Source organism: Microcoleus sp. BR0-C5, from assembly GCF_036705045.1.
Lineage (GTDB): Bacteria > Cyanobacteriota > Cyanobacteriia > Cyanobacteriales > Microcoleaceae > Microcoleus.
Map to the genome: position 1 here is coordinate 1 of NZ_JAUBTR010000057.1, position 46,056 is coordinate 46,056.

41 protein-coding genes and 1 pseudogene are annotated in these 46,056 nt (G+C 46.8%); 24 read left to right on the forward strand and 18 right to left on the reverse strand.

The genetic code is table 11. The features are described from left to right. Window positions 1-145 precede the first annotated feature (145 nt). The 5 genes from QUB08_RS22855 to QUB08_RS22875 all read left to right on the forward strand — a co-directional run bounded on the left by QUB08_RS22855 (window position 146) and on the right by QUB08_RS22875 (window position 15,333). A complete protein-coding gene (locus QUB08_RS22855) occupies window positions 146-8,785 on the forward strand; it encodes a PAS domain S-box protein (RefSeq protein ID WP_333227386.1) in 8,640 nt (2,879 codons plus the stop codon). 3 nt (window positions 8,786-8,788) lie between these two features. Next, on the forward strand, window positions 8,789-10,510 hold the full coding sequence (locus QUB08_RS22860; protein ID WP_333227388.1) for an EAL domain-containing protein: 1,722 nt from the start codon (window positions 8,789-8,791) through the stop codon (window positions 10,508-10,510). 166 nt (window positions 10,511-10,676) lie between these two features. Further along, entirely contained in the window at window positions 10,677-11,810 is a 1,134-nt protein-coding gene (locus QUB08_RS22865; protein ID WP_333227390.1) for a hybrid sensor histidine kinase/response regulator, read from the forward strand. A gap of 728 nt (window positions 11,811-12,538) precedes the next feature. Further along, on the forward strand, window positions 12,539-14,182 hold the full coding sequence (locus QUB08_RS22870; RefSeq protein ID WP_333227392.1) for a GTP-binding protein: 1,644 nt from the start codon (window positions 12,539-12,541) through the stop codon (window positions 14,180-14,182). A 221-nt stretch (window positions 14,183-14,403) separates the two neighbouring features. Further along, a complete protein-coding gene (locus QUB08_RS22875) occupies window positions 14,404-15,333 on the forward strand; it encodes a phosphoribulokinase (RefSeq protein ID WP_333227394.1) in 930 nt (309 codons plus the stop codon). Between the two features lie 82 nt (window positions 15,334-15,415). Here QUB08_RS22875 and QUB08_RS22880 read toward each other — a convergent pair whose 3' ends face one another. Continuing rightward, window positions 15,416-15,604 (reverse strand): hypothetical protein, encoded by a 189-nt coding sequence (locus QUB08_RS22880; RefSeq protein ID WP_333227396.1) that lies wholly within the window; start codon window positions 15,602-15,604, stop codon window positions 15,416-15,418. A 110-nt stretch (window positions 15,605-15,714) separates the two neighbouring features. On the opposite strand from QUB08_RS22880, the gene QUB08_RS22885 reads away from it, so the two are divergent. Then, entirely contained in the window at window positions 15,715-16,695 is a 981-nt protein-coding gene (locus QUB08_RS22885) for an ABC transporter ATP-binding protein (RefSeq protein ID WP_333227460.1), read from the forward strand. Window positions 16,696-17,026: 331 nt separating this feature from the next. Here the strand turns inward: QUB08_RS22885 and QUB08_RS22890 are convergent, their stop codons facing one another. After that, a complete protein-coding gene (locus QUB08_RS22890) occupies window positions 17,027-18,676 on the reverse strand; it encodes an ATP-binding protein (RefSeq protein WP_333227398.1) in 1,650 nt (549 codons plus the stop codon). A gap of 426 nt (window positions 18,677-19,102) precedes the next feature. Next, window positions 19,103-19,285 carry a hypothetical protein gene (locus QUB08_RS22895; RefSeq protein WP_333227400.1) on the reverse strand — a complete coding sequence of 61 codons (183 nt, stop codon included), beginning with the start codon at window positions 19,283-19,285 and terminating at the stop codon, window positions 19,103-19,105. Window positions 19,286-19,397: 112 nt separating this feature from the next. On the opposite strand from QUB08_RS22895, the gene QUB08_RS22900 reads away from it, so the two are divergent. Continuing rightward, window positions 19,398-22,988, forward strand: a complete 3,591-nt coding sequence (locus tag QUB08_RS22900; protein ID WP_333227402.1) for a VWA domain-containing protein — start codon at window positions 19,398-19,400, stop codon at window positions 22,986-22,988. Between the two features lie 106 nt (window positions 22,989-23,094). Here QUB08_RS22900 and QUB08_RS22905 read toward each other — a convergent pair whose 3' ends face one another. Next, on the reverse strand, window positions 23,095-23,271 hold the full coding sequence (locus QUB08_RS22905; protein WP_333227404.1) for a hypothetical protein: 177 nt from the start codon (window positions 23,269-23,271) through the stop codon (window positions 23,095-23,097). Window positions 23,272-23,321: 50 nt separating this feature from the next. Between QUB08_RS22905 and QUB08_RS22910 the strand changes: the two genes are divergently transcribed. Further along, on the forward strand, window positions 23,322-23,681 hold the full coding sequence (locus tag QUB08_RS22910) for a hypothetical protein (RefSeq protein WP_333227406.1): 360 nt from the start codon (window positions 23,322-23,324) through the stop codon (window positions 23,679-23,681). Between the two features lie 50 nt (window positions 23,682-23,731). Further along, a complete protein-coding gene (locus QUB08_RS22915; protein ID WP_333227408.1) occupies window positions 23,732-24,025 on the forward strand; it encodes a hypothetical protein in 294 nt (97 codons plus the stop codon). Window positions 24,026-24,274: 249 nt separating this feature from the next. Here QUB08_RS22915 and QUB08_RS22920 read toward each other — a convergent pair whose 3' ends face one another. The 4 genes from QUB08_RS22920 to QUB08_RS22935 form a co-directional block, all read right to left on the reverse strand. Next, window positions 24,275-24,679 (reverse strand): transcriptional regulator, encoded by a 405-nt coding sequence (locus QUB08_RS22920; protein ID WP_333227409.1) that lies wholly within the window; start codon window positions 24,677-24,679, stop codon window positions 24,275-24,277. Then, complete coding sequence (locus QUB08_RS22925) at window positions 24,663-24,962, reverse strand: type II toxin-antitoxin system HigB family toxin (protein WP_333227412.1); 300 nt, start codon at window positions 24,960-24,962, stop codon at window positions 24,663-24,665. Before QUB08_RS22925 ends, QUB08_RS22920 begins: the two co-directional genes overlap by 17 nt. A gap of 300 nt (window positions 24,963-25,262) precedes the next feature. Continuing rightward, complete coding sequence (locus tag QUB08_RS22930; protein WP_333227413.1) at window positions 25,263-25,661, reverse strand: type II toxin-antitoxin system VapC family toxin; 399 nt, start codon at window positions 25,659-25,661, stop codon at window positions 25,263-25,265. 26 nt (window positions 25,662-25,687) lie between these two features. Next, window positions 25,688-25,852 (reverse strand): hypothetical protein, encoded by a 165-nt coding sequence (locus tag QUB08_RS22935; RefSeq protein ID WP_333227415.1) that lies wholly within the window; start codon window positions 25,850-25,852, stop codon window positions 25,688-25,690. A gap of 19 nt (window positions 25,853-25,871) precedes the next feature. Here QUB08_RS22935 and QUB08_RS22940 point away from each other — a divergent pair, with 19 nt between their 5' ends. The 3 genes from QUB08_RS22940 to QUB08_RS22950 all read left to right on the forward strand — a co-directional run bounded on the left by QUB08_RS22940 (window position 25,872) and on the right by QUB08_RS22950 (window position 26,748). Then, window positions 25,872-26,132: a hypothetical protein gene (locus QUB08_RS22940; RefSeq protein ID WP_333227417.1), complete on the forward strand. Its 261-nt coding sequence runs from the start codon at window positions 25,872-25,874 to the stop codon at window positions 26,130-26,132. A 122-nt stretch (window positions 26,133-26,254) separates the two neighbouring features. Further along, complete coding sequence (locus QUB08_RS22945; RefSeq protein ID WP_333227419.1) at window positions 26,255-26,458, forward strand: hypothetical protein; 204 nt, start codon at window positions 26,255-26,257, stop codon at window positions 26,456-26,458. Then, on the forward strand, window positions 26,455-26,748 hold the full coding sequence (locus QUB08_RS22950; protein WP_333227421.1) for a type II toxin-antitoxin system RelE/ParE family toxin: 294 nt from the start codon (window positions 26,455-26,457) through the stop codon (window positions 26,746-26,748). The genes QUB08_RS22945 and QUB08_RS22950 overlap by 4 nt, the downstream gene beginning before the upstream one ends. Before the next feature lie 131 nt (window positions 26,749-26,879). On the opposite strand, the gene QUB08_RS22955 is transcribed toward QUB08_RS22950, so the two are convergent. Continuing rightward, a complete protein-coding gene (locus QUB08_RS22955; RefSeq protein ID WP_333227423.1) occupies window positions 26,880-27,896 on the reverse strand; it encodes an adenosine kinase in 1,017 nt (338 codons plus the stop codon). Window positions 27,897-28,034: 138 nt separating this feature from the next. Between QUB08_RS22955 and QUB08_RS22960 the strand changes: the two genes are divergently transcribed. The 4 genes from QUB08_RS22960 to QUB08_RS22975 all read left to right on the forward strand — a co-directional run bounded on the left by QUB08_RS22960 (window position 28,035) and on the right by QUB08_RS22975 (window position 31,511). Beyond that, the gene (locus tag QUB08_RS22960; RefSeq protein ID WP_333227426.1) at window positions 28,035-29,594 is read left to right on the forward strand and encodes an AAA family ATPase; all 1,560 of its coding nucleotides are present in this window, start codon (window positions 28,035-28,037) and stop codon (window positions 29,592-29,594) included. An 86-nt stretch (window positions 29,595-29,680) separates the two neighbouring features. Next, window positions 29,681-30,007, forward strand: coding sequence for a hypothetical protein (locus tag QUB08_RS22965; RefSeq protein WP_333131183.1), 327 nt, complete (start codon window positions 29,681-29,683; stop codon window positions 30,005-30,007). A gap of 181 nt (window positions 30,008-30,188) precedes the next feature. Beyond that, window positions 30,189-30,983, forward strand: a complete 795-nt coding sequence (locus QUB08_RS22970) for a YdcF family protein (RefSeq protein WP_333227428.1) — start codon at window positions 30,189-30,191, stop codon at window positions 30,981-30,983. A 294-nt stretch (window positions 30,984-31,277) separates the two neighbouring features. Further along, entirely contained in the window at window positions 31,278-31,511 is a 234-nt protein-coding gene (locus QUB08_RS22975; protein WP_242722513.1) for a hypothetical protein, read from the forward strand. A 138-nt stretch (window positions 31,512-31,649) separates the two neighbouring features. Here the strand turns inward: QUB08_RS22975 and QUB08_RS22980 are convergent, their stop codons facing one another. Further along, window positions 31,650-31,883, reverse strand: a complete 234-nt coding sequence (locus QUB08_RS22980; protein WP_333047607.1) for a ferredoxin-thioredoxin reductase variable chain — start codon at window positions 31,881-31,883, stop codon at window positions 31,650-31,652. Between the two features lie 273 nt (window positions 31,884-32,156). Next, window positions 32,157-34,928 (reverse strand): DUF3536 domain-containing protein, encoded by a 2,772-nt coding sequence (locus QUB08_RS22985; protein ID WP_333227430.1) that lies wholly within the window; start codon window positions 34,926-34,928, stop codon window positions 32,157-32,159. A 552-nt stretch (window positions 34,929-35,480) separates the two neighbouring features. Between QUB08_RS22985 and QUB08_RS22990 the strand changes: the two genes are divergently transcribed. The 6 genes from QUB08_RS22990 to QUB08_RS23015 all read left to right on the forward strand — a co-directional run bounded on the left by QUB08_RS22990 (window position 35,481) and on the right by QUB08_RS23015 (window position 37,705). Then, entirely contained in the window at window positions 35,481-35,699 is a 219-nt protein-coding gene (locus QUB08_RS22990) for a hypothetical protein (RefSeq protein WP_333227432.1), read from the forward strand. Next, window positions 35,689-35,832, forward strand: coding sequence for a nucleotidyltransferase domain-containing protein (locus QUB08_RS22995; RefSeq protein ID WP_333227434.1), 144 nt, complete (start codon window positions 35,689-35,691; stop codon window positions 35,830-35,832). The genes QUB08_RS22990 and QUB08_RS22995 overlap by 11 nt, the downstream gene beginning before the upstream one ends. Before the next feature lie 234 nt (window positions 35,833-36,066). Beyond that, window positions 36,067-36,327, forward strand: a complete 261-nt coding sequence (locus QUB08_RS23000) for a DUF4160 domain-containing protein (protein WP_333227436.1) — start codon at window positions 36,067-36,069, stop codon at window positions 36,325-36,327. A 3-nt stretch (window positions 36,328-36,330) separates the two neighbouring features. Continuing rightward, window positions 36,331-36,612 (forward strand): DUF2442 domain-containing protein, encoded by a 282-nt coding sequence (locus QUB08_RS23005; protein WP_333227438.1) that lies wholly within the window; start codon window positions 36,331-36,333, stop codon window positions 36,610-36,612. A 56-nt stretch (window positions 36,613-36,668) separates the two neighbouring features. Then, window positions 36,669-37,166, forward strand: a complete 498-nt coding sequence (locus QUB08_RS23010; RefSeq protein ID WP_333227440.1) for a DUF4365 domain-containing protein — start codon at window positions 36,669-36,671, stop codon at window positions 37,164-37,166. Continuing rightward, window positions 37,163-37,705: a hypothetical protein gene (locus QUB08_RS23015; RefSeq protein WP_333227442.1), complete on the forward strand. Its 543-nt coding sequence runs from the start codon at window positions 37,163-37,165 to the stop codon at window positions 37,703-37,705. The genes QUB08_RS23010 and QUB08_RS23015 overlap by 4 nt, the downstream gene beginning before the upstream one ends. A gap of 9 nt (window positions 37,706-37,714) precedes the next feature. Here QUB08_RS23015 and QUB08_RS23020 read toward each other — a convergent pair whose 3' ends face one another. From QUB08_RS23020 to QUB08_RS23050, 7 genes and pseudogenes are all read right to left on the reverse strand, one after another. Next, window positions 37,715-38,179, reverse strand: coding sequence for a GNAT family N-acetyltransferase (locus QUB08_RS23020; protein ID WP_333227444.1), 465 nt, complete (start codon window positions 38,177-38,179; stop codon window positions 37,715-37,717). A 22-nt stretch (window positions 38,180-38,201) separates the two neighbouring features. Next, the gene (locus QUB08_RS23025; protein ID WP_333227446.1) at window positions 38,202-39,035 is read right to left on the reverse strand and encodes a class I SAM-dependent methyltransferase; all 834 of its coding nucleotides are present in this window, start codon (window positions 39,033-39,035) and stop codon (window positions 38,202-38,204) included. Continuing rightward, a complete protein-coding gene (locus QUB08_RS23030; RefSeq protein ID WP_333227448.1) occupies window positions 39,032-39,850 on the reverse strand; it encodes an alpha/beta fold hydrolase in 819 nt (272 codons plus the stop codon). Before QUB08_RS23030 ends, QUB08_RS23025 begins: the two co-directional genes overlap by 4 nt. 32 nt (window positions 39,851-39,882) lie before the next feature. Beyond that, window positions 39,883-41,082 carry an FAD-dependent monooxygenase gene (locus QUB08_RS23035; RefSeq protein WP_333227450.1) on the reverse strand — a complete coding sequence of 400 codons (1,200 nt, stop codon included), beginning with the start codon at window positions 41,080-41,082 and terminating at the stop codon, window positions 39,883-39,885. Between the two features lie 80 nt (window positions 41,083-41,162). Beyond that, a complete protein-coding gene (locus QUB08_RS23040; RefSeq protein ID WP_333227452.1) occupies window positions 41,163-41,759 on the reverse strand; it encodes a Uma2 family endonuclease in 597 nt (198 codons plus the stop codon). A 206-nt stretch (window positions 41,760-41,965) separates the two neighbouring features. Continuing rightward, window positions 41,966-42,214, reverse strand: a complete 249-nt coding sequence (locus QUB08_RS23045; protein ID WP_333227454.1) for a hypothetical protein — start codon at window positions 42,212-42,214, stop codon at window positions 41,966-41,968. A 447-nt stretch (window positions 42,215-42,661) separates the two neighbouring features. Beyond that, window positions 42,662-42,829, reverse strand: a pseudogene (locus QUB08_RS23050) (TGS domain-containing protein); the annotation flags it as partial. A gap of 64 nt (window positions 42,830-42,893) precedes the next feature. Here QUB08_RS23050 and QUB08_RS23055 point away from each other — a divergent pair. Continuing rightward, entirely contained in the window at window positions 42,894-45,455 is a 2,562-nt protein-coding gene (locus QUB08_RS23055) for a TIGR03032 family protein (protein ID WP_333227456.1), read from the forward strand. Window positions 45,456-45,750: 295 nt separating this feature from the next. After that, window positions 45,751-46,056, forward strand: a 306-nt coding sequence (locus QUB08_RS23060; RefSeq protein ID WP_333227458.1) for a VCBS repeat-containing protein, incomplete at its 3' end; no start/stop codon positions are given.

The following is a 46,056-nucleotide window of genomic DNA, read 5'->3' on the forward strand; positions in this document are numbered from 1 at the left end:
TTGAGAGACCTGTTACGATGCTTGAACTTCTATCATCGAGAGGCTTTAAGTTCATCACGGTTTAGCCGACCAGTGCCCGCTATCAGCTCATGTGTTTAAGGCGAAATGGTTAAAAAAATAATCAGCAATAAAACCCTATAAACCCATGTTCAGTCGTACTACGGCTCTCACCCCAATAGAACTCAGGACTGCGATCGTGCGGGAGCCCTTGGTGGTTTCGCCCGATACGACGGTGATGGATACGATCGCCCAAATGAGCGGCGTGCGATCGCTCTGCAACACCGCTAGAACGGCGGATGGTCAACTCGAAGACCTCCACATAGAGGCGCGATCGAGCTGCGTGTTGGTAGTGGAAAACGAGCAATTGGTCGGCATACTGACCGAGCGAGACGTGGTGCGGCTCAGTGCCCAGCAGCGTTCCTTGGAGAATTTGGCGATCCGGGAGGTGATCGCACACCGCGTCGTCACCCTCCGTGAGTCCGCCTTCACCGATTTATTTTTTGCGATTAATCTGCTCCAGCAGCACCACATTCGCCATTTGCCCATTTTGGACGAGTTCGATCGCCTAGTGGGCATAGTCACTCACGAAACTCTGCGCCAAATATCTCGACCGCTCGACTTGTTGCGGTTGCGTATGGTGGCGGAGGTGATGACCCGCGAAGTGATTTGTACCGCGCCGGATTGTTCCCTACTGGCGATCGCCCAACTTATGGCAGAGCATCGCGTCAGTTCCGTGATGATTGTACACCCAGGCGGAATCTCTACTGAACCGCTACAAATGCCAGTGGGGATTGTCACCGAGCGGGATATTGTGCAATTTCAGGCCTTGGGCTTGAACATGGAAACCTGTCTAGCTGAGGCGGTGATGAGTACACCGATTTTTAAGGTCAAGCCAGAGGAGTCGCTCTGGACTGTGCAGCAGATCATGGAGCAGCGATCGATCCGTCGGTTGGCGGTGACAGGGGAGCTAGGAGAACTATTAGGCATCGTCACCCAGACCAGTTTGCTGCAAGCCCTCAACCCGCTGGAGCTATACAAACTGGTCCAGAAGTGGGAAGAGAAGGTGGTGCGGCTAGAGGCGGAAAAGGTAGCGCTGCTAGCAAATCGCAACCTTGATCTCGAGCAGCAGGTGGAAGCTCGGACAGCCGCTCTCAACACCAAGGTACAACGAGAGAAATTAGTCGCAGACTTGGCTACCCAAATTCGCTCGTCCCTAAGCCTGCAAACGATTTTGGATACGACTGTCCAGCAGGTGCGGCAAGTGCTGGGCTGCGCTCGCGTCAATATTTGGCGGTTTGAACCCAATAGGGAAATCATTGTCGTGGCAGAATCCACCGACTCGTCCATATCTCTGTTGGGCCAACGGGTCAATGAGACCTGCTTTAAGCAAGACAATCCTGAGATTTATAGTCAGGGATATGTTCGCGTCGTACCAGATATCTCCACAGCCAAAATATCAGACTGTCATCGGCAGATGCTGATCCGCCTCCAGACAAAAGCCAAACTTTTGGTGCCGCTACTGTGTGGCGATGAGTTATGGGGCTTGCTCAATGCCAGCGAAAGCCAGCACGCCCGCCACTGGCAACCGGAAGAAGTCGAACTGGTACAAGCCTTATCAGTGCATCTGGCGATCGCCATTGGACAAGCCACGATCCACCAAAAATTGCAGAATGAACTGGTAAACCGACAGCGGATCGAAGCCACCCTGATCGAGAGCGAACAACGCTACGCCGCCCTTGCGGCAGCCGCTCCGGTGGGGATTTTTCGCACCGATGCGGAGGGGCTATGCACCTATGTCAACGATCGCTACTTTCAGATCAGCGGACTCACACCAGGAGCCACTATCGGACAGGGATGGCAACAAGGAGTGCACCCCGACGATCGCGATTGGGTCATTGCCCAATGGAAGCAATTCATTCAAGGTAACGACTCTTTTGAACTCGAATATCGCTTTCAACGTCCCGACGGTGAAGTAACGTGGGTTTATGGGCAGTGCGTCGCCGAACTCGATGCCAATGGACATCGGATCGGCTATATAGGCACCATTACCGACATTAGCGATCGCAAACGAACTGAAGCCCGCCTGCAAGAAAGCGAAGAACGCTACGTCAGCCTAGTGGAAGCCGTACCAGTGGGGATTTTCCGCACCGATCCAGGGGGCAACTGCATCTATGTTAACGATCGCTGGTGTCAGATCAGCGGACTCACCCCAAAAGCCGCCATCGGAGAAGGATGGCGACAAGCGCTGCACCCCGAAGATAGCGACTCGATCGCGGTCGAATGGCAACAATCTGCCCAACAAAATCGCCCTTTCCGGCTCGAATATCGCTTTCAACGTCCCGACGGTGCTGTGGCGTCGGTATATGGGCAGTCCGTTGCCGAACTGGATGCAGAGGGGCAAGTAGTCGGCTATGTAGGCGCTATTACAGACATTAGCGATCGCAAACTTGCCGAAACCGCCCTGATCCAGAGCGAAGCCCACAGCCGAGCCATATTAGCAGCAGTTCCAGACATCATGTTTCGCATCGGTGCCGATGGTATTTATCGGGGGAGCGTGACACCCAATCGTCAGCACGACTTTCTCGGTACAGGTGTCGATACCCCTGGTGTGGCGATGGTGGATATTATGTCAGGAGAAATTGCGACCCGACATCTACACCACATAGAGCAAGCCTTACGCACAGGAGAACTGCAAGTTTATGAACAGCAGGTGCACATTGGCCCACGCCTGAAATATGAAGAGGTCAGAGTTGTCAAGAGCGGCGAAGATGAAGCCTTGTTTATGATTCGAGACGTTACGGCTCGCAAACAGGCTGAGCAACAACTGTACCAACTAAACCAACAGCTAGAAGCAAAAGTCGAAGAACGCACCCAAGAGCTTTGGCAAGTCAACAGCCTGCAACGCGCCATCCTCGATGGTGCTGATTACTCAATCATCTCCACTGACCCAACTGGCATCATCCAGACCTTTAATGCTGGAGCCGAAAGGATGCTCGGTTACAGTGCAGCAGAAGTGGTCGGCAAAGGTACGCCCGAACTCATCCACGATGCAAATGAGGTAATTGACCGGGCAGCATCACTATCTGCCGAACTAGGGCAAAATATTCCCCCCGGCTTTGAAGTTTTTGTTGCCAAAGCACGCCAAGGTATTCTCAGCGAAGAAGAGTGGAGCTATATCCGCAAAGATGGCTCTCGATTTCCAGTGTCGCTATCCATCAGCGCCCTCAAGGATGTCAATCAACAAATTATCGGCTTTTTAGGCATCGCCAAAGATATTAGCGATCGCAAACGTGCAGAAGCAGAACTACAGAAAGTATCGGATCGCCTCGCTTTGGCGCTCAAATCAGGGGCGATCGGCTGTTGGGACTTCGATCTTGTACAGAACACCCTCTTTTGGGATGAGCGGATGTACGAACTGTACGGTGTCACAAAACAATCTGATTCCCCTCTGCCTTACGACATTTGGGCAAACCGGCTACATCCCGAAGACCGCACCGCCACCGAAACATTGCTCCAACAAGCCGTCTTAGGACAGGCAGAATTTGATACCGAGTTTCGAGTGTTGCATCCCGATGGTAGCCTCCACTTTATTAAAGCCTATGGTGTCGTCGTGCCAGATGCCCAAGGCAATCCCCAGAGCATGATTGGGGTCAACTTTGATATTAGCAGAGGCAAGCAGGCTGAACTCCAACGACAGCAGTTAATTCAAGAATTATCAGCCTTTAAACAGGCCTTGGATCAGTCTGCCATTGTGGTCATCACCGATCGCGAAGGGGTGATATCCTACGTCAACGATCCCTTCTGTGCGATCTCTGGCTACTCCCGCGATGAACTCATGGGCAAAACCCATCGGCTAGTCAACTCTGGCTATCATCCCCCTGCGTTTTTCCAAGACCTGTGGCAGACCATTACTAGCGGTAATGTTTGGCGCGGTGAAATTTGCAACCAGGCAAAAAACGGTAGCCTGTACTGGGTTGCTAGCACCATTGTCCCCTTTTTGGACGAAGGCGGGCGACCTTTTCAGTATCTAGCCATTCGCTTCGACATTACCGATCGCAAGTTGGCCGAAGCAACGCTTCGGCACGAAAATACTTTCCGTCAACAAATTGTAGAAAACATGACAGAAGGGCTGTGCGTTTTCTATGAAGTTGAGGAGTTTCCATTTGTCCGCTTCACAGTCTGGAATCAGCAAATGCAAACGATTACGGGTTACACCTTAGAAGAAATTAACCGTCTGGGGTTGTATCACAGCTTGTACCTGAATAATCAAGAATCTCAAAAACAGACGATTGCCGACCTGAAAAAGATACGACAAGGGGGCAACTTAATCGCCGTGGATAGGGAAATTAGGCGCCCAGATGGACAGTGCCGCACTATCTCCTTTTCCACTTCTATCCTATTGATGGATGATGAACATCTCTATGTGCTTGGCCTGCTCCAAGACATTACCGATCGCCAACAGACAGAGCTAGAAAATCGCCTTTTGAAAGAACGCCTTGAATTTCTTCTGGCATCGAGCCCCGCCATGATCTATAGCTGTAAGCCCTATGGCGACTATGACGCAACCTTCATGAGCAAAAATATCGAAGCCATTTTGGGCTACAAACCAGAAGAATTTTTATCGGCACCTGGGTTCTGGGCTAACCATATTCACCCAGAAGATGCCCCTAGAATTTTTACACATCTATCGGCTCTCTTTGAGTACGACACGCATCAGCATGAATATAGATTTTTGCATGGCGATGGTCACTACGTTTGGCTACGGGATGCCATGCGTCTGCTGCGAGATGAAGAAGGCACGCCAATCGAGATTGTTGGCTATTTTGCAGATATTAGCGATGTCAAACAAACCGAAGAAACCCTAAAACGACAACTGGCAGCAATTGAGGCGGCGATCGACGGCATTGCCATTATGCAAGGAGACACCTACCTTTATTTGAATCAAGCCCATCTAGAACTGTTTGGCTACGAACATCCTCAAGAACTGGTAGGCAAAACCTGGAAATCTTTGTATTCCCCAGAGGAGTTAGAACGGTTTGATCGGGAAATCTTTCCAGTGCTCGGAGGCGATCGCGCTTGGGAGGGAGAGGCGATCGCCACCCGCAAAGATGGCTCTACCTTTGCCGAAGGGCTATCCCTCACCCTCACAGAGGATGGATTATTGATTTGTGTATGCCGCGATATCAGCGATCGCAAACAGATCGAAGCCCAATTAGCAGAGAGTGAAGCTAAATTCCGGCGGCTGGTAGAAGGGGCTAATGATTTGATCTGGTCATGTGAACCCGATGGGATGCTCACTTATGTGTCACCGCAATTCAAGACCATGTTTGGCTGGGACGAGAGTGAATGGATGGGTAAGTCGTTTATATCTCTGGTGCATCCAGACGATCGTCCTTTGGTGGTTACTGATTATCGGGAGAATATCAAAGTTGGTAAAAAGTCAAGTGATTATGAGTTCCGACAGCGCCACCGAGATGGCAATTATGTCTGGGTGAGAAGCAGCGCCACACCCGTTATAAATGCTGAAGGGGAATTGATTAGCATCCAGGGAATTTTATCGGATATCAGCGATCGCAAACAAGCTGAACTCGCCAGGGAAAGCAGTGAAATCCGCTTCCGCCGGGTCTTTGAGTCCAGTGTGAGCGGCATGATGTTTGCCGATTTTCAGGGGAACATTATCGATGCCAACGATCGCTTCTTACAGATGGTTGGCTACACTAGGGAGGAACTAAATGCTGGGATGATTCATTGGGATGCCATGACCCCCCCCGAATATGCCCACGCTGATGTTTTAGCGATGGAGCGCCTGATGCAGGATGGCGCGATCGATTCGTTGGAAAAGGAATACTACCGTAAGGATGGCAGCCGGATTTCTGTGCTGATCGGAGCCGCACTTCTTCCAGGCTCAGAGGATCAAACTATTTGTGTATTAGTAGATATCAGCGATCGCAAACAGGCCCAGAAGGCTTTGCAAGAATCTCAGCAGTTTCTGCAAACGGTACTCGATACCATCCCGCTTTCGGTGTTTTGGAAGAATCGAGAGTCGGTTTTTTTAGGATGCAATCAGCAGTTTGCCAAAACTCTAGGCTTGCCATCTACGACCGAAAGTATAGGTAAAAGAGATTTAGATATTTGCCAGAAAGAAGTGGAGGCGAACGAGTATTGTGCGATGGATCGGCGGTTAATCGAAACGGGTGAAGCTATATTAGGGATCGAAGAAACGCTAACCCTACCCAATGGTAAACCAATATTTCTCGAAACCCACAAGGCTCCCCTGCGAGACTGCTCAGGTAATATTATTGGTCTGGTAGGCACGTTTCAGGATATCACCCATCGCAAAGAAGCCGAACTGAGATTGCAACAACAAGCAAAACAGGAACGTTTGCTGGGAGCGATTACTAAACGGATGCGATCGTCTCTGCATCTGGAGGAGATTCTCAATAGCACTGTTGAGGAAATCCATCAGCTCTTGCAATCAGACAGAACGCTGATTTATCGGGTTTTTCCTGAAGGGACGGGGGCTGCCATTGCTGAATCAGTTTCGCCAAATAGGCTTAAGCTTCTGGATATCCTCTTCCCAGAAGAGGTTTTCCCCGAAGAGAACTACGATCGCTATATCCAAGGAAGAGTTTATGCCCTCAACGATAGGGAAGATGAAAACGAATCCATCGTACCCTGCTTGGTTGAATTCCTCGCAGACATCCAGGTCAGAGCCAAACTCGTAGTTCCAATTATTCAAAATCAAACCCTCTGGGGGTTGCTGATTGTTCATCAATGCGATATTCCGCGCCAATGGCAAGAGTGGGAAATCAATTTACTTAAACAAATTGCTAACCAATTAGCGATCGCCATTCAGCAATCTTACCTCTACGAACAGGTGCAATCAGAGCTGGCTATCCGCAAGGAAACAGAAAAGGCGATCGCTTTACAACTGCAACGCCAGCGAACTTTGGGAGCGATCGCCCAGCAAATTCGCGAATCGTTGGATATTCAGGAAATTTTGGCGACTGTGACACAGCAAGTCAAAGAAATCTTGCAAGGCGATCGAATCATCGTCATCCGGCTATTTGGCAATGGCAGAAGTCAAATAGTTGAAGAATCTGTGTTGACCGAGTTTCCCGCGCTCAAAAACCTTCACTGGGACAAGCAACTGTGGTCTCAAGAAATCCTCAACCACTATTCCCAGGGCAAGCCCCGTATCGTCCCCGATATAATGACCGATATGGGGACTAATTGCTTGGTGGAATACGCAAGCGTTGGTCAAGTCAAGTCCAAAATGGTTGCACCTATCCTGCAAGAAGTCCGAAGCAGCCAAAGCCATAGAGGGGTTGCCCCTGGGCAAACCAACAAGCTCTGGGGGGTTTTAGTCGTCCATGCTTGCCGAGAAAAGCGAGTCTGGCAAGAGTCTGAAGCGCAACTCCTGCAACAAATTGCTAACCAGTTGGCGATCGCGGTTCAACAAGCTAGCCTATTTGAGCAGTTGCAGCAAGAACTCACCGAACGGCAACAAGCCCAGCAGCAACTCACCGAGCGCAACGAACAACTGGCAGTCTCTAACCAAGAACTGGCCCGTGCTACCCGCCTCAAAGACGAATTCCTCGCCAACATGAGCCACGAACTCCGCACCCCCCTTAACGCCATTCTGGGCATGAGCGAGGGGCTACAAGAGCAAGTATTTGGCATCATCAACGAACAACAAATCAAAGCTTTACAAACTATCGAGCGCAGTAGCTCTCACTTACTAGAGTTAATTAACGACATTTTGGATGTCGCCAAAATTGAATCCGGTCAAATGGAACTCGATTGCACCCCCGTTTCAATCAATCATCTGTGTCAATCCAGTCTGCCATTTATTAAACAACAAGCCCTGCAAAAACGCATCCAGCTAGAGATTAAAGTCCCACTCAATCTGCCCGACTTATTGATTGATGAACGGCGGATGCGCCAAGTCTTGATCAACCTGCTCAATAACGCGGTAAAATTCACTCCTAACGGAGGACGCATCACCCTAGAAGTGAGCGGTCAACAGCGCCGGGCAGACCCAGATTCTGCCGATTCCCCACCCCATTTTTTGGTCACAGAAACCCTGCGAATTGCCGTCATCGATACAGGTATTGGTATTGCCCCAGAACATATCAACAAACTGTTTCAGCCCTTTATCCAAATCGATGGCGCGCTGAATCGTCAATATCAGGGGACAGGCTTGGGGCTTGCCCTGGTGAAACGCATTGTCGAACTCCACGGCGGGCAGGTGTTGCTCACTAGCACTGTGGGTGTAGGAAGTTGCTTCACGATCGAATTCGAGGGCAGGCACGGGGGTACTGCCCCTACTGGTGCGCCATCCTCTGTTGACCCGGAATCCCAGACAGAGCCCCGCATCGAACCCAGTCAGACCCAACAGCAGGAAGGCTCTCCCTTAATCTTGGTGGCGGAAGACAACGAAGCCAATATCAGTACGGTGTCGAGCTACCTGAGAGCTAAAGGCTATCGCATTCTCTTGGCTAAGAATGGAGAAGAGGCGATCGCCCTGGCCAAGTCGGAAAACCCCAATCTAATTTTGATGGACATTCAAATGCCTGGTATGGATGGCCTAGAAGCTATGCAGCAGATTCGCCTCCATCCTAGGTTAGTCGATGTGCCGATCGTTGCCCTAACTGCCTTAGCCATGACGGGCGATCGCGATCGTTGTCTTGCCGCCGGAGCCAATGATTACCTCACCAAACCCGTCAAGCTGAAGCAGTTAGCAGCCACCATTCAACACCTTTTAACTTCCCAGGGAAGATAATTCATGAATGTACCATCTGTTTTGATCGTTGACGACGAACCCGATAATTTTGATGTGATTGAAACTCTATTGAACGATCGACACTATCAATTGCATTATGCTGCCAGCGGGCAAGAAGCGATCGATTCCTTAAACATCTTTGAGCCAGATGTGATTTTGCTGGATGTGATGATGCCAGGGATGGATGGCATTGAAGTTTGTCAACGCATTAAAGCTATGCCCAAATGGGAAGCTCTGCCGATCGTTATGGTGACAGCCCTGACAACCAAAACGGAGCTTGCAAGATGTTTGACGGCTGGGGCGGATGACTTTATCAGCAAGCCCGTGAATCGCTTGGAGTTAACAGCAAGGGTGCGCTCAATGTTACGCATCCATCGACAATATCAGCAATTAGTAAGCTTCAATGCCCGATTAGAAGCAACGGTGCAACAGCGAACCGCCGAGTTGCAAACCATGATTTTTCAGGATGCGCTCACAAGGCTACCCAGTCGGACTTTCTTACTTCAGAAGTTGGCTGAGGTTTTAGAAGCTGGGGAATCCTCGTTTGCGGTGGTTTATCTAGACTGCGATCGGTTTAAACTGGTGAATGGTTCCTTTGGCTACGCTATTGGCAATCAATTGCTGATCGCTATCACAGAACGGTTACAGCATCATCTGCGCCCCGGCGACGTGTTAGCGCGTATGGGTGAGGATGAGTTTTGCTTTTTGCTGCACCAAATTGATGATGCGATCGCCCTTGAACCATTTATCCAAGCTATTCTACGGGGCTTTGACACATCGTTTGTGGTTGCCGATTGTGAACTCTTTATGACTGCTTGTATCGGCATTGCTCTAGGCAGTAGTGTTTATCAACAACCGGAAGAACCCTTGCAAGATGCTGATACGGCCATGTACAAAGCTAAACTTCGAGGTAAAGGCTGCTATCAAATCTTCGATCGCCAGATGTCTTTGGCAATGCTGAACCGCCTGACGCTGGAAAATGATTTGCAGCGAGCGCTGGAACATCAAGATTTTGTCACCTACTACCAGCCGATTGTGAATCTTCAAACCCAAAAAATCGTTGGATTTGAAGCACTGGTACGCTGGCAACATCCCGATCGAGACATGGTTTTACCAGGAGAATTTATCCCCTGCATGGAGGAAACAGGGCTGATTGTGCCAGTCGGGATGCTGGTGTTGAAGCAGGCGTGTCAGCAACTGCGTGCATGGCATCAACGGGGCTGGACGCAGTTAACCATGAGCGTGAACCTTTCTGTGCGGCAATTTACTTGCCCCACCCTCTTGGCTGATATCGATCGGGTTTTGGCAGAAACCGCCGTCAACCCCGCTCACCTGAAACTGGAAATTACCGAAAGCGCGATCGTGGACAATGCTCAGAAGGCAATCGCGCTGACTGAACAATTGCGATCGCGGCAAATTCAGATCAGCATTGATGACTTTGGCACGGGGTATTCTTCCCTGGGTTATTTGCACTGTTTTCCAGTGGATAACCTCAAAATTGATCGCTCTTTTGTCAATCAGATCCAAGCAGGAAATCGCAACTATCAAGTCGTTAACACCATTATTACTCTGAGTAATCAACTCGAAATTTCCGTCATTGCCGAAGGCATTGAAACGACTCAGCAACTTCAGTGCCTCCAACAACTGGGCTGTGAATTTGGACAGGGTTATTTATTTTTTCCACCCCTCGCGGGGGCTGAAATTGAAAGGATTTATCTCAAATAATTTGGGTTTAGCCTTTTGCAAAATGCTCGTTGAGGCACATAGGTGCGAAATTTATGTCAGAAGCAACCAACCGCAAAGAAGCATTTTTGAAATCACTTTGGCAGCACAGCTAAAAACTATCACCTAAACCCATAAAACTTTATACATTATTCCACGGGTTAGAACTATGTCTCAATTCTCTATCTTAATTGTTGATGATGAGCCTGATAACTTTGATGTACTTGAAACGTTGTTATCAGAGCAGGAGTATGAATTGTATTACGCTGCTAATGGTCAAGAGGCGATCGCATCTCTAGATGTATTTAAACCCGATATAATTTTACTCGATGTGATGATGCCAGGAATAGACGGTATCGAAGTTTGTCGGCAAATCAAAGCGATGTCAAAATGGAAAGCTGTTCCAATCATTATGGTAACGGCATTAAGCTCAAAATCAGATCTTGCCCAGTGTCTAACCGCTGGCGCCGACGACTTTATTAGTAAACCTCTGAATGGAATTGAACTGCGTGCCCGCGTACATTCAATGCTCAGAATGAAGCAACAGTATGATAATATCCAGAACTTATACCACATCCAAGAAAATACCATTAATGTCTTGGAAAGCACCCTCAATGAGCTGCGTGGCAACTTAGCTTCTACTCTATCCCACGAACTGAATACGCCCCTCAATGGCATCTTAGGCACGATCGGGTTGCTCAAGGACGATATCGAAAACATGGATATCGCCCAAATCCGTGAGATCCTAGGCTGGGCCCATGACTCTGCCCGTCGCCTAGAAAAATTAACGAAAAAATTCCTGATTTATTTAGGATTAGAACTATCGGCAAGTCAACAGCATAAGATCGAATCTGCCCAAGCTCAATTTTCAGCTTGCGCCATTGAAGCCCAGTTGAAATACCATGCTCAGAAGGTCAACCGTAGCAACGATCTGTTGTTAACGCTTGAGGAAGCGGAGATCGCTCTATCAGACGGATATCTATCAACGATTCTCCATGAATTAATTGATAATGCACTGAAATTCTCCTCACCAGAGACAACTATTAAAGTTAGTAGTCAAGTCCTAGGGGAGATGCTGCATTTATCTGTACATGACTCGGGGCAGGGCATGACAGAAGAGCAAATTGCTAAAATAGGTGCCTTCATGCAGTTTGAGCGCAAGACGTATGAGCAGCAGGGCAGCGGTATCGGCTTAAAAATTGTCATGAAAATTGTCGAACTGGCAGGAGGAGAGTTCTCAATTACCAGTATCTATAAAAAGGAAACAACGGTACATCTCACTCTGCCGATTGTCGGCAATTAGCAATCGATTCCGGTGCAACCGGAATCATTGTTGACTGTTGACTGTTGACTGTTGACTGTTGACTGTTGACTGTTGACTGTTGACTGTTGACTGTTGACTGTTGACTGTGAGTCAAAAAAATGAAAATGGCGCGAATTATTTGTTGGCAGCTTGATTCGACTTTACGCCCGACTTTCTAAGCGCGGATTTGATATCATTCCGGCGCAGGCGGAATTGATATGAGAAGGAATAAATTTGCTTTGGCTGGGAATGGCAACACATCAAAAAAGATGAACGAGCAGGAGAAATATTTGACTCCGAATTAGAGATTGCTTCTGCGGTAATTCATGAGGTACAAGGTAAAGAAAAAACCGTACACAACCTTACACAACCTATTAAATTTAACTCGAATAACTCTACTTAATCTTTTGTTACATACTGGCGAATTTTGCCACAGACTTAGTAAGTTCTCGTGCAAGCTACAATTGCAGACTCTGGCGCGATCGCACTTTATATGCACTCGCTACCACTAAAACCCCGCAAATCGCGCCCGCAGTGCCACAGAATCGGGGTTTGCGGGCTCACGCAGTACGATCCTCTTCGACGAGGGCTTTCCTTCGGATCGCTTCGCTAACGCTAACGGGCGCTTCGCCATTTTAGATTTTAGAAGATTTTAGATTTGCAATGACTGAGGACTATCGGGGTAATGTAAAAATCAAAGCATAGCCCTTTTATTTGCCACTTTCCTCATGCCTTTGCCGCGCCTGTTAACCTTAATTGCTGCTTTCTGCCTCACCCTGGGGCTGATTATTGGGCTGGTGAGTTCCTTAACAGGGCTTTACAGTCAAGTTGCGTGGTCTGCTTCTCCGCTGCTGGCTAATTTGCTGATTTTCCTGATAATTGTACTTTTGGGAACCCTAATTTTTGCGCTGGTTTACTATTTTAGGCTGCTGCAACGCCCTCAGAAAGTTAAGGGAAAACGGCCGATTACTCCGAAGATTCCTGTTGTGAAAAGTGAAGCAGCTTCGGAAAATCTCAAAGCAATCAGGCAACAAGTCGATCGCATTCAAGATGAAGTAGCGCGGCAAGCTTTGCTGTTGAGAGCCCGCGAAATTGAAGCTAGCATGGCGAGGGGCAGCGTTCGAGTAGTTGTTTTCGGCACCGGTTCTGCGGGCAAAACTTCCGCTGTGAATGCGCTGGTGGGGCGGATGGCGGGACAGGTGGGTGCGCCGATGGGAACTACCGAAGTTGGGGAAACTTACACTCTTTCATTGAAAGGAATCGATCGAGAATTAGCAATTACTGATACCCCAGGCATCTTGGAAGCGGGAGTTGCGGGGACTTACAGAGAGGAATTGGCGAGGCAGTTGGCGGCGAGGGCTGATTTGATCTTATTTGTTTTGGACGGCGATTTACGCAAATCCGAGTACGAACCGCTGCGGACTTTGGCGGAAATTGGCAAAAGGTCGATCGTGGTTTTTAATAAAGTTGACCTTTATCCCGACACCGACAGAGATGAAATTCTCGATCGGCTGCGGCAGCGAGTCAAAGGTTTTGTATCAGGAATGGATGTAGTAGCAATTAGCGCCAATCCGCAAAAAGTTGTACTAGAAGACGGCACAATTTTTCAGCCATACCCGGATATTATGCCATTAATTCGGCGCGTCGCTGCGATTTTGCGAGCCGAAGGTGAAGACTTAATTGCGGACAATATTTTGCTGCAATCTCAGCACTTGGGAGACCAAGCGCGCAAGTTAATTGACGCTCAAAGAAGGCGGCAAGCTGATAAGGCAGTAGAGCGATTTCAGTGGATCGGAGCCGGAGTAATTGCCGTAACGCCTTTGCCTGTTGTGGATTTGTTAGCGACAGCAGCAGTTAACGCTCAAATGGTAGTAGAAATTGCCAAGATTTACGGCTGCGAATTAAATATCGATCGCGCGAAAGAATTGGCATTGTCTCTAGCAAAAACCCTAGCAAGTTTGGGAATAGTTGAAGGCGTAATTCAAGTAGTATCAAGGGCGTTGCAGTTAAGCGTAGCCGGGTTTGTACTTGGCAAAGCAATTCAAGCAGTCAGTGCGGCTTATTTAACCAGAATTGCAGGTAAAAGTTTTATTGAATATTTCCGCCATGATCAAGATTGGGGCGACGGCGGCATCACCGAAGTTGTACAAAGGCAGTTTCAGTTAAATAGGAAAGACGAGTTTGTCAAAGCATTTGTCAAAGATGCGATCGCCCGCGTTGTCGAACCTCTGAACATCTATCAGCAAGAATCGGAACCCGAATTAGAAATGTCAGCGGAATTGGAACCAGAAATAGAACCAGAACCTTTGTATCAGCCGCCGCAACAAGATGATTGGGAAACTTACAGCAACAAACGAAAGGATGACTGGTAATGGGGCAAACAGGGAATTGAGAATTGGGTAATTACGATCGTTCAATGAGATGTTCCCTTCCTTCTGCTTTGTTGATTTTTATTAAGAAATTTTACAATAATTTTACATAGGGGGGAGACTCCGGGGGGGGGAAAGTCCAACCGAGCGATCGGATCGAACACAATTTTGATAAGATTTAAGATTGACAACAAAATTTGCTATTGTGCGTCCGGGTAAAAACAATGAGCGATCGACCAATTATTCTCGGTATTGTCGGAGACAGCGCAGCGGGCAAGACCACCCTGACGCGGGGAATTGCCCAAGTATTGGGGCCAGAAAATGTCACTGTGATTTGCACTGACGACTATCATCGCTACGACAGAAAGCAGCGGGCAGAAATCGGAATCACAGCATTGCATCCCGACTGCAATTATCTCGATATCATGCAGCAGCACCTCAGCCTGCTGCGTACCGGACAAGCAATTCTCAAACCCATCTACAACCACACCACAGGTACATTCGACCCACCGGAATACATCAAGCCCAGCAAATTTGTAATAGTTGAAGGTTTGCTGGGTTACGCAACCCGAACAATCCGCGATTCTTACGACGTAAAAGTGTATCTTGCTCCTCCCGAAGAGTTGCGAACTCAGTGGAAAGTTAAGCGCGATATCATGAAGCGCGGTTATACAGAAGAACAGGTGCTTGCAGAAATAAAAAAACGGGAACCGGACTCTGAAGACTTCATTCGTCCTCAGCGCAAATCGGCCGACGTTGTAGTTAGTTTTTACCCGCCCGAAGCGGAAAATGAATCGAATTTGAGCGTCCGTTTAGTGCTCAGACCGACAATTCCTCACCCTGATTTTACTGAAATTTTAGGTCGAGGCAGCGAGAGTTTTAAACCTGCAATTCGCTTGGGACTCGATCGGGATATGGGCAAACCAGTTGACGTTTTGGAAGTAGACTCCCATGCTACCAGCGAGCAAGTAAACGAACTGGAAATGATGTTGTGCAGCGAGTTGCCCCACCTGCGGGGATTTTGTTCCGCCCAAGGCAACCCGGAAATTGGCAAACTGATCGGCACAACAGGTGAAGTTTTGCAAAGTTACCCGCTAGCTTTGACGCAGTTGCTAGTTGCATATCACATGATGAAAGCAATTCATGTGTATTAGTTAGTTGTTAGTTTTTAGTTGGCCGTTGTTGGTTGTTAGTTGTTATTGCAATGATTAATAACCAATAACCAATAACCAATAACTAATGTACTCGCAAAGTCGGGTTGGCAGTGCCTAATTGCTGAAGTGGCATGGACACTGGCAACTGACTTTGAGGTGCGGGCAGCATTTCGCCTCGGAAGTCGAGGAGGGTGACAAGCAGCAGATAGGCAACTGCTAACATTATAGAAATCACTCCGGTGATAATAGCAACAAGTTTTGAACGATCCATATTCAGCAAATTTTAACTACAGCTAATATTAGTTTAACATTAAAAATAGCAATTATTACTTAACTTATGCAATAGAATATAATCAGGTGCTAGTTATTTCTCTGACAAAAATGGAACCTCTTGTAGATGCGCCAAATCCCATCGAGATGCCCAGAGCTACCCCAGTGGTGGAAACATTTAATCTGGGGAAGTTCTACCGTACCGGCTTCTGGATGAATGAAAAAATTGAATCGCTTAAAAATTGCACTCTGACTGTCTCTGAGGGGGAAACTTTCGGGTTGTTAGGGCAAAATGGAGCGGGAAAAACTACGCTGCTTAAGACTTTGCTGGGGATAGTGCGCCCCACTTCTGGGCGGGCGCTGCTGTTGGGGAGGCCTTTGGGCGATCGCACTGTGAAGCAGCGAGTCGGTTATTTGCCAGAAAATCCCTACTTTTACGATTATCTCACGGGCTGGGAATTCTTGCAATTTGCGGCCGGCTTATTTGAAATTCCCCCCTCAATTCAGCGACAGCGAATTCCGAATTTACTAGACTTAGTTGGGCTATCTCAATCGGCGGCAATTAAAAAACAGTTGCGCCAGTATTCTAAGGGAATGCTGCAACGGATCGGCATGGCTCAAGCTTTGATTAACAATCCAGATGTGGTATTTTTAGATGAGCCGATGTCTGGTTTAGATCCGATGGGGCGCTATCAGATGCGGGAGATAATTTTATCCCTGAAAAATCAAGGAAAAACGATTTTTTTTAATTCGCATATATTGTCTGATGTGGAGAAGATTTGCGATCGAGTGGCAATTTTGGCGAAGGGTGAGTTAATCTGCATTGGTGCGATCGACGAAATCCTCGGCAAAACTGAAACTTACCGGGTTGAAGGTAGGGGCGGCCACTTGAATATCCTGAAAAAATGGATACCGGATATGGAAGTTGATAATGATTTGTGGTACGGTCATTTGCAGGGCGATCCGAAGGAGTTTATTTCTAGTCTTAGCGGTACGGGAGGGCAGCTAATTGCCATGAATTTGGCTAAGCCTACTTTGGAAGAGTTTTTTATGCAGCAACTGCAAGAAAGAGGGATTTATTCTAGTGGTTGAAGTATATTAAAAGAGGTAGATTGGGATTGATGGTGGTGCGGGGGCGGGTTTAGAAGATTGTGGGTTTGGGGCAATTATTGTCGGTCAACCCGCCCCTACAGAGTTATTGAAAATGGTGCAATATATCAGTTTAATCTCACATTCTGCGCCATTTTTATACATCCTGTAGGGGCGGGTTCACCAACAGATTTAACGGTGCAGACAGGTTAAATAAACCCGCCCTCCAGGTTTTTATAGTTATTTTGAAAGAGGTAGATTGGGATTGATGGTGGTGTGGGGGCGGGTTTATGAGATTGTGGGTTTTTGGCAATTATTGTCGGTGAACCCGCCCCTACAGAGTTATGTTTTTTACTTCAGTTAACAGTGGCAACTCTATATTTCCACACACCAACTCTGCACAATTCCACTGTCGCAAATACTCACAAACTTCAGAAATAATCGCATTTGCCGCATCTAAATCTCCTGCTTGAGAAGCATGATAGTGCGCTCTGATTAGCGGCTTAATATCCTCGATATCTTGCCATTCTGATTTTGGTTTGAGGGGAATGCTGATATAATAGTGATAGGCTTGGCTGTGGGCGGTACGTAGATTTTCGGGATGTTGACTTAGCAGGTACTCGCCCTTTTCTCGGACTAGGGGATGCAACTGATAGGATTTGAGGTGGCGATCGTAATATAGCAATTGTCGGCGCTTGAGTGCCTGAATAATATTTTCATTAAGTTCATACTTGCTAACTTCTGGCATTTGAGCGCTAATTCCTGCAAAAGATAGCGGATATTCTGAGGTTTGGTAGACAGAAATTCGGCTGAGACAAGTTTGCTCGCCGTCGCCCAGACGCGCTATCATTTCATCGATCGCTCTTTCAATATCTCGAATCAGCAACCAGTCTCTCTGGTGCAGAAAAATCCCGACATTTCCCTGAAACTCGGTATCGTCTCGAATCAAGGCAGCCACGAGTTGTAAGGCTTTGGGATGTCCTGAATAGCGATCGCATATTTCGGCTAATTCCTCTGCATTCGCAGTCAGATTAAAAGATTGCAATAGGGCAACTGCGGCATCTCGATCCAATCCATTTAGCTGGATTTCGCGGGTGACTGTTGACGGCAATTCGGCTAAGCTTTCGCGACTGGTAAATATAATTTTGCTTTGATGTTCTGTTTCTAATAACTGTTTGAATAACCAAGCATATTCTGCACAATCTTCGGCGAAATAACCAGCGGCTTTGGCTTCTCCTGTTTTCAAAAGTGTGTCGGCGCGATCGAAAACGAGCAAGCAAGGTTTTTCTCTGAGGATTTTGAGCAGATTTTCGATTTTTTTGAAAGAGTCATCTTGAGCAGTGACGGCTGCGGTAATGTCGCCGTTGGAGAGGGTGAATAGCAGCGAGTCAATGGTGCGATCGCAGGGGGGTGCTTTGCCTGTTGCCGATTGCAAGGATTGCCAAGCGGTGCAGGCGAAGGGGGTTTTTTCTGTGTGGATTTGGCGAATTAGTTGGCTGATGAGGGTGGTTTTGCCGATGCCTGGTAATCCGACTATTGAGATGGCGATGGGAACCCCCCAGGGCGGGCACGGGGGCACCGCCCCTACAAGATGGGGTTCAACAATTAGGGTTTTTAAGGTGTCGATTTCTTTGGTGCGGTGTACCCAATTTCTGACGGGGGGTAAGTTTTCTGGGAGGGGGAAAGTGCGATCGTTTTGGCAGTCGAGAGGAATATCTGCGATCGCGGCGGCTAAAAGTGGTTCTGTTTTATTGATTTTATAGCCTTCCGCAATGTATTCCCAGTTTTCTATTTCTACCGCTTTGCAAATATTGATAAAGTTCTCTCGTCTAATTCCTATTTTCGCCCAAAACCGCTTTAAGGTAGCTGTTGAAACTAAAGCGGCGACACACCAGGTATCCTCAGTTTTGTTCCATCCGAGATTGCGTCTTACCATGTCAATGATTTTTAGCCCTTCTTCGGATGCTCTGAGCAAACCTGCCATTGCTACTCCTCTACGGAAACTCGGCCTTAGTAAATAATGTTACATGATTTGGTGAGCCAAATGAGCCAAATGAGCCAAATGAGCCTTTGATGTTGAGCCAAATGGTGAGCCGTTAAGCCTATACAGATTCAGGATTGTGGAGTATTGTGAAATGATGTGTTTGGCTGTCAGCTACGTTTGACGGTGCATCGGGCGGGCGATCGGGGATACAGCTTATCTGCTGTTGGGAGCAATGTAAAGTTTTGTTACAAAAATAGGGCGATCGGCATAAAAAGCAGAGGAAGGCCCTGATAGATATTTAGGAAAGCTTGCTAGGCGGGCTTTGCTGGTTTTGACGCAACTATATTTGTGAGGAGATGGGATTATGAAGTTACTGACAGATGATGTGTTGTTGGGTAGTGCAGTGGATGCAAGTGCGATCGCGCCTCAAGAGGAAGAGATTAAGGGCGATCGAATCTTGTCCTCTGCTTCGGATACCCGCATTGCTAGCCAGTTAGGAACCAGTTCGTCTTTCATTTCGACTTTCGACGGACTAAGCGGACAAGTTGGAACGATCGATCCGTCAGCAAAATTCACCCAAATTGCTAGTACCTTCAGTTTCTCCGACATCGCTGTTTCTAAAGACGGGACGATTTTCGGAATTACGCCTACTCAGTTATTCAAAATCGATCCAGTATCGGGTTTAACTTCATTTGTTGGCGGCCTCCCTGCGGGTGTCAACATGAATGCTCTAGAATTTGCGAATGATATCCTCTATGGGGCTGGGGATTCTAACTTATATGCGATTAATACCACTAATGCGGGATTATATTTAATCGCTAACTTGGAATCTACTGGATTCAATAGCAGTGGGGACTTGGCATTTGATGCTCCGAATAATCGATTTTTAGCCACATCGAAGGGGGCGACAAGCGATAGTTTGTATGCAGTATCTCTCACTGGTCAAGCAGCAAAAATTGGCGATATTGGCTTTAGTAATATTTTAGCCTTGATGTTTGAGGGCGAGAAACTTTTTGGTTTCACGGCGGATGGGGCGCGAATTGCGATCGATCCTGGAACAGGAGCGGGGGTTTTTGATACCCTTGTCAAGGGGATTAGCGATCGAATTGGGGGAGCATCTGGTATTCAAATTAAGAAAGGAGAGGTACTATCGAGCACTCCCGGAACAATTCTGTCAGCGGATACGATCGATGTGTTTTTACCGCCTGGTGGCGAAATTACTTTAGATATTACGGTGACGGTGCCTGGGGATGCTTCTAGTTCAACGACTCGCAGCGCATTAAGTGTTGAAAGTGTGGATACTGTGGCTGCTCAGATGCCAAGTTCTTCAACAGTTAGTGCTAGTGCGACGAATGACCAGCTTCCACTTGATGTTTTTCTGCTGCAAGACGCTTCTAACTCGTTCAGAGATGATGTGTTTACTTTCCAGCGTCTAGTACCAAATTTAGTTGATACTCTGTTAAATCAGCAGCCAAATACTCAATTTGGTCTTGGCAGTTTTGTTGACAAGCCAATAGAAGGAATCGGAAATATTGAGGCTGGTCATTATGTTTATCGAACTAATCTGCCATTAACCAAAAATGAAAATGAACTGCAATCGGCAGTGAATAATCTAACTATTCTCCCTGGTAATGCTCAAGAACCGGAAGCATCACTGGAAGCCCTGTTACAAACGGCACGTCGTGCTGGCACTTCTGAAATTGGTTTCCGAGATAGTGCGCGACGTGTTGTTGTTGTAGCTACAGATGCACCGTTTTACCAAGCGGGTGATGGTGGGATTCAGGCTGGAATTACCAGACCAAACAATGGCGATGCTGTCCTTGATGGCAATCCGCCGGGAACCGGAGAAGATTATCCGAGTATTCAGCAAGTTCGCGAGGCGTTGATTGATGCAGGTATAGTGCCTATTTTTGCTGTTACATCTATATCCGAAATAGATAATGTAAACAATATTTCAGTGTATAACGACCTAGTTAATAAATTAGGTTTCGGTAAAGTTGTCAGATTAGACTCAGATAGTGCTAATTTGGTGAGTGCAATTACAGAGGGCTTAGATCGAGTCAGTCAGGAAATTACTCTCGTACCTGCTGATGATGATTTCAACTATGTGAAAGATATTTCACCCAAGAAATTTGAAAATGTCAAGCCGGGTGATCAGCTAAATTTTAAAGTCACCTTAAAATCGGATAGTACAGGTGGTGACGATAATCTGAAACTGCAAATACCTGGATTTGGTAATCTGGGTGATACGAAGGTTAATGTGCGAACAGAGCGAGTTCCCACCGTAGTCAATAACCCTCCCTCAGTCATACAAGGTTCTGTCACTGGTCAATTCAAATTATCGCCTGATGATTTTTTATTGCAACAGAATCTGGTAGCAACCGCTGGGGGTCTTCTTGGTGGTGCAATAGGAGTAACCTTTGTTAACCCATTATTTGGACTTGCTACAGCAGTAGGAGCCGCTTATGCTGTTCCAAAACTTGGTGAAGGTGCCGGATCTTTTCCTTATGGAGTCTTGGGTCGTACAAAGTTTGAAATCACAGATCCCGACAATCCTTCTCAACTAAAAATGGTTGATCTAGTTGATGATCGACCAGATAAAATTCGAGATCCTTCTTCTCCACCACCGAAACCTGGTGATTCGACAACTTCAAAGCGCCAAATTGAGCTAAAACTGTTTAGCCCTACAGATAAGCAACCATCTCTTTTTGAATCAGAAACTGAAACAGGAAAAACCTGGGTTGTTATTCACGGGTGGAATGATGGGCCGACAGGAAACTTACCCAAACTAGCAGCAGCTTTAGCAAATGTCCGACCTAATGATAGAGTTTATTTCTTAAACTGGGAGCAAGCTTCTGTTAATGGTCGCCTAACTAATGAGGATAAAAACCCTGTTGATCCATCTTTAAGAGTCGGTAACTATTTGGCTGCGAAGTGGATTAGACCTGTTGCAGAATTTGTGGTTACAAAACTACTAAAAGAATTAAAAATAGATTCTGTGGCAGCTAGCAAAAGTCTAAACTTAATAGGTCATAGTCTGGGTTCATTAGTCAGCGGTGAAATCGGTCGCCTCTACAAAGAAGGCTTCAAAGATGACCAAGGCAACGAAATAAAACCTAATGGAGTAGGTGTTAGCACAATTACTGCTTTAGATCCACCATCAGAAAGCAACATCGATCTCCTAAGCCTTGCAGGTGTTGACTATGATTTAGATGGTCGAAATACTCAAGCAGATTCGCCCAATAAATTTAGTGAAGTCTCTAATTACTCTCTAGCACTTGTGGGAGCACGAAGCCTTGCCGGAAATCAGCAACTTGCTGCCACTGCTGATGAGTCATTTCAAATTAATTTTGGAAGTACACTAGATTTTAGTAGTGAGCATGGTCAGGTTGTCCAGACTTTCACAAAGTTGCTTAATCAGGATATAAAGGATCAGCAACTAGGATTAATCCAGCAAGAAATCATCAAGGATCGCATTCTTACTGAGCGAGAGCGGTTTAAGGCAAGATCGGACTCTTATTCTCCAGGCCATGAAGGAGTGATGGCAGTTAAAGCAACCGATCAGCCAATCTTTCTGGCTACTAAGGATATTAACTCAGCAAATGATGAGATAATCTATGGCAGCATTGACAATAACATAGGCGATCGCAAATTAGACGGCAGTAATATCCTGTTTGGTTTAGGAACTGGGAACCCAATTTTCACAGGCACAGGAAATGACAAAATCTTCGGCGATGCTGGTAATGATGAAATTAATGGCGACAGCGGTGATGACACTCTTGATGGTGGAGCAGGTAACGATACGCTGATAGGCGGCAATGGTTTGTTCGATTCTGGAAAAGATGTACTTGAAGGCGGTGAGGGTAATGATGTAATAACAGGCGGTGGTGACAAAGATATCCTCACTGGTGGAACCGGTTCAGATAGATTAGATGGTGGGAACGATGATGATGTTCTTTTTGGTGGATTGGACAAAGAGCAAGACATCCTAATCGGCGGTTTAGGTAATAATTTGTTTCTGTTGGCTACTGATACAGGTTTACCTATTACAGATACCGCTAATCTAGACAAAGTTGACATAATAGAGGATTTTCGTGCAGGTTTCTTGCCGGACGGCATAGGCGGCGATCTTCGTGGTATCAGCGGAATTGGGTTACTCAACGGTTTAAATCGAGATCAAATTGAAGTGGAAAAATTGGGTGATTTCTTTAACCGAAAGACAGCCATTATTGCTAATGGTCAGTATTTGGCTGTGCTCAAGGGTGAGTGGTTCACGCAGGGTGATTTGAGATTGACTGAAATACCAACTTGAACATTAGGATCTCTCTTTAATTGTATCTCATCTGAGTGCTAACAATACAATTGTATTGTGTGCGATCGCCCTTAATCCATCTGCGTTCATCCCCGTTCATCTGCCTTTATCTGCGGTTCAAAAAAAGCGATCGCCCTTTATGACAAAAAGTGCGATCGCCCTTCCCCCCATCCGCGTCCATCTGGGTGTATCTGCGGTTCAAAAGAGCGATCGACCTTTCGTCAATCCGGGCGATCGCACTTTTTATATTACCTAGTTCAATATCAAAATTGGTAATAATCAAGATGTCCCATGATAGGAGCAAGTCAAAGAAGTGCAAGCTAATTCAGATAAATGACAGACGAAACTAGACGACAAATAGCTATACGACTAGCTAGAGAACTAGCATTAATGACAGTCATTTCACCGAAAAGACCGGGGCCAGGCTTTCATACCTTTAGTGAATTTAAAAGAACGATGGGGGTGGCAGGATCGGGCTTAGCGTGGCATCATATAGTTGGGCAAACAACATCAAACTTACAACGATTTGGGGCAGAAGCAATACACAATACAGGCAATCTCATCCGACTCGAACACGGTACTGGGTCAATTCATCAAGAAATTACCAATTTATACAACTCCATCCAACCCGAACTAACTGGAACAAATACTTTAACAGTTAGAGCATGGATCGGCACTAAATCTTTTGAATAACAACAAGACTTTGGCATCAGAATTATCAGAGCTTTCGGAGGAACAGTCGAATGCTGACTCTAGACATCCAATCCATACTCAATTCTATTCCCCATCAAATGCCCTGGCAAGACATCGTACAATTTGAAAAACTAGACGATCGTGTTGCCATTGCCAACAATCTTTGTGCCAATATTATTGGTGTCAACGAAAATACTATTGAATGGTGCCCCGACGAACCGCCAAATCATTTAGAAACGCTCGTTTGGTGGTGGGTTGTTCGTCCCGATTTAGGAGCGGCGATTGCCAAAGAAGCTCCTCAAGAACTCAAACAGATTATTAGTCAGTATATTTTGCAAAATTGACAAAAATTAACGATAAAACAACCTAGATTTACGTTTTATTGTCCTACTGCTACCTGAGTGCGATCGCCCTTCCCCCCATCCGCATCCATCAGCGTGTATCTGCGGTTCAAAAGTGCGATCGCCCGTTCCCCCATCCGCGTCCATCCTCGTGCATCTGTGGTTCAAAAGAGCGATCGGCGAAGCTATCCCCTAGGGAATCGGCTTTCATCCATTCCCTTTTATCTGCCTGCATCTGCCATTAAAAAGCTATTAATGAGCAAACAAACTCGGCTCTACATAAAAAAAACTACCAAGAATCACAGCCTGCTCTTTGCCGATCTCTCGCTCACCATTAACCAAAGCATACACTCCTTCTTCAGATCCAACAATTCCCACCAAATCCGCAGGTTTTAGCGAGCGCTGTTCCATCAAAAATAGCAACAATGAATTAGGGGTAGCTGTGACTCCCGGTGCATAATATTCTTGCTCAAATTTTTCAATCAATGCAATCAACAATTCATATAACTCATCTTCTTCAGGAGTGCGATCGCGACGGTGCATTAACTCTTCCACAATAGCCAAAGCCTTTTCATTCTCAACTTCTGTTCTAATGATTTTCGGCTGATACTGAGACAATAACTCTGTGTATTTATCTGGATTAAAAATAAGGGTCATTTTTCCAGTTCTCCTTATCATACTCAGCATGAGTAAGAATGTATTTGATATAAATCAATTGGCTTTCATAATCGATACTAACTATTAATCTATAATTGTTGCCTTTGATGTTGAAAACGGTAAAACCTCCAACTGCTTCTGCTTTAGGAAAAACAGATTGCACCTCAACTAAATTTGACCATTTGGCTTTTGTAGCAATTTTAAACCAGTTATCCAAGACTTCCCGACAATCAGCATGACTTTCGCTATATTCACGCACTCGCCGATAGCTGATTATGTGCATCTGCTATATTTGGCAATTTTAACTAAATTCTATCTTAGCTAAACTAATTTATTTTGTCAAGAGTGGATGTGCCGAGCGCTATAGAAGCTTTTCAAGAACTCAAACTATCAGTCAGTATATTTTGCAAAAATGACAAAAATCAACGATTAAACAACCTAGATTTAGGTTTTATTGTTCAACTGCTACCTGAGTACGCGCTGTAGCTATCCCGTAGGGAATCGCCCTTTCCCTCATCCGCGTCCATCAGCGTATATCTGCGGTTCAAAAGAGCGATCGACCTTCCCATGCTCACGCTCTTGATTAAGGGGTGGGGATAACTTGAATCAGCCCCGTATAAAAAGCTGTGTCGTAGGTAATAGCAGGCAAATTTTCGAGTTCAGCTTGTGCCATAATCATCCGGTCAAAAGGGTCGCGGTGGGCAATGGGCAGACTGCCAGCGCGGAGGGCATGGGCTGAAGTTATAGCTAATTCCCTAAATTGGGATCGGTGGAGGATTTGCGAATATTCCTCCACAATCTGTTTGGCTTCGGGAAGTTTACCGATTCGATATTGGGTGGCTATTTCCCAGGCCCAAACAGTGCTAACAAAGATATTAAAATCGGGGTTGCGAATGATATCGCGGCATTTGGCATTGAGTTTGAGGTTGTCAAAAAGCCACCACAGCAGAATATGGGTGTCGATAAGGTAGCTTATTCCCATTGTTCGAGTTCCTCGAATGGTAGCGGCTAAAAAAAAGCATCACCGAGTTGTCCTGTCAGTAAACCAGGGGTGCGTGGCTGTGGGCATTCTCGTCTTAATCCGAGGCAAAAGTAGTGAATCAAATCATAGATTTCTGCGAGTTTATCTTCCGGGATGTCTTGTAATTCTTGAACGATTTTCTGAATTAGCATAAATCAAGGTGTCCGATAGTTGCTGATTAATCGATCGCACTACAAGAGTTGTAGCTTAGTTTATTATGGCTCATCCTACAGAGGCACAAGTCGGCGACGGGCGGAAAGGGCGATCGTCCTTTCTGCAATCAGCATCCATTGTGGCACGGGCGTCCCGCCTGTGAGTTCTCGGTTCAAAAGTACGCGCGAGCGCAGCTATCCCGTAGGCGATCGCCCTTTATCAAAAAAGTGCGATCGACCTTTGCATAGAATTATCAAAGCTTTCGGAGGTACAGTTTAATCAGGATCATCCAAATCATTTAAAAACGCTGGCGCCAGTATTGGGTTGTCCGTCCCGACTTAGAAGCGCGCTGTTAAAATAGAAGCATCATTCCCTCCCCACCCATCAATACATCAAAATCTATGAAAATAGAAGACTATCCACTTGCCAAAGAATTAATATTCGATACCGAAGGCAACATCAGTCAAGTCATTCTCAACTATACCGACTATGAGTATCTCCTGGAGGCGATCGAAGATAGAGGACTTCTCCAGGCTATGCGCCAAGTAAAAGATGAAAAGCCGTTAAGTTTACAAGAAGCACTTGCCGAACTTGATAAAGAATGAAAGTAGAATATTTGCCCAGTTTTTTAAAGGATTTAAAAGCTATTAAAAGTGCGCCTGTCTTTGAGCAAGTCAAAGCGATCGTTTTTCAGGAAATTCCCAATGTTACTGATTTACAGACAATTATTAACTTAAAAAAATTAAAAGGCGATGACAATGCCTATCGGCTTCGGGTTGGCGACTATCGAATAGGTTTTTATTTTGATGGCGAGACTATTACTTTTGTGAGGGTTCTCCACCGGAAAGATATTTATCGCTACTTCCGCCATAAATCTGTTTTCCAGATACCTTGAATTGGCTTATGTGCGATCGCCCTTTCCGCCATCAGCATCCATTGTGGCACGGGCGTCCCGCCTGTGAGTTCTCTGCAGTTCAAAAGAGCGATCGCCCTTAACACAAAAAGTGCGATCGCTCCTTTCAAATCCTAACCAGAAATCACCTGACTCAAAAGATGAGCCTGAGAACCCTCAAGCCGAGGCCCATGAATCTGCACCACCCTAGAAGCCAAATAATTGCCCCAACGAGCCGCTTGTGCAGAACTCAAACCATTAGTAATTCCAAACAAAACACCACCCGCGAAAGCATCCCCAGCACCCACAGTATCGATCGCCTTTACGGGAAATCCAGCCACATCAACAATCTGTTTGTTCTCCACCACCATGCAGCCTTTATCCCCATTAGTGATAAAAGCCAAATCCGAAATCTCGCTCATTTTCCGAGCGCACTCTTCCAGAGATTCCTCCTTAAAAAAGCTCCGAACTTCATCAGCATTGCAAAAAATTACATCGCAATATTCCGAAACCACCTTGTGAAAATCATCAGCAAATCGATCAACTAAAAAGCCATCCGAAAAAGTAAAAGCCACCTTCACACCCAGACGCTTAGACTGTTCCATCGTCTCAATGCTAGCCTTTCTCGGCTCCGGAGCATCCCAAAGATAGCCCTCAACATAACTGTACTTGCAGTGAGCCAGTCGATCGACATCAATATCAGTCGCCGCCAGAGTAGTAGAAACACCCAAATTAGTACACATCGTGCGTTCCGCATCCGGCGTAGTCAGCACTACACAAGTACCCGTAGGCCCGTTCGACTCAGCAGCAGGATGCACGTTAAAATCAATCCCCGCCGCCAGCAAATCTTGCCGATAAAATTCGCCGTTAGTATCCTTAGCAACCTTCCCCGAATAATAGGCTTTACCGCCACTCTGAGCCAAACCAATCATCGTATTTGCCGCCGAACCCCCCGATCGCATTTGTAGCGAATTGTGCTCTAAATCGTGCAAAATCCCCCCCTGCGTCTCCGAATTCATCAGCGTCATCCCGCCGCGATTCAGCCCGTGGCCGAGTACAAATTCATCTTCTACTAATGCTAGGATGTCTACCAGGGCATTTCCCACGCCAAACACATCCACGGAGCGAGAATCTTGATTGTTTTCTGTCATCAGTAATTTTTGGTTTACACTAATTATCAACTTTATAATAAATCGACTTCAAGTCCACATCTATTTTTTTTAAGTTATCTTTATCTAAATCCCCAATCCCAAATCGATTTAATCCAAAATCCAAAATCCAAAATCGCTATGACTTGTCTCCCACCTCTGATTCAGCAAATGTTGCAGCCCGGGTTTTACCCGCACGGCGTGACAGAACCAGTGCAGCTAATTCAGACTCACGCTTCCTTTGTCCTGCTGACAGGAGATTATACTTACAAAATCAAGAAACCAGTAAATTTTGGCTTTTTGGACTATTCAAGCTTGGAGAAACGGCAGCATTTCTGCACTCAAGAATTGCTGATGAACCAGCGCACAGCACCGGAAATTTATCTAGAAGTATTGCCAATTGTTGTGACTGGCGATTCGTTTAAATTTGGCAGCAGTTCACCTGCTATAACTCCGGCTGAAGTTACTGTAGAATACGCGCTGAAAATGAGGGAATTTCCTCAAGATTCGCTGTTTATCAGTTTGTTGGAATGCGGACATTTGACCGAGCAACTTATGGCAGATTTAGGGCGCGAAGTTGCCAAGTTTCACAGCACGGCAATTAGTAATAGCTACATTCGCACATTTGGCGAAGTCAGTCAGATTCGTGCCGCAATAGACAACAATTACCTGATTTCGCAAAAATATATCGGCGGGCCGCAGACTCAGACACAATATCAGGAAACTAAAGATTATACGGATGGGTTTTTTGCGGAAAATCAAGATTTATTTAACCTGCGGATAGTCACTGATAAAATTCGCGAGTGTCACGGAGATTTGCACTTGCGGAATATAGCATTGTGGCAAGATAAAATATTACTGTTCGACTGCATTGAATTTAACGAGCCTTTCCGCTTTGTTGATGTCATGTACGATGTCGCTTTTACAGTAATGGATTTGGAATCGCGGGGGCGCAGAGATTTAGGCAATATTTTTCTCAATACTTACATCGAACAAACAGGCGATTGGGAAGGAGTGCAACTGCTACCGCTGTATTTGAGCCGTCAAGCTTATGTTAGAGCAAAAGTAACTTCGTTAATGTTGGACGATACTTCGATTCCAACTGCTGAAAAAGCACAGATTTTACAGACAGCAGCTCATTACTATAAATTAGCTTGGGAATACACAAAAACGCACCGAGGGAAGTTAATTTTAATGTCTGGTCTGTCTGGTTCCGGGAAGAGTACAGCGGCTAGATATTTGGCTCGCCGCACTGGGGCAATTCATATTCGATCCGATGCTGTTCGCAAACATTTAGGGGGAATTTCTTTAAATGAACGCGGGGGGCAAGATTTATACTCAGATGAAATGACTGCCCACACTTATGGTAGATTGTTAGAGCTGGGGATAATTCTGGCTGACCGAGGTTGGGATGTGATTTTAGATGCAAAGTTCGATCGCCAAAACTGGAGAACGGATGCGATTAATCAGGCTCAATCCCACGGCTTGCCCCTACAAATCATTTACTGCACCGCACCAATTGAAGTATTGCGAGAACGGCTGCAACAGCGCCGGGGCGATATTACGGACGCGACGGCAGAACTATTGAGTTCGCAGCAAGCAGCTTTTGAACCTTTTACAGAATTAGAGCAAATTTCTGTAAACATTGTACATACCGCGCAAGACTTAGAGGTACAATTAAACTTGATTTGTAGGGAGTAGTTGCAGATCGATCGCCCTTCCCAATTTGATTGTCTGCTAATATTGTAAATATCTTTCTGTGTTATTACAAACACAACTTGCAGCTTATGCCAAAATTTACCGGAGACTCCAAGGGGTTTAGCCCCGCGCTGATATGGTTTGTGTTGTTTACCGTTGGGTTTCGCTTAGTAGGATGTACGCTGCCCCTGAGTCTCGGCTTGGGTGTCATCGGTGGCGTGGCGGCAGGTTTAATTGTCGCTTGGTGGCACAACGAATTACTACTCAACCCGAATATAAATCCCAAGGACAAAACCTCGGATGCTATCCTCAACAAAGAAGTAGTGCAAAGGGACGGTCATAAATATAGCAAAACCTCTAGGGGTGATGCTGCTACATTCTTTGGCTGGTTATCTGGACCCGAGGATCGTCGCTAGCACCGAAAATAGTTTTGAGTATTGAGTTGTAAGCTTTAAGTTAAAGAGTTTATAATTCACAACTCTCTACTAAAAATTAACCACTCCCGGCACTTAAATTACTAATTACAGATTAACGACTAACGATCGTTCATTTCCAATTACCCATTACCGCTAACGAGCCATTTGAATTACTTGCTTAATGTTTGTATTTCTCTCGAAACTCCTGCCGCTGTTTATTTATCCTTTGGGGTTGAGTTGCCTGTTAATGATGGCGGCTTTAATCACACTTTGGAAGCGTCCGAAATGGGCGGCTGCGCCAATTGCTGGGGCTCTAATTATTTTACTCCTCGGAAGTAGCGGTTGGGTTTCAAAATCGTTAGTTCGATCGCTCGAATGGCAAAACTTACCAACCGCCGAACTCCCCCAAGCTGAAGCGATTATCGTCTTGGGCGGCGGTGTCAAAGCAGCTTTACCTCCCCGTCCTTGGGTAGAATTAGCGGAAGCGGGCGATCGAATAATCTACGGTTCCCGACTTTACAAGCAAGGCAAAGCTTCCCTGCTAATTCTCAGCGGCGGTAGAGTAGATTGGAAAGGTGGCGGGCCTCCAGAATCGGCCGACATGGCAGAAATTGCCCAAACAATCGGCGTACCGTCATCAGCAATTCTGCAAGACCCCGATTCACACAACACCTATCAAAATGCCGTCAACGTGCGGAAAATTTTAGATGCTAAAGCTATAAAAGGGCCGGTTTTGCTAGTGACATCGGCGATGCACATGACTCGATCACTCTTAATTTTCAAGCGTCAGGGAATAAAAGCTATTGCGGCACCAACAGACTTTCAGATCACACAGCAGGATATTGCAGCATCCCAAAGCAATTGGCAAGCAGTCGCCTTGGATTTATTGCCGGATACCTATCAGTTAAACCAGTCCACTAAAGCTTTGAAAGAATACATCGGCTTAATCGTTTATCGGCTGCGGGGATGGCTTTAACAGAATTTTAGATTTTAAATTTTGGATTTTAGATTGAAGAATTTAAACTAATATCAAATCAGGTTGCATCCCAATTGTAGGGGCGGGGCGGGTTTAGATAATTTGCCTATACTTATCAAATATGTAGGCTAACCTGCCCATAAAAAAATTCATCAGATAAAATTCTGCATCAAACGGATACGATTTAAAATCTAAAATCTAAAATCTAAAATCTAAAATCTAAAATCCTATGATTCTGTGTGTTAGCTTAAAGTCATTACAGCAAATATTAGCCACAGTCGCCCCCAAACAATCATGCTGCCCCACGAGTTGCAAAACATTGCCCCAGAACCGACTCCCGCGGCCGAAATTTTTCAGAGACACCAAATAGTCCGCGAGTTTTACGATGAAATTAAGTACCGTCAAGAACTAGAACTTCACTGCCAGTGGTATTACGCTACAGCCAAGCAGCATCAGCAGGAATTGCAGAAAATGCAGGGAGATTGGAATATTTTAGGTTGGTTCAGCCGCGGACGGTCGAAAAATTAAGGATGAAACAAACAAGATGGTTTGTAGTAAGGAATTTAGTTCTGCCGATCGACTAAAAGCCACAGAAAAAACTGAACTCCTCACTACAAACTCTACAATAGTTATATGACCTCCGGCTTCAACTTTTTTTTGAGACAGCTATACTTCCGAGGATATCAATTCGACCTCATCCTCTTTCAGGTGAGCTCGAAATTTTTTGTCAAACTGAACTAGAACCGGCCAATTAGCACTGACAGGTCGGCCATGCCATTCGTGAACGATCGCCACGACTTCTCCTTCCATACCCTTAATATCAAATGGTTGACTGCGATTTTGAGGGTGGTGGTAGACAACAACAGAGTTTTTAATGCAAACGCGATCGCCAACTTTCATAGACTTATATTTAGTGTTCTCTCTTCAAAACTCTGCAAAGCCTACGGGTGCTTAACACTTGTACGCTTTGCCGACAGTCTTCTTATCTTCCCACAAGTAGAGCGAAAACTTAAACAAAGTTGGCGGTTCCCTGTCGCTGCTTCGAGCTCCAGCCGCGATCCACGTCAGCCGAAATGTTGATGATTCTCGGTTGAACCCGCAGGCCCGATCGGCCTTTAAAGCTCGATCGGGTGGATTCTCAAGGGCGGGAATTGATGCAGGCTAATCAGGAAACTATTTACTTAACTGATTTAACCAACACTCAACATCAACGGCCAAGGTTTGACCCAACTCCAGCAACTGCCGGATCGAAGACAAGTCCCAGCCGGCGCCGGAACCTGCAATCCCCAAGGCAACGGCAGCGACCACACTCTCGCCCGCCGAGGCATCTTGCAGTTGCAGCCAGCCCAAACACAGAGGCACAATTTGACTGTACAGAGAATCGAAATACAGTTCCTGCGATTTGTCCAAACACAAACCCAGACTCAGCCGATCGCCCACAGCAATCAAACGCTCGATCGTGCGGATATCAGCTTCTAACTGGACAGGCGAGAGATCCTCCGCCCCCGATCCTGCTTGCAGCAGCGCGTCTAGCGATCGCCAAATCATCTTTTCCAAAATTTGTTTGACTTCGGGAACGTTCAACCGACAGCGGAGATGGCCGCTTTCAGTGGCGATCGCCTCAATTTCGGCCAGCAGGGGTTCCACATCCTCCGTTTCCACTTCCAGGGCCTTGGCCGCCGTCAAACAGCGATGTCCCAAAGCCACCTCAGCAGCCACCTGCAACTCTACCGGCACCTGCAACTCGTCTCGGTGGAACGCCATCATCACCCCGTAATTTTCGCGGTAAACCTGAGTGTAAAGCTGATCCAACCGAGTCAAGTTTTCCTGACTCAGCAACTGCACGATCCGGTGGCGTTCCTCAGCGAATAAATCCCGCAAGCTAAACGACTGATCCCCAAACAGGCGAACCATTTCCAGAATGGCGTGGGCTGCCGAAGCTTCTTGCATAACTCCAAACAACCGCTCTTTGAGCATAGTGTACGATCGGCGGCTGCCAAAAGGCTGAATGCAGCAGTGGAAGTCCCAGCCGCCGAGGTGCAACGCAGCAAACACAAAAACCTCTTTTTCCCGCGTAATTTCCGAGGTTAACTGCAATTGACCCACAGCCAGAGTCATCGAGCCCATGCGCTGAATTTGGAAATCTTCCTGCAGGGCCTGATAGCAGTAAACTCGCTGTTCGCGGGGATATTTGGCAAAGAGAGAACTGATCGCGTAGTGGGCTGCCACTTGTTTGAGACTAATTTGGGCTGTCACCACCAGTTTGCGGTAAACTTCGGCTCCTGTTTGGAAATACTCAACGTTGCTGGGTACGAGGGCTAGTTGAGCGACAAAATCCTTTTCTAGCTGGATGCCGGTAACTTCGCCCGCCAATTCCAGCGCCCGGGCCGCGTAGCGCAGAATTTGCACGCCTTCTGGCCGCGAGATTTCTTCAAAAAACCAGCCGCAGCTAGTGAACATTAACAGGGTGTGGCGCTGCATTTCCAGCAGTCGCAGGGCGTCCACTTGTTCTCCGGCATCGAGGGGGCGCACTTGATGGCGTTGGAGGAAACTGTCAACGTTAGTGGGCGATCGATCGCGGATGACCTCAATATATTCATCTCTGGCCTTCCAGGGATCGCAAAACAGCTTGCGCCCCGCTTCTTCGTAAATCGGAATCAGTCGATCGCGCAGCCAATTCAGAGTATCCCGCAGAGGGCGGCGCCATTTGAGGTGCCATCCGCCGCCGCCACCGCAGCCGCAATCATCTTGCCAGCGATCGACCCCGTGAGAGCAACTCCAGGCCGTCACGGGTTTGAGTTCCACTTCCCAAGCGCTCGGATTTTGACTTAAATAATGAGCAAAATTCGTCACCGTCCAGCCGCGGCGGGGAAACTCTTCTGTGAAGGCGTAAGCGAGGCATTTTTCGGTACTGTGTTTGTGGTGACCGAAAGTTTCGCCGTCCGTCGCCACGCAGATTAATTGAGCCGGTCGGTGGTCTCCCCGCACTGCTTGACCCAAGCGCCCCACCAAGTGGTGGCTGCTGCTGAGAACGTCATTGAATCCCATATCCCGCGAGATCGGGCCGTCGTAGAAAAAGATATCAATGTAGGGAGTGTTGGCAGGTGGGGCAGCAGAATTTTGGGAGTGCTGGCGGCCAAAATGGTGAGTGCTCAGTGGCGAGAGTTGGTGGTCAGCCATCAACCGCATTTCTGGTTTCAAATAGCAGCGGTACGGGCGAGTCGGATCGATTTGACCACCGCCGACTTCGTGCCATTCGGAATTGTGCCCTGGTTCCCCTTCGTGGTTTTGCCCGATTAGCGGGCGGCAGCGTTCGGCTTGGGAGGGGGCTAAGACAATGAAGCGGATGCCTTCAGCGACCAAAACTTCGAGGGTGGCGTAGTCTACGGCGGTTTCGGCGAGCCACATTCCTTCGGGATCGCGATCGAACCGGGAGCGAAAATCTGCGATCCCCCAGCGAATTTGGGTGTATTTGTCTCGCTCGTTAGCCAGCGGCATGATGATGTGATTGTAGACTTGGGCGATCGCGTTGCCGTGACCGTTGAGCCGCTGACAGCTTTTGCGATCGGCCTCCAGAATCCGCTGGTAGACTTCCGGGTCATAGCGTTCCAGCCAGCTCATCAGGGTCGGCCCGATATTGAAGCTCATATACTCGTAGTTGTTGACGATCCCCGCGACTTCGCCGCGATCGTTAAGTATGCGGGCAAAGGCGTTCGGGCGGTAGCACTCGTTGTCAATGCGTTCGTTCCAGTCGTGGGCTGGAGAGGCGCTGGCTTGGCGTTCGATCGCGTCCAGATAAGGGTTTTCCCGAGGCGGCTGGTAAAAGTGACCGTGAACCGTCACGCACACCCCAGTTGCAGCAGCCACGCTGCTTTGGGTTGCAGCAACTGGGGTTGGCGAAGACAAAGGTAGCACATCGGATTGAGTTGTAGAAATCGAAACCATGCGGGCAAATCCTCACTCAAGTAGTTAAAGACAATAAAACGAGCCTAATTAGAAACTGAAACCTTACGCAGCAAGAGTTACAGCTAGGCATCTGTTAGGACTAAATTTGGCTGACAAGTTTTGATACATTTGTAGTATTGCGAGCAAAGCATTCGTTCCAAGATGCCAACCGTCGATCCCTGGGTTTTTTGCCAATGCTTTGCTGTTGAAAGAGTTAAAAAATGTAGCTTTTGCTGCTTTTTGGCACTTGCGACCCATTTCGGGTTAGTGCTTGCAGCACTTCTCATTGAGAGTTTCATTGACCTTGCTGGATTGTAAAGTCTTATTCATTAAATAGCAACTTTTCGCCGGAAAGATTTAATTTTTGGCACTAAATCTTGGCGGTTGTGGATATCGGTTTAATGCCCGATGGATTTATAGAATAAGAGTATTGCCCGAGTTTCGCATCATACTTTAGGTGCTTTTTACCTAAGTTCTGGAGAAGTTAGGCTAGTTGGGTTAGGGCGGGGCAGATTTGCTGCAAATGTACTTTCCAGAAGACTTGTAACACTGGTGCGGAGTCAAAAGGCCACAAAAAACCAAAACGGTAAGTGTTATGTTTTAACTCCTGAGAGGTATGTGGGGGCGGAGGCGGAGGAGGAGGAGAAGGAAGAGGGTTTGGACGAGAAGATGCTGCATTTGACGGCGAAGTGGGAGAGGCAATTTGCCGAGAGTGCCAAGTTAGAGGCGAGGATTCGGGAAAATCTGCGGGGGTGGAGTTATGGGAAGTGAGGAATTGCTGAAGTCCAAGCCCTCCGATATCCTGATAATTGCTACTCACCCAGGCGCGTTAAATGTGCGCGTTTTTGGTTCGGTTGCCAGGGGTGAAGCAACAGCAGATAGCGAGGTGGATTTTTTAGTATAATTGGAACCAAAACGCACGTTTTAAGCAATATTAAACAATGTATTGAGCAGATTTAGTCTTAAGCTGTTACGCATTTAAACCACTAACGAGGTCTGTAGGGTGCGTCAGCTAAAACACTTACGCTTACAAGGGAAACGAGAAAGGGCTGACGCACCCTACAATACTATTTTAAATGCGTAACAGCTTACGAAACCTGGGAAAAAAAGCCGAAAGAATTGTAGAGCAGACAATCTAATGCCAGAGCTCAGCCGATTTTTAGGCATCATCATCACGATGTACTATAACGACCACCCGCCCCCGCACTTTCATGCCCGCTACAATGAACAAAAAGCCATCATTGATATCGAAACCCTCTCAATCCTAGAAGGCACACTTTCCCCTCGCATCTTAGGATTAGTTGTAGAGTGGGCTGCCCTTCATCAAACAGAGCTCATGCAAAACTGGCAACTTGCCAGACTCCAAACACCATTAGAACCTATTGCCCCTTTGGAATAAACAATGCTCAAAGATATTAGCTCAGTTCAACCATTAGAAAACTATCAACTTTACCTCAAATTTGAAGATAACCAAGAGGGAGTAGTTGACATTAGCCAATTAATCGAATTTACCGGAATCTTCGCCCCCCTGCAAGACTTGACTTACTTTAACCAAGTCAAACTAAATCCAGAATGGGGGACAATTTACTGGGAAAATGGAGCCGATTTAGACCCCGATGTTCTCTACTCCATTGTCACCAACCAACCGATACAAATCAAGGAAACCATAACCAACATGATGTAATTTTATCTACATAGTTAAAACCAAACAGGTTAACAAGAATAATCGCTACGTAAAAAGTGGACATCAACCAACAAAAAGAACAATTCAGCAACATCTACCTGCAAGCTGTCACCACAGTTGCCGGCTATTCCCTCTACAAACCATTCGTAGACGATGATAGCGTGGATTGGGGAGTAGCTGCGAAAGGCGGGACAGGCCCCATCAGAGCACCTCGCTTAGAATTGCAGTTAAAATCTACATCAAGAGATATCCAAGACGATACCTCCATCCGCTACCCCCTCAAGCTCAAAAACTACGACGACTTAAGAATGGATAACTTCGCCATTCCCCGAATTTTAGTTGTCGTTTTAATCCCCGAAACACCCGAAGACTGGTTAACCCAGTCCGAAACAGAACTCTGCATCAGAGGCTGCGGATATTGGATCTCGCTGCGGGGAAACCGAGAAACACCAAACACAAACTCTGTCAACGTCACCATCCCCAAAACCAACCAATTTACAGTCGCCGCCCTTCAGTCAATTATGGAGAGAATTAGCCAAGGAGTTCAACCATGAAAGTCACCGTAAAAGATAGCAAAACTCTCGAAACAATCAAGCTAAATCAACTGAGAAATTACTTACAAACTCACGGCTGGCATGAAGACCAACCTTTCTTAGATAATGCCACACTTTGGCACAAACCAACAGCCGATGCAGAAGAATTTGAAATATTGCTACCTAACCGGGAAAACCTGGGAGATTATGCAGCCCGCATCCGCGAGGCAATCCAAACCCTAGAAAACGCAGAAAATCGCCCTCAAATTGAAATTTTAAGCGAACTACTTACCAGCATTCCCAACACGATAATTCAGGGAATTGTTATGCAAATTCATACCCCAAATACCCAAAAATTAAGTGGCGAAATAACTCTCCTCGGCCTTGTAGCTGACAAATTGCGGAAAATTCAAACCTCTCTCGCAGACAAAGATTATATCCTGGCGATTAAAGCTTATCAAGAACGCTTACCGATTCTCTGTAGCGGTGACTTAATCAAAGATAACAACGCCTTCATCCTCACAAACCCCCACAACTTAACTCTCGATGAATTTTGGTAAAACTAAAAGTCACGCACAGTCTATCTCGCTCAATTGTAAATGATGCGTCGTATGCTGCCAATTGCCCTGAGTCTTGAATCCCAATTTTTGATAAAACCTGTCGGCTGCTGGCGTATCTGTTCGCAACGTCAATAACTGATAATGCTGACTGGCTTCGTAAATCAGCCGATCGACCAATAAACGCCCCACCCCCTTTTCCCGCCAAACTGACTCAACATACAAATGCCGCAATCGTCCAACTTTTGGATCGTTGAAATAAGGATCTCGATTCAAGCCGCAAATTTCGATCGCTCTTTCCTGCGATAACGCTATAAATAAAGCTTCACCCACCTTGTCGAAGCAGTTATAACCATTACGATAATCTCGAACCAGTCTTTCCACAAACTGAAAACCTTGGGACAGACTTTCCTCAATTAAATGGAGAATTAATCCCTCATCAAACTCGGAAATTTTAGCGATGTGAATATGCTGCATACTTTGACAGACAAAAGATTTGTTAAGTAAGGAGTGCATCGACTTGACCAGATTTATGGGCTCTGACAAAGAACATTGTGATATCGTTCCAATAACCTGCTGCGGTTGAAGCTTCATTTATTTCTGTAAAATATTCCAGCTTGCACTGCTGCCACTGTTCATCTGACCATTTCACATTTTGAAGCCCGAATGCACTCTTGGCATTGCCAGTCCACGCAGCTTCCGCATCTTGCAAGTAGAAGCCAAATTGCTCAGTCGTGATTTCGATGTCTTCAAAGCCGATATTGTCAAGCATTTGGCAACACCTCTGCGGCGTTCCCAGTAACTCATTGGGATTCGGGATAGCAATACCGTATCTTTGTACTACTTTCCGAAACAAGACAGACGCGGTAGGCGAGGTTTCTGCCAGACAGGAAAATGCAAGTAACCCTCTTGGTTTCAGAGCATTGTGCCATCGACGCAGCGATGTCGGAATATCTGTGAAGTAGACGATCGCCGACGAACACAAAATAACATCAAATTGGCTTTCCTGGAACTCTTGCTCGTCTGCATCCACTTTCTCAAACCTGATATTCGTGAGTCCCGAAACAGCGACTTTCTGCTCGGCTTGCAGCAGCATTCCCGAAGCAAAGTCAGTTCCCAAAACACGACCTGTGGAACCAACAGCAAAAGCCGCAGCAATCGCCGCTAAACCTGTTCCAGTAGCGACATCTAAAACTTGCTGACCGGGTTGTATTTCTGCCAACTCGACTAATCGGTTTGCAGCCCGTATATGAAGATCAGTCTCGTAGTTTTGACGGTTGTTAAAGTCATTAAGAATTTGCTGTTTGTAGCTACTTAGGGAGGAGTCATTCATATCGATTCTTTTCCCAAACAAATATCCAGTTCCTTAGCAAAGGCCTCTGGCGCATCCAGCATTAGCCAGTGTCCAGTATCGGGGATCGTAGTTGTCGTCAGTGTGGGACGGAGGATGTGGAGGCTGAAGGGAAAAGTGTTTGAGGGAGCAATAATGGCGTGGGCTCGTGTTCCAGAGGCTGCAAGGTAGCGATCGAGAGCATCAACGGCTTCAAAGGCAAACATCGCGCGATACATTCCAGACAGGCAATCCTGTGGAGTCGCCGCCAAGCAAGCGAGTATCCGATCGCGCGTAGGGGCCGTGCTTCCTGTCAGCGCCTCGTTAAAGCTGGTTTCCACGGCAGCCCGCCAATCCTCCGTCTCCAGAGTCCTCTGGAAGGGGACGATCAGTTCGTACACCTCTGCAGGAACCTTGGTAAAGTCTCCAGGTGCGTCTGCCAGGATCAACTGCGCGATGCGGTGCGGTGCGCTGGCTGCTGTGGCGAGGGCAATACAAGCACCGAAACTGTGCCCGACGATCGCCACTCGATCGAGTCCCAGCCCATCCAGTACCGCCAAAACATCCGCTGCACAGGAAACGGGCGCATAGTTGCCGTCCTCCGGCGGTGCAGAATCACCGTGTCCCCGCATATCAAGGGCGATCGCGCGTCGGGTAAGGGCGACATGGGCAAGCTGGGCATCCCAGAGGTTCGCAGAAACCGCCATACCGTGCAGGAACACCACCGGCAGCGGTTCGGACTCCCCAGCAGTGACAGGGGGGCTGGCTTCGATGATGTGAATAGTGCCGATCGGTCCTTTGATAGTTGTCGATCGCATACAATTTTCTCCTAACTTTGAATTTCCTCTTTTCACACAACCAATTTTACCTGCGTTACTCCTTGGCGCAATTCATACTGTCCTTTTACCCAAAATTGTTTAATTTTTTCACCCAAAAACGGAGCCGTTTGCATCATCAATAAACGCAATAATCCATTTTTTCGCAGTTGTTCGCCTTTCCACGCTTCTTGTGCTTGAAGTTGTTGGGCGCGAATAATTTCCGGTTCGCGTTCTGCCTGAATCCGCGATAATGCTAAGTCAATATCCTCGTAATTAGCCCCTGCTTTCAATAAAGGTACAAGGTGATTGGCGGCAACAATTACATCGCGGAACGCCATGTTAATTCCTTGAGCGCGAACCGGAGACATCGGATGTGCCGCATCCCCCAAAAGTATGATTCCTGGTCGATGCCAGCGCGGACAGCGACCAACCACAACAGATAATCGCATCGGAGATTCGATCGTATCGGCACAGTTGCGGAAATGTTCTGCCATCCACCCAGGAGATAGCGATGCGAAAGTTTCTGCCCAATCTGTGTGTTTCCGATCGGTTTTGTCATCGGCCGATAGCACCCAAGCCAGATGAAGTTTTCCTGATTCTGCCCCATGAAAAACACTGAATCCGCTACCGCCATTCAGGATGGAATAAAATACATTATCCGCCACAAACTGAGGATGAGCGGCAAGTTTAAACCAGAGAACATCTATACTATTCTGCTGTTTTACTAACTCTAATTCTGCACGCTGTCGTACCACCGAGTTTCTACCATCTGTACCGATGACAAGTGCAGCAGGAATCTCTCGCCCATCTCCTAGCTTTACACCCGCAATGCGATCGTTGCTGTACAGTAAATCTTTTACGGGAACACCTGAGATAAATTCAAATTCTGGATGCAACTGAGCTTCTGAAATTAGTGTTTCTAGCAAAGGGGGTTGCGATACCAGCGTACAAGGTCGATTTGACCCCATTGGCTCATCAACTCGAAAGAGTTGCCGATCGCCCACAATGAACTCCCAGGCATCAATTTGTCGGTGTGGAACACCTTCTAGCATAGTGGATAAGCCCATTTGGGCGATCGCATCCAATCCGCTGGGCATTAACCCTTCACCGCGAAACACTCGGTAGGCATCTTTTGCAGCCTCAACCAAGGTAACAGCAATACCTCGTTTCACCAGCAGCAAGGCAAGTGCCGCACCAGTTGGCCCCGATCCTACAATTACAACTTGCATCATTGCCATTCCCCATTGCTTTTTGCCGATATTGAGATGCCAACAAAGGTGGTAACAGGGGAGGCCCAATCCCCTATTTTCAGCTATTTTTGGAGGGCCTGTTGAAAAGTCTTAACTGCATCAACATGATTCACCATATTGATGCAACGCAACAACAAATCCAAATCGATCCCTTTCACCTCCTCACTACTGGAAACCTGTTCATAATAAAGTGTATTGCCCTCTCCCCGGAGGTGATAAACCTCTAACAATCCATCTTCCCAGAACCACACTTCCTTTATCTTCAGCCGCTTGTATGCCTCCAGTTGGTTGATGCCACCACTGGAAAACACGACCTCGATCGCCAAATCGGGTAGCCTACTACCAGGAGCAAGTTTATAAGATTCATCCGCCTCTCGCTTAACGGCTACCCCTTCACTTTCTAGCGTCATTGAGCCAGTTGGAGTAAAGTCAAACCCCGCCATCAGCAGGTACAGTTCCACCAATGCGGCAATTCTCTTCTTAACGGTTTCGTGGGGTTCTCCAGGCATTAGTTTAATCTCCAGAATTCCATCCAGGAAAGAAAGTCGATATCCAGGACGGTCTAACAATTGCTCAACTGCTTTGAACTCTCTCCAAGTGAGTCCCTCAAACAGAAGGGGTGATTCTTTTCTGGGTGGTGCGATGATTGCTGCGGTCATTTGATTCTCCAGTCTATTTCCAGATGAGAAACGATCGGTTTTGGAGGGCGATTTGTTTATTATAGCAATCTTAAATCATTCAGATAAATTTGTAGGGGTAGTGCTACCCCTACTCCCCGTGCCTACCCCTATCTATCGGGCCAACCAGGCGTGGGATTGCCCCTACAATAATTACGCAAATCATTTAGGATTGCTATATAATAACTTTAAGTAGCATCCTCCACTGTAAATCCGATTTCCTGCCCGTAGGATAGTTTGAGCGTGTGACCGTCCGGCTCGCGCAAAAAAGCCCAGTAGCCGATCGGATATCCAGCATCTTTTGGTTCGTCAAGCAGTACGCCTTCTTGACGTGCTTTGTCGCAGAGACAATCCATGTATTCGCGGCTTTTGCAACCTACTCCGAGGTGTGCAAAGGGAGACAGAACGGGATGTACGGAGTCTGTTTGAATTAGCACAATTACAAACTGTAGTTTAGACTAAAAAATGATTGCAGCTAAAAGTAGCCGCCTTTGAATATCCGGCAAGCTTTTGCTCAAAAACTCAAGATAAAGAAGATTAAATAACTAATTTTGAAGACTTTTTGCGTCGAGAAACCCGTTTTTTTACAGTGGGATAGCACGGTGCCTTGGTACGTATCTTTCCTGTTTCCCAACCGGGGGATTTTCCCCTATGTTTAGGCAGTTTCGTAGGAGTACCAATTTCAACTCAAACCGATCAAATGTTGCATCCTTGCCTCGTACCAATAACTCCTATGCTGCTTGACGAAAGTCCTTTAATCGTTCACTGTTTATTTAAGGAGTGGATAGGTTTTCTTTTTCACCCTCATTCTCTCCTGGCGCGGTGGCTCTAGTTCTTCTGGAAGCCACCGTTCTCATCTTTAGTTAGTCTAAACTACAGTTACCAAAGTTCACCCAGTCCAAACTCGGATGACCATTTTTCTGAGTTAGGATTTCTACGATGTTGCCATTTTTCAAAAGTGAGTCCAGCGTCACCATCCGCCCATTTACCCGCACACCCGTACAGTGATTGCCAACCTCCGTGTGGATGCGATCGGCAAAATCCACAGGGGTTTAAAACTTACAATATATCCACCTAATTACGTACCTAAAAAATCTCTAACTACAAAGCCAATTTATGAGTTCTATTGTTCAGATTACCCCCTTAACACACCTTAATGAATGGCTGGCTGCACAGAAAATCAGCCTCGCCTTCACCACCTATCAAACCAATCGACTATTCCTGATCGGATTGAAATCTGACGGCCAACTTTCAGTCTTCGATCGCGAATTCGATCGCCCGATGGGACTATTTGCCACCCCAGAAGGCCTCGTGATGAGTACCTCTTATCAAATCTGGCAATTTGACAACCTTTGCCGTGAGGAAGTGGGCGATTATTTAGGGTACGATAAACTCTACGTTCCCAGCATCGGCTACACCACCGGCGACATCAATACTCACGACCTAATCGTAGATAAATCGCAAAACTGGGTATTTGTCAACACCCAATTTAGCTGTCTGGCAACGCGCGATCGCGACTACAGTTTTCGCCCCATCTGGCAACCGCCCTTTATCTCCTCCCTCGCCGCCGAGGATCGCTGCCACCTCAACGGATTAGCAATGGTAGACGGGGAACCCGCTTACGTCACTGCTTGTTCCCAAACCGATATTCCCGCAGGTTGGCGATCGCATCGAGGCGGCGGCGGCTGCATTATCGATATTCGTTCCAACGAAATCATTTGTAGCGGCTTAACCATGCCCCACTCGCCCCGATTTTACCAGAATAAACTGTGGGTACTCAACTCCGCTACTGGCGAATTAGGCTATGTAGAAAATGGACAATTTCAGGCGATCGCCTTCTGCCCCGGTTTTGTGAGAGGGTTAGCATTTCATAACAACTATGCGATCGTCGGACTCTCCAAACCCAGACATGAAAACTTTCAAGGATTGACATTAAGCGATCGCTTATCCGCCCAACAGCAACAACCTCAATGCGGATTGATGGTAATAGATTTAAACACAGGCAACATCGTCCACTCGCTGATATTTGAAGAAGTCGTCAAAGAATTATTTGACATTGCTGTATTGCCCGGAGTGCGGCAGCCAATGGCATTAGGATTTCAAACCGACGAAATCGAACGTTTAGTTACTTTCCCTGGTTCTAGCATTATATCAATCAGACCAGGCATTGATCAACCCCCTGAAACATCTGTCAAAATCACCGAAATGATCGAAACCGTAGGGGCAGCCCCCCGTGGCTGCCCCCCTCCAGAAACCGCAGCCTCCGCTTTCGATCGCGGCAGGGACTTACAAAAACAACGAAAATTGGCAGAAGCAGCCGCATATTTTCAAGAAGCCATTTCCCGCGATCGCAACTATATCCCAGCCTACAATAACTTAGGAAATCTCCTACAATTACAGGGAAAAATCCCAGAAGCGATCGCCCTACTCCAACGCGCCATCCAGATTAATCCTAATCTAGCAGCCACCCGCTGCAATCTCGCCAGCGCTTACCTATTGCAAGGGAATATCGCAGCAGCAAAAGCTGGATATGAAGAAACAGTACGCCTCGATCCGAATTTCTATCTCGCCTATCTCAACCTCGGAAAGTTGCACGCCTCGCGCAAAGAAACTGTCATAGCTGAAGGTTATTTGAGAGCAGCGCTGCGCCTCAAACCCGACAATACCGAAGTGAGAACAGCCCTTGAAAGCCTGACTTCTGGAAAACCAACCTTGCTAAACCCACCGCGTCAACCAGAAGAAAGGCGCTCTCCCGTCAAATATCAAGCCGTTTACAACCTCACCGCCGACAATATTTCCGCCTACGATGCCTTCACCTTTCCCAGCCTGCAAAAACGCTGGCAAACCCAAACTAAACGCGGCGAACTTGTCGGAATTTCCGCCACCATTTCCCATCAAATGGTAGGAATGGTTATTGCAGAAATGATTCCAGATACGCAGAAGCAGCAATCCTTATATGCCAGTATAATCTCCTGCTTTGTTGTCCCCAATTATCGACATCAAGGCATCGGCACAACCCTGATAAGCTGCTTAGAAAAAGAACTGATCAAATCTGGGTGTCAGCGAGTCGAAATCTCCTACAAAAGTAGTGAATTAACAGCACTAGCCCTCGAAACCCTATTAAAAAATAGGGGCTGGCTCCCCCCTCAAACCACCTTTTTATTAGCCAAAACCACCACCAAAAAAATTGCTCTCGCTCCTTGGCTGTACAAATATCCCTTACCCGATTCATTTACCGTTTTTCCCTGGAGCGAATTAACCGCGCAGGAGCGCCAAGCCATTCTCCAACAACAGGAATATCCCAACCCATTGAACCCCTTTAGCGACGAATCCAGAATCGAACCGCTCAATAGTTTAGGATTGCGCCATAATGGAGAAGTTATCGGCTGGACGATCGCCCATCGCGTCGCCCCGGATACTATTCGCTACTCCAGCTTATTTGTGCGAACAAAGTATCAAAAATTAGGTCGAGGAATATCCTTATTAGCCGTATCAATTAAACGGCAAATTGATAGTGAAATAGAGAATTGTACTTTTTCAGTCGCGGCAGAAAACGAACCAATGCTCTCCTTCCTTAATCGACATTTGCGCCCCTATTTAACCGGAATAGGATCTTCGCGCATCGCCATTAAGCTGCTACAAAAGCCTCTCGGTTTTACTAAAGCTTCAAATAGCTAAGAAGTCGTTTCACTTTGCGATCGCCCCTGACAGCTCAAAAAATTCCGGTTCCCCCCTTTATTAAGGCTAGGGGGATCTCAAGCTCACGTCCATACCCCAAATCAAGGGTTAAAAAATTCAACCAAGCAAAAGCTATACAAAACCCTCAGCCACCCCTATATTAGGAAGTAGAAGAAATTATATAAAATTTCATCCCAACTAGGGAAGAGCGGCCCCAAAACACTCAAACAACCCTTGTGGAAAGCCGCTGAGAAATCGCTAAAAATCCAAATCAGCCCATTACCATTAAAAAACCATGCCCAACTTTGCCGCCCCCGTCACCAACCCCTTCAACCTCACCAATGTGGGGGATTCCGCCGCCCCCACCTTTGTCGATATTGACGGCGACGGCGATTTAGATGCCTTTGTTGGGGCAGCTGACGGCAACACTTATTACTACCAGAATACCGGCACCCCCAACGCCCCAGCCTTTGCCGCCCCCCAAATTAACCCCAACGGACTCACCAATGTGGGGAGTTACGCCTCCCCCACCTTTGTCGATATTGACGGCGACGGCGATTTAGATGCCTTTGTTGGGGCAGCTGACGGCAACACTTATTAC

Coding starts and splice junctions, on each gene's coding strand:
- QUB08_RS22855 (WP_333227386.1), top strand. CDS start 146: ATGTTCAGTCGTACTACGGCTCTCACCCCAATAGAACTCAGGACTGCG.
- QUB08_RS22860 (WP_333227388.1), top strand. CDS start 8,789: ATGAATGTACCATCTGTTTTGATCGTTGACGACGAACCCGATAATTTT.
- QUB08_RS22865 (WP_333227390.1), top strand. CDS start 10,677: ATGTCTCAATTCTCTATCTTAATTGTTGATGATGAGCCTGATAACTTT.
- QUB08_RS22870 (WP_333227392.1), top strand. CDS start 12,539: ATGCCTTTGCCGCGCCTGTTAACCTTAATTGCTGCTTTCTGCCTCACC.
- QUB08_RS22875 (WP_333227394.1), top strand. CDS start 14,404: ATGAGCGATCGACCAATTATTCTCGGTATTGTCGGAGACAGCGCAGCG.
- QUB08_RS22880 (WP_333227396.1), bottom strand. CDS start 15,604: ATGGATCGTTCAAAACTTGTTGCTATTATCACCGGAGTGATTTCTATA.
- QUB08_RS22885 (WP_333227460.1), top strand. CDS start 15,715: ATGGAACCTCTTGTAGATGCGCCAAATCCCATCGAGATGCCCAGAGCT.
- QUB08_RS22890 (WP_333227398.1), bottom strand. CDS start 18,676: ATGGCAGGTTTGCTCAGAGCATCCGAAGAAGGGCTAAAAATCATTGAC.
- QUB08_RS22895 (WP_333227400.1), bottom strand. CDS start 19,285: ATGTCGGAGAAACTGAAGGTACTAGCAATTTGGGTGAATTTTGCTGAC.
- QUB08_RS22900 (WP_333227402.1), top strand. CDS start 19,398: ATGAATGCTCTAGAATTTGCGAATGATATCCTCTATGGGGCTGGGGAT.
- QUB08_RS22910 (WP_333227406.1), top strand. CDS start 23,322: ATGACAGACGAAACTAGACGACAAATAGCTATACGACTAGCTAGAGAA.
- QUB08_RS22915 (WP_333227408.1), top strand. CDS start 23,732: ATGCTGACTCTAGACATCCAATCCATACTCAATTCTATTCCCCATCAA.
- QUB08_RS22920 (WP_333227409.1), bottom strand. CDS start 24,679: ATGACCCTTATTTTTAATCCAGATAAATACACAGAGTTATTGTCTCAG.
- QUB08_RS22925 (WP_333227412.1), bottom strand. CDS start 24,962: ATGCACATAATCAGCTATCGGCGAGTGCGTGAATATAGCGAAAGTCAT.
- QUB08_RS22930 (WP_333227413.1), bottom strand. CDS start 25,661: ATGGGAATAAGCTACCTTATCGACACCCATATTCTGCTGTGGTGGCTT.
- QUB08_RS22935 (WP_333227415.1), bottom strand. CDS start 25,852: ATGCTAATTCAGAAAATCGTTCAAGAATTACAAGACATCCCGGAAGAT.
- QUB08_RS22945 (WP_333227419.1), top strand. CDS start 26,255: ATGAAAATAGAAGACTATCCACTTGCCAAAGAATTAATATTCGATACC.
- QUB08_RS22950 (WP_333227421.1), top strand. CDS start 26,455: ATGAAAGTAGAATATTTGCCCAGTTTTTTAAAGGATTTAAAAGCTATT.
- QUB08_RS22955 (WP_333227423.1), bottom strand. CDS start 27,896: ATGACAGAAAACAATCAAGATTCTCGCTCCGTGGATGTGTTTGGCGTG.
- QUB08_RS22960 (WP_333227426.1), top strand. CDS start 28,035: ATGACTTGTCTCCCACCTCTGATTCAGCAAATGTTGCAGCCCGGGTTT.
- QUB08_RS22965 (WP_333131183.1), top strand. CDS start 29,681: ATGCCAAAATTTACCGGAGACTCCAAGGGGTTTAGCCCCGCGCTGATA.
- QUB08_RS22970 (WP_333227428.1), top strand. CDS start 30,189: ATGTTTGTATTTCTCTCGAAACTCCTGCCGCTGTTTATTTATCCTTTG.
- QUB08_RS22975 (WP_242722513.1), top strand. CDS start 31,278: ATGCTGCCCCACGAGTTGCAAAACATTGCCCCAGAACCGACTCCCGCG.
- QUB08_RS22980 (WP_333047607.1), bottom strand. CDS start 31,883: ATGAAAGTTGGCGATCGCGTTTGCATTAAAAACTCTGTTGTTGTCTAC.
- QUB08_RS22985 (WP_333227430.1), bottom strand. CDS start 34,928: ATGGTTTCGATTTCTACAACTCAATCCGATGTGCTACCTTTGTCTTCG.
- QUB08_RS22995 (WP_333227434.1), top strand. CDS start 35,689: ATGGGAAGTGAGGAATTGCTGAAGTCCAAGCCCTCCGATATCCTGATA.
- QUB08_RS23000 (WP_333227436.1), top strand. CDS start 36,067: ATGCCAGAGCTCAGCCGATTTTTAGGCATCATCATCACGATGTACTAT.
- QUB08_RS23005 (WP_333227438.1), top strand. CDS start 36,331: ATGCTCAAAGATATTAGCTCAGTTCAACCATTAGAAAACTATCAACTT.
- QUB08_RS23015 (WP_333227442.1), top strand. CDS start 37,163: ATGAAAGTCACCGTAAAAGATAGCAAAACTCTCGAAACAATCAAGCTA.
- QUB08_RS23020 (WP_333227444.1), bottom strand. CDS start 38,179: ATGCAGCATATTCACATCGCTAAAATTTCCGAGTTTGATGAGGGATTA.
- QUB08_RS23025 (WP_333227446.1), bottom strand. CDS start 39,035: ATGAATGACTCCTCCCTAAGTAGCTACAAACAGCAAATTCTTAATGAC.
- QUB08_RS23030 (WP_333227448.1), bottom strand. CDS start 39,850: ATGCGATCGACAACTATCAAAGGACCGATCGGCACTATTCACATCATC.
- QUB08_RS23035 (WP_333227450.1), bottom strand. CDS start 41,082: ATGATGCAAGTTGTAATTGTAGGATCGGGGCCAACTGGTGCGGCACTT.
- QUB08_RS23040 (WP_333227452.1), bottom strand. CDS start 41,759: ATGACCGCAGCAATCATCGCACCACCCAGAAAAGAATCACCCCTTCTG.
- QUB08_RS23055 (WP_333227456.1), top strand. CDS start 42,894: ATGAGTTCTATTGTTCAGATTACCCCCTTAACACACCTTAATGAATGG.